This window comes from Pseudoalteromonas sp. SG45-2 (genome assembly GCF_014164115.1).
Classification (GTDB): domain Bacteria; phylum Pseudomonadota; class Gammaproteobacteria; order Enterobacterales; family Alteromonadaceae; genus Pseudoalteromonas; species Pseudoalteromonas distincta.
In genome coordinates, this window is the sequence record NZ_JACJEO010000013.1 from 45,683 (window position 1) to 103,353 (window position 57,671).

The window sequence follows — 57,671 nt, forward strand, 5'->3', positions numbered from 1 at the left end:
TTAGCTCAGTTGGTAGAGCAGTTGACTTTTAATCAATTGGTCGATGGTTCAAATCCATCATGACCCACCATTCTTTATTCCTTGTGAATACGGTTTGGCATCAATCGGCGGATTTACGTAAGCTTTAACTTAGTAATAAGTTAGCAACTGGAATGGGTTATTAGCTCAGTTGGTAGAGCAGTTGACTTTTAATCAATTGGTCGATGGTTCAAATCCATCATAACCCACCATTCTTTATTCCTTGTGAATAATGACTGGTTCCAATCGGCGGATTTACGCAAAGTAGTAAGTTGCATTTAAACGCAACAATAGAGCGGGTCATTAGCTCAGTTGGTAGAGCAGTTGACTTTTAATCAATTGGTCGATGGTTCAAATCCATCATGACCCACCATTCTTTATTCCTTGTGAATACGGTTTGGCATCAATCGGCGGATTTACGTAAGCTTCATTCATAATTGAATAAGTGCATAGAGCGGGTTATTAGCTCAGTTGGTAGAGCAGTTGACTTTTAATCAATTGGTCGATGGTTCAAATCCATCATAACCCACCATTCTATGAAAAGTTATATAAGAGCGGGTCATTAGCTCAGTTGGTAGAGCAGTTGACTTTTAATCAATTGGTCGATGGTTCAAATCCATCATGACCCACCATTCTTTTATTCCTTGTGAATAGAATTTGGCATCAGTCGGCGGATATACGTAAGCTTCATTCTTAATTGAATAAGTGCATAGAGCGGGTTATTAGCTCAGTTGGTAGAGCAGTTGACTTTTAATCAATTGGTCGATGGTTCAAATCCATCATAACCCACCATTCTATGACAGTTTAATCGGCGGATCTACGCAAGCTTTTTACAAAGCAGATTTATATTAGAGCGGGTCATTAGCTCAGTTGGTAGAGCAGTTGACTTTTAATCAATTGGTCGATGGTTCAAATCCATCATGACCCACCACTCTTTAATACTTTCCTTTATATTATTTTTTAATTTCCCACTTTATTTTTTATAAACAGCCTTACTAGTTCGCTGTTATTTGCTTTCATATTCTCGTATAATTCGCCCTAATTAATGCACTGTAGATAAGTGGTCGAGAACATGAGTCTAGCTCAAACTATTATGCCTGAAGGTTATATTTTTCCCCCTAAGCCAGCACCGTTAACACAAGACGAGCAAGGCGAATATAAAGCGCGTATAAAACAATTACTAAAAGATAAAAATGCAGTACTTGTTGCCCATTATTATACCGATCCTGAAATTCAAGCACTTGCTGAAGAAACCGGCGGCTGCGTTGCCGACTCGCTAGAAATGGCGCGTTTTGGCGCACGTCACGATGCAGATATGATTATTGTTGCGGGCGTAAAATTTATGGGCGAAACAGCCAAAATTTTAACGCCAAATAAAACGGTTGTTATGCCAACGCTTGAAGCAACATGTTCGTTAGATATTGGTTGCCCGATAGACGAGTTCTCTGCGTTTTGCGATCAGCACCCTGATCGTAAAGTAGTTGTATATGCAAACACCTCTACGGCTGTTAAAGCACGTGCAGATTGGATTGTAACTTCATCATGTGCACTTGAAATAGTAGAGCACCTTGATGAGCAAGGCGAAAAAATCATTTGGGGCCCAGATAAGCACCTTGGTAGTTATATTCAAAAAAATACCGGTGCTGATATGCTTATGTGGAATGGCGCATGTATTGTACATGACGAGTTTAAAACAAAAGCACTTAAAGACATGAAAGCGCTACACCCAGATGCAGGCGTTTTAGTTCATCCTGAGTCACCAGCAGAAATAGTTGCTCTTGCCGATTCGGTTGGATCTACGAGCCAATTGATCAAAGCTGCGCAAACAATGACAAATAAAAAGTTTATTGTAGCAACCGATCGCGGCATCTTTTATAAAATGCAGCAACTATGTCCAGATAAAGAGTTTTTTGCGGCTCCTACGGCAGGTGAGGGCGCTTCATGTAAAAGTTGCGCTCATTGCCCTTGGATGGCAATGAATGGCTTAAAAGCGATTGAGGAAGCCCTAATTGACCCTAAAGGCAAAGAAGTATTTGTTGATATGGATTTACGCGAAGGCGCACTTAAGTCACTTAATCGCATGCTTGAATTTACCGCGAGTATGGCTAAGTAACCTAAACTCTGGCTAGAGAAAATAAATTTAAATATCATCATATTCAATACGTAGTAAATCTCTTAATCAGAGTTCAGGTTAAGTCATTTTAAAGTATAAATTAAAAACGGTTAAGTCTTAGATTTAGCCGTTTTTTTGTGCCTATAGGTAAGTGTTGCTTGATTAGTAAGCATTTAAAGGCCCAAATTTAAAAATGCCTTGCACCTTAAGGGTCTATTTCATACTATAGCGCGCTGTTGCATTACACAATTGCAGCACCGTGGAGGGATGGCTGAGTGGCTGAAGGCGCACGCCTGGAAAGTGTGTTTAGGTTTATCCCTAACGAGGGTTCGAATCCCTCTCCCTCCACCATTATTCAATATCAGGACGTCTCAGGACGTCCTTTTTTGTGCCTGTAATAAAATAAAATCAATGGCTTAGTGTATCATCTCGTCCCATCCTGTTTCACCCAAGCCCAAAGCTTTAGTATCTAATATGGTATTCCTTTAATAAACTGCCATAATAAAGAATACTAAATTGGAGTAGGGTTCATTTTTTATGGCAAGATCAGCGAAGCAACTTACCGATACAGCGTTAAAGAAAGCTAAAGCAGAGGATAAAGATATAATTTTATCTGATGGGAATGGCCTACAAGTAAAAGTTAGAAAGAGTGGTTCTAAGCTCTGGAACTTTAACTACTACCATCCAATTACAAAAAAGCGTGTCAACATGGGATTAGGCAAGTACCCAGATGTATCTATTGTAAATGCCAGAAAGCTAGCGCAAAAAGCCAGGGAGTTGGTTGCTCTAGGGACTGACCCTAAAGAACATAGAGACGAAACTTTAGCTTTTAAAAGAGCACAAGAAGAGTTAACGCTAAATAAAATCGCTTTAGAGTGGTTTGAGGTTAAAAAACAAAGTTTAACCAAAGACTATGGTGAAGATATTTGGCGATCGTTAAACAAGCATGTTTTATCGGTTATTGGCAAATACCCCATTGGTAAAATTAATGCACCACAAGTGATTAAGATTTTAAAACCTATAGAAGCAAAAGGAACTTTAGAGACGGTTAAGCGGCTATGCCTGTATTTAAGAAAGATCATGACACACGCAGTTAATAGTGGCTACATTAATGCCAATCCACTTGCAGGGATTAGTGAGGTTTTCAAAAAGCCGCAAAAACAAAACATGCCTTCGTTAAAACCAGAGGAGCTGCCTGAATTAATGCAAACACTTGCTATAGCATCAATTAAGCGCGTAACTCGTTTTTTAATTGAATGGCAGTTACATACACTTACGCGCCCTGGTGAAGCTGCCGGTACTCGATGGGATGAAATCGATTTTGGTAATAAACTTTGGACTATACCCCCTGAACGGATGAAAAAACGCAGAGAGCATGTCATTCCTTTATCAAAACAGGCTTTAGAGTTATTGGAGGCAATAAAACCAATTTCAGGGCACAGAGAGTTTGTTTTTCCGTCAGACAGAAACCCCAGAAATCATATCAACAATGAAACAGCTAATATGGCTCTAAAACGTATGGGGTTTGAAGGTAGATTAGTAAGTCATGGCTTACGTTCGCTTGGGAGTACAACATTAAATGAGCATGAGTTTAACCCAGATGTGATAGAAGCCGCACTTGCGCATGTAGATAAAAATCAAGTTCGTTCTGCTTATAATAGAGCTGAATATATAGAAAAACGCAGAGAGCTAATGAATTGGTGGAGCGATCATATAGGTCGAGCATCTCAGGGTACATTGTCGGTAACAGGGCATAAGCACCTTTTAAAAGTTGGTTAGAAGAGAATGAAAATAAGGAGATAAAATGGCTTTAACACAAATGCAAATCATTCAGTCATTGGGTGAGGCAATGAGCTGGTTAGAAAGGGAGTTAAGTTGGGATGTGCCTGCAACAGAGCTAAGACATTTAACCGGTAGAATAGGGGAACTGTACGCCGCACTTATAACTAATGGGCGTATGGCAACAGAGGTTAACCAAGCGGGGTACGATGTAGTATCAAGTAGTGGTGAGCGTATATCGGTAAAAACAACAGCTAAAATGGGCTCAAGCGGCCATATAAGCTTTAACACAAATACGTTAGCGTTGGTTGACCGCATCATTATTTTAAGAATAAATACTGAAGAAATGCAGGTTGAGACTTTATTAGATAGCACTGCTGAACAAGCAAAACTACTCATGAATATTGGACCAACAGGTAAAAGCGCTATAGCTATGAGTAAGTTAATAAACATACCAGTTAAGCCACGTGTATTACTAAACGTAAAAGAAGCAACATGGAATAACTACAAATTAGTAGAGCTTGAAAGCGGAACTATTGAAGTGTTTTTAAATGACGAGCTTGTAACACCAAGCAAGCGTTACTTATGTGATATTGCTAAAGAGTTAGGGGTTTCAATTTTAAATGGCAACGGAAATCCATTTAATACACGGCAATTAGGTTCTGTGTTGATTAAAGAGTTATTAAATTAAAGCTATCGTTGTTTATATACAGTAGTTTAAAGCTAAGTAATTAGGCCTCTAATTCACTGAGCTTAAACAAGTTTCATTAACTATGTAATTTATGTATTATGCAGACTCCTCATACAAAAGGATCGTTGATGAAGAATGTACTACTAATAGTTACTGGTGCAAGCCCACAAGTATTAACCGAAACTCTTTTTGCACTTTATCAGCAGGGTAAGCCTATTCCCGAAGAGATTTTTGTTATTACTACAAAAAGCACAAAGCTAATGCTTACTAATGGATTATTTGAGCAAGGTCATTTAGCTAAATTAATAGCAGATTATAAACTTCCTGATATTAAACTCCCCGATGAAAATATTTGGCTAATAGAAGATGACAAAGGCCAACCTATTAATGATGCTAAATCTGAAATAGAACAAACCTACATGGCCGACTTTATTACGCGTAAAGTGTTTGAACTTACCAATAAAAACGATATTAGTATTCATGCATCCATTGCAGGTGGACGTAAAACAATGGCGTTTTATTTAGGCTATGCCATGTCATTATTAGGCCGTGAGCAAGATTCGCTCAGTCATGTATTTGTGAATAACGAATTTGAATTTGTTAGAGACTTTTACTACCCAACACCTTACGACCACATTATTGATGGTAAAAATGGCACGCAAGTAAACTGTATTAATGCAAATGTAACCCTTGCCGAAATACCCTTTGTACGAATGCGCCAATCTATCGACGAAACCCTCATTGCAAATATGCAAAGTGCATCGTTTAGCCAAACAGTAGCAAGCTTAAACTCAGCTCATAAAAAAGATTTAACCCTTGAAGTAAACGCAAAAGCAAAAACGCTCACCTTTGCAGGTATCGAAATTAAACTTACCGCAAAAGAAACCGCCTTTTATTTATGGTTAAACCAATACAGCCAAAGTGAACATAAAAAGCTAGTTGTGGGTCGTGATTTTGAAGAGTCTTTGCGTTACAGCAAAGAATATCTCATGCTTTTACAGCAAAATAGTAGTGATTTACGTATATTCCGCGATACGTTTGGCATAGAGCCCGAAGATTTTAGAGATGGTTTGCACAGTAATTTAAAGGTAATGGAAAAAACCTTTGTGCAGCAAACTTGCAGCCGCATAAAGAGTAAAATAAGTAAGGTGTTACCCAACGAGCTTGCTAAAAAAATAGCGATTGACTCCAATAACCAAAGCTTTGAAACAAGCTACTGGTTAAGTGCAGTAACACATAATATAAAAATAAATATAACGGCTTAATATTCGCAAGCTTGCAAACGCATAAAAATAATAACGCATGGTAAATTAGTTGATAAGGAAGTAATCAGGAATGAAGCAATCAATGAACTTTGAACATATTCAATCTAAGTGGCCAGAGCTACACCAGTTAGCCGCTTTTGCAGAAGACTATGCGATTACCGATCCACAAAGCTCACTAGTTAAGCTGCGTTGCTTTGCCGAAAAAGTAGTAGGCTACTTATATAAAGAACTTCGCTTACCTGTTTTACCAACGTCTAACATTTTCGACAAACTCACCGCCGACGACTTTACCAGCGCAGTCCCGCGTTTAATTACCGATAAGCTCCATGCCATACGTAAAAGCGGCAACCAAGCCGCGCATGAAGGCAAAGTAGATCAACAACAAGCTATTTGGATATTAAAAGAAAGCTACTTTGTAGCCTCTTATTTGTTTATGGCTTATGCCAATGGCACGCAACAAGAATGCCCAGAGTTTAAAGCGCCTGAGCAAACACAGCCAACTAATCAAAGTGATGCCCAGTTTGCCAAAAAGAACAAACAACTCACTCAGCAGCTAGCCGAAAATCAAGCCCGTTTAAAACGCGCACTTGACGAACTAGAAGCCGCAGAGCTTGCACAAAAACAAGCCCAGCAGCAAACAGCAAAACTAAAACAAACTATTGATGCAGAAAAGCTTAACCAGGTTAAAACGCGAAATGAGCAAATTGTTAACTCAAGTTTTAACTTTAACGAAGATGAAACCCGTAAGCGTATTATCGACTTAGACCTGCGTAATGCAGGTTGGAATGTAGCACTTGACGACAAATCAACAGAAGACGTTGGCAAAGAAGTAAAAGTAACAGATCAACCTACAACAACAGGTATAGGCTATGTTGATTACGTATTATGGGATGACGACGGAAAGCCACTTGCTGTAATAGAAGCCAAACGTACCCGCGAAAATATCGAAAAAGGCCGCCAGCAAGCAACGCTTTATGCCAACGCGCTCGAAAAGCAATTTGGGCAACGGCCCGTTATTTTTTACTCGAACGGTTGGGATATAAAAATTCTAGACGACGCGCAAGGTTATAACAGCCGTGGTTTATACGGTTACTACTCAAAAGATTCCCTGCAGTACTTAATAAAGCAACGCACGCTTAAAAAAGAGCTAAACACCACGCCAATAGACACCGCAGTAGCAGGGCGTTTGTATCAAATGGAAACCATAACTCGTGTGTGTGAGCGTTTTAGTGATAAACACCGCAAAGCGCTTATTGTGCAAGCAACCGGCACAGGTAAAACACGCGTATCTATTGCCCTTGCAAAACGGCTGCTCGATGCAGGTTGGGCTAAGCGCGTATTATTTTTATGTGACCGAAAAGAGCTACGTAAACAAGCAGGTAATGCCTTTACCGAGCATACCAAAGAGCCAGTACACATTGTAGGCAAAAGCGCTAAAAACACCGCAGCGAGTGCGCGTGTATTTATAGCAACCTACCCAGGCATGCTGCGTATAATGAACAAGTACGACGTAGGTCACTTTGACCTAATAGTAGCCGATGAATCGCACCGTTCAATTTACAATATTTATGGCGATATTTTTAAATACTTTGACGCGCTAGAAGTGGGCTTAACCGCCACGCCGGTAGAAATGGTATCGCGCTCAACCTGTGATTTATTTAGCTGTGATTACAAAATGCCAACAGCCAATTACCCGCTTGAAGACGCCATAGAACAAGGCAACTTAGTCCCCTACAAAATTGTAAGTTACACCACACAGTTTTTGCGCGAAGGCATTAAAAAAGACAACCTAACCGATGAGCAAATAGCCCAATTAGAAGAGCAAGGCATTGATCCGAACGAGCTCGACTTTGATGCAAAACAAATAGACGAAGCCATTAAAAATAAAGACACCAACAGGCTAATACTACGTAACCTAATGGAAAAAGGCCTGCGGGACAAAGACGGCCAGCTACCTGGTAAAACAATAGTATTTGCCCGTAACATAGCCCACGCCGAATTAATGGCGCAGCTGTTTAGCGAGCTTTACCCGCAGCATGGTGCTAATTTTTGCCGCGTAATTCACTCAAAGTACGAACGCGCTGAAGAGCTAATAGACGACTTTAAATCAAGCGACGAAAACAGCGTACGCATAGCTGTATCGGTCGATATGCTCGACACCGGCATAGACGTACCAGAATGTGTAAACCTTGTATTTGCAAAACCTATAAAATCAAAAGTAAAATTTTGGCAAATGATTGGCCGTGGCACACGCTTATGCGAAAACCTATATGGCCCAGGTAAGCACAAAACTCACTTTTTAATATTCGACCACTGGGCAAATTTTGAATACTTTGATGAAAATCCAGAAGAAGAAGACGTAAAACAAGCTAAATCATTACTGCAAAAGCTATTTGAAGCGCGGGTAACCCTTGCACAAACCGCCCTTAAAAAAGCTAATATGGATGTGTTTGATCAAACAATAAAATTAATTCACGACGATATTTGCTTACTGCCAATGGAATCAATATCGGTGCGCGACAACTGGCAAGTGGTCGAAACCTTTAAAGACCTAAAACGCCTTAATCAGTTTATTCCTGATGATGTACAAACGTTGCTAGAAGAAGTAGCGCCGCTTATGCAATGGCGTAATATTATGGGGCAAAGTGAAGCCTATAAATTTGATTCTGAGCTAACCACCATTCAAACGCTGTTAATTACCGATGAAAGCCAAATTGATTTAGCTAAACAAAATGTAATGAACAAAGTTGAATCGCTACAAATGCACTTAAACGAAGTGCGTAGCAAAGCACCTGCAATAGCAGAAATACAAACCGAGCAATATTGGCAGTATTTAACCCATGCAGCGCTTGAGCAAAGCCGCATTAATTTACGCAGTATTATACACCTGCGTAATAAAGACATAACACCGCCAAAAAGTGACTTTATACTCGATATAAAAGAAGACACCAACCAAATACACGAAGCTGATAGGCTTACAAAAATAGTCTCTATTGATTATCAAATATACCGACAAGAGGTTGAAAAAACACTCACCCCATTATTTGAAACCGACAGCGTACTTAAAAAAATCCGCAATGGCGAACAAGTAACTGAGGCCGACTTAGCGCAATTAAGCTCGTTAGTGCATACGCAAAACCCAAGTGTAGATTTAAATACATTAAAAGAGTTTTTTCCCGAATCAACCGCGACGCTCGACAAAATATTGCGTACCATAGTCGGCATGAACAAAAACGCCATAGAACAGAGCTTTACTAACTTTGTGCAGCAAATACACACCCATGTAAATGCTAAACAACAGCGCTTTATTGGTATGTTAAAAAACCACCTAATTCGCCACGGTTCTATTGAAATAGCTCAGCTTTACGATGCACCTTTTACACAAATACACGACATGGGGCTCGATGGCGTATTTAGCCAGCAACAAGCCGACGTAATAGAGCAATTTATTAAGCAGTTTGACGTAAAACTAGGCGATAAAGCCCAAAACGTTGAAAAGCAAATACACCTTTAATTTTATAAGCGCGTAATTAGTACGCGTTTAAACAGCACTAACTAGGATACACATTAATGATAACCGGACCTTTAAAAAGTAAAATCGACAAACTATGGGAAGAATTTTGGACAGGCGGTATCACTAACCCGCTAACCGTAGTAGAGCAAATTACTTTTTTAATGTACGCCCGCATGCTCGACATGAACGAGCAAGCCGACGAAAAACGAAGCGCACGTACTAAGCAGACGTTTAACCGCCGCTTTAGTGATGCCGAACAACATATTCGCTGGCAAAACCTGCGCCATTTAGGGGCAGAAGAGTTATACAAACTGGTTAAAGATGAGCTATTCCCGTTTTTTTCAAAAACCTCAGACGACGTATCGCCAGAAGGCGCGGTATTTAATGAGTTTATGAAAGACGCGCAATTAATGATTCAAAAGCAAAGCTTGTTGGTAAAAGCCGTTGAAATGGTAAACGACCTACCGCTTGAAAACTCAGACACCAAAGGCGATTTGTACGAATACCTATTAAGTAAACTCACCACCGCAGGCATTAACGGCCAGTTTAGAACGCCGCGCCATATTATACGCGCTATGGTCGAAATGATGGACCCAAGCACCACCAGCCAAATTTGTGACCCATCTACCGGCACCGGTGGCTTTTTATCGGTAAGTTACGAATACCTATTACAAAAATACACCTCAGCCGAGGGCATAGAGCGCGAACCCGTGCTTGACGTAAATGGTAATATACAGCTTGATGACAGCGGTAAACCGCTCGAAAACTTGCTCTACTCAGGCGATTTAATAACCCCAGAGCAGCGCAGCCACATAGATGCTCACATGTTCAACGGCTTTGACTTTGACGCCACCATGCTTCGCGTAGCCGCCATGAACTTAGTAATGCACGGCATTAAACAACCGGGCATTCATTATCAAGATACCCTAAGCCAAAATTTTAAAGAGCACTACCCGCAAAAGGCCAAAGAAGGCTTTGACATAATACTCGCCAACCCGCCATTTAAAGGCAGCCTAGACGAAGAAGACGTATGCCCCGAGTTATTACGCAAAGTAAAAACTAAAAAAACCGAGTTGCTGTTTGTTGCCCTTATTGAGCGCATGTTAAAAATAGGCGGCCAATCTGCCACTATCGTGCCCGACGGCGTATTATTTGGCTCATCAAAAGCGCACGTACAACTGCGCCAAATGCTGGTGGATAACAATCAGCTTGAAGCGGTAATCTCACTGCCAAGTGGTGTATTTAAACCCTACGCCGGTGTATCAACAGCCATACTTATATTCACCAAAGGCGGCAGCACCGACCACGTATGGTTTTACGACGTACAAGCCGATGGTTTCTCGCTAGACGATAAGCGCACGCCAATAAAAGCAAACGACTTACCCAGCCTAATCAGCGAATTTAAAGTCCGTGATAAAGCACAGGCGACAAGTGATTCTAACGATAAAACGCAAAAGGCGTTTTGGGTAAGCAAAGACGACATAGTCAGTAATAAGTACGATTTATCAATCAATCGCTACAAGAAAGTGGTATACGAGGAAGAAAGCTACGATCCGCCAAAAGAGATTTTAGGTAAGTTGGTAGAATTGGAGAATGAGATATTGGCTGATTTGAAAGAGCTTGAGGGGATGCTGTAATGATTAGGGAAAGTAGTTTCAATAAAAGCTGGCCTATTATACCTTTGTCAGATGCTGTTGAATTTTTAGATAACCGTAGAAAACCGGTAAAAGCATCAGATAGAATTGAAGGAGAGTATTCTTATTATGGGGCTAATGGTTTTCAAGGAACAATCAACGATTATTTATTTGATGAACCTTTAGTTTTATTAGCTGAAGATGGAGGTCATTTTGGTAACCCTGATAGAGATATAGCCTATATTGCTACAGGAAAGTACTGGGTGAACAATCACGCGCATGTTTTAAAGCCTAAGAATGGTGTGGATTTAAATTTCTTATTTAGGGTTTTACAAAGATATGACGTTAGTTCGTTTATAAAAGGAGCGACTCGTGCAAAGTTAACAAAAGGAGATGCTAGTAGAATTCCATTCCCACTACCACCACTGGACGAGCAAAAACGTATTACCTCGATTTTAGATAAAGCCGACGCCATCCGCCGCAAACGCCAACAAGCCATTAAACTTGCCGACGACTTCCTACGCAGCGTATTTCTAGACATGTTCGGCGACCCTGTTACCAACCCGAAGGGCTGGCAAGTTAAGCCAATTAAAAATGGACTCAAGGAAGTCAAATCCGGTTGGAGTGCCAAGGGTGAAAGTTATCCTTGTAAAAAGGGCGAGTTGGGTGTTTTAAAAATTAGTGCTGTAACTTCAGGTGTTTTTAAACCATCAGAAAACAAGTTTGTAAATAAATCAATAGCGGAAGGCAGGAAGTTAGTTTTTCCATGCAAGGGAGACTTACTTTTCAGTCGCGCAAATACGAGAGAGTTAGTTGCAGCTACTTGTATTGTTACAGAGTCTAGAAGAGATGTTTTTTTACCTGACAAACTCTGGAAAATAACATCAGATTGTTCGCTATTGTTGCCAGAGTTTCTGCATTTTATGATTCAACAGCCTAGGTTTAAAAACTTACTCACGTCTCAAGCTACTGGAACCAGTGGTTCTATGTTGAACATATCTAAAGGTAAGTTTGAGAACTCGGTTGGAATTTACCCCCCAATAGATATGCAAGAGAAGTTTAAGGCTGTTTTCTGGAAAGTTAATTCACTTTTAAAATCAGTAAGTACTTCAAATAGTATGTTAAATGATGGGTTTAACTCATTAAGCCAAAAAGCCTTTGCGGGCGAACTATAACTCTATTTATAAAAAAAGAACAAGGATGTTAAATGACCCAACTTCAATTAACTAATAACATAACTGAAACCCAGCTTTTAAAACAAGTTGCTTACTTTATGCGTAAGGATAAATAGAAAATGCAGGCACAAATAAAGCGTATGAATGAAGTGGGCGATATCGTGTTTTTAACACCTACGCCATTACTCAGCTATGAGGAGTTGGTGTTAAAAAGCTTAGGCTCGAATACCTATCGAGGCTTTCATCGTAAAAATAATAATTGCTTAGGCGCATCACATACTTTTAGAGATGTGTTAACTAAAAAGAAGGATTATTTAATACACGCACTCAATAATCTCACTTCTGAAATAGAGTTAAATACGCTTGCCAACGAGTTATGTAGTGAGCTAAAAAGTGAACTGAGTAATAACATTAAACCTTCGCAGTTGCAGTCGTTTAATAAAGTACGAAAGCCCGTTGATATTGTATTCGAGCACTTTGTAGCAATGGGGGAGGACTTTGCACCAGCAAGAAAAACCGCCACACCATGGTTATTTTTACCCCTTGATAGCCAAATATTTCAATCAGAATTTATATTCACCGCCCAAGAAGCGAAGGCTTTAGGTATCAAGCGCCGTTTTACATATAAAGACATTGAGACAGCCCAGCACTACGCAGATATACAAAATTTTTTAAAAGAGAAAATAGCAAAAATAGGTTTAAACCACCGTATTTATTTTGATTTGGTTTGGAATAAGCGCTTTGAAAGCAACGGCACCAACTTGTTTTTAACTAACCCAAGCAGAAATCGCTAAAGAGTTAAGTGTTCATATATTAAAATTAAAATTAAAATTAAAACTAACAGCTGATAGATATTTGTTTATTAATGACTTTAATTATTAAGTAAAAAATAAACTATTAACCACTTATTAAGTAATTACTACCCGTAAACTAAGGGATTAGGAGTAAGGCATGTTTGAAGGATTGTTATTAAACGCTGATTTATTATGGCCAAATGCATGGTTAGGGCGTTCATTTATAATTATTATGGTACTACTTTTTGTATTTGCTGTTGGTTGGGTACTTTTACTAAAGCATAACAGTAAAAAAACAATTAAAAAGGTTGAAGAAATTGTAGCAAAACAAACTACAGAGTCTCTTTACGATAATATTGCTGATATTAGAGATAAAGCTAAATTATCTAATGACAACGTAGTTAAAAACCTTTGGCGTGAGTTTGATGAAAGCTTAGTACTAGATCACCGAGAAAAAGGCGTATATAACACCTTAGATGCAGAGCACTTTTTTAACCCAAGAACACTTGCCTCGGGTATTACCTCAAATAGATTACTAGCAGCAGCTCCTTCATTTTTAACTGCAATTGGTGTACTCGGTACTTTTTTAGGCTTAACTATGGGCTTAAAAGGGCTACATATGGAAAGCAACGAAATAGAGGCGCTTAAGGGGGGTATTGCAAGCATGATTAACGGTGCCGCAATGGCATTTGTTACCTCTGTTTGGGGTGTGGGGCTTAGCTTATTACTTAATATTTATGAAAAAAACACAGAACGCCGAATAATTAAGAAAGTGGTTAAGATTCAGCAGAAAATTGACTTTTTATTCCCTCGTTTACCTGCTGAAAAGTCGTTAGTTGATATTTCTAAAAACACCAGTGAAAGTAGTGAAGCGCTGCAAGAATTACATGAGCGTATTGGCGACCGCCTACAAGAAACTATTTCAGGCATGAACAAAGACATGCAAGAGGCCTTTACCAATGCACTTAACAATGTAATGGCACCTGCTATGCAGTCGTTAGTGAGTAATGCAAGCCAACAAACCAGCGGCGTGCTGGAGCATTTAATTAGTAACTTTACCGAAAGCATGCAAGCGGCAGGCAGAGGCCAAGGCGAGCTTATACAAAAGTCGACTGAGCAAATGCACGAGGCCGTAAGTAGTCTGAGCGGGCAAATGAGCGCAGTGCTTGAGCAAAGCAGTAAACAAGCTGAGTTAATGGCTGAGCAACAAGCCGGTGCATCGTCGCAATTTAATCAGCAACTCGAAGCGATGCTGAGCAAAAGTGAAGAACGCCAACAGCTTATGGAGCAAAAGTTATTTACGGCGATTGAATCGCAGCAGCAATCCCAAGCAACACGTGAAGCAAACCATGTAGATAATTTACAGTCGGTATTAGGTGGTTGGTTAACTGAGCAATCGCAAACGCTCAATAAGCTTTCTGACTCTATGGCTGAAGTACAAAGCGCGATGGGCGAATCGAACCGTGGATTTGTTAATGAGCTTTCTAGCCAAAACGAAAAAACAACGGCGCAGCAACAGGCGTTTACCAGTGGCCTTGAAACAAGTTTACAAAGCTTTATGCAAAGCTCTGAGCAGCGCCAAAAGACGCTTGAAGAAACGTTTGGCTCATTGATTAACAGCCAACAGCTTGAAGCCTCTAAGCGTGACTCAGAGTATCGTGAGCAATTACAATCGCAGTTAGGTAAATGGTTAGCACAACAAGACCAAATGCTTACCTCGATGACTGATGCTGTAAAACGTACGCAAACACATATGGATTCGGTTATTGCACAGCATAAAGACGTTATTGGAGAGCTTAAAACGGTTGCGGAGTCATCTGCTACAAGTAGCCAAAACCTAAGTAATAGCGCAAACCAAATTGGGGTGTTATCGGGCAATTTATTAAAAGCAACAGAGCTGTTTGATACGCGCTTAGCTGATATGACCGACACTATTAAAGGTATTTCAGCTCAAAATGATGGATTAGCGAATCACGTAATTGAACAAGCTAAAGTGCTAAGAGGGCTCGAAACCTCACTTGTTGCTACAACAGAGCAATTTGGTAATACAGCTAAATTAGCTCAAAGTGGCTTTAGCGAAATGAAAACACATCAAATTGAGTTTATAAGTGGTGTTGAGGCATCTTTTGAAGGGCTAAGTAATACCTTAGCTAAGCAAGTATCTGATATTGAAAAGCAAACAAATGAGTGGTTACGCAGCTATTCATCAGAAGTAAATACCCAAGTTAAAGAGCGTATGGAAACCTGGAACACCACAACCCTTGAGTTTGGTGACCAAATGCGCCGTACAGTAAGTTCTATTTCTGATTTAGTGGATGAATTGGAGCGTAGCTAATGCGAGTATTTAGAAGCAACCAAGTAAGTGTTGACGAAGAAAACCCTTATTGGATGTCGTTTTCGGATATTTTGTCGGGCTTACTTATTTTATTTGTTTTAGCTTCTGTTGTGTTAATGGTTGAGCTTATGGAAGCCAAAGAAGAGCTTGAAAATAAGCAACAAGCATTTACCCAAGAGCTAGAAATGCTGCACAAAGCCGAAGAAGTACGTAAAACAATTTTAGATGAAGCGGCTGATTTACTGCGAAAACGAGGCATACAAGTCACGGTTAGTGAAAATAAAACAGTGTTAAGTATTCCTAACGATATTTTAGGGTTTGATAGCGCAGCGTTTAATATAAGCCCAGAGTTTGAAGGCACTGCACTAGAAATTGGTGAGGTGCTAGCTGAGGTTATAAATAAAGAAAACCGTGAGCAATTTCTTGATACTATTTTTATTGAAGGGCACACCGATAGTAAAAACTTTAACGGTATGCTGGGTAAAGGTAATTGGGGCTTATCGACCTTTAGGGCGATTTCGCTGTGGGAGCTTTGGAGTAAGTTACTACCAGACCAACATAATTTAGCGGCTATTAAAAATAAAGATGGCAACAAGCTTTTTTCAGTGAGTGGCTATGCGGCAACACGAAGGATGGTGGCTAAAGAGCTAACAGAAAGTGATTTTAGGTCTAACAGGCGAATAGACATACGCTTTACTATTCGCAGACCCACTAGTGCAGAATATGAAACGGTAAGAAGCCGTTTGGAGATGCCTTAATTATGTTGCTTTTACCTCCTATTCCTCAGCTTTCAGAATTTAGCTGGGAGCGATTTTCACAGCAGTGGAATAGCCTGACTTTACAAACAAAGAAAATTGCCGACGGTGCGGGACAAAGCGAAGAATTTAAAGCACTTGAACAACAGGTAAGGCAATGTGTATTAAGCAGAGATATTACACAATTAAAAAACACACTACTTAAACGCAAAGGCGTGCGTGTTTTAACTCAGTTATGGATTGATAAAGAAGACGTAAGAAAAAACTCATTAAACGAAGAAACAATAGATTATATTCAAGCTAAACATCCCAAACTTGGTATGTCGTCGTTAATGAATTTAATTTCGTTAGTTTATCGTTATTTTGATGCACTGGTTGAGGGCAATATTTTTAATCGATTAACGCAGTGGCTTAACCAGCAAATAGAGCAACGTTTAAAAGAGCGCAAAAACTCAAGTGACACAATATTGTCGGTGCTTAATCAAGCTAAATGGCTGTTTGATTTAACCGCTCCTAAGGCTTTGGTTAACCTTGCCAAACAAAACCACTTAGACTTAAGCGAACAATTAAAAAAACTACGCTTAAACGAGCTGCCGCAAGGGCGTTTTTTAGATATTTGTCACGCGCAATATTACCTGGATACACTGAAAGAAATTCCCGTTGGTGAGCAACATGATGTTCTGCATGAGCTACTAAAACAAGATGTTGCCACAATGCCTTTTGAAGAAGGTAAACGAATAGGGCACATAGCGCTTGAAATTATTATTGACCGCTCTGCTGGTGCACCAAGTGAAATATGGCAAAACTTTGTACTGAATTTAGCTGGCGACCCGCGTATTGCTAATACAGCTACAAATTACCGCCAGTGGTGGAAGCCCATTGGTGAGAGTAGGGTAAAGGCGGTAACAAGCTGGCTTGCCAAAGAAGACTTGCGGTTATTTTTAGGCGCTATTGAAGAGTACGCAAATTACACCGGTGATGAAGCGTTAAATAGAATGTTCCCTGCACGTAAGCGCTTTTTAGAAGGGCTTTATGAACATGGGTTTGTGCGAAATGCACGGCTAATGCTTGGAAACCAAGCAGAGCATACAGTTAAGCGAGTGCTAGGAAAGAGTTTAACAACCAGTTATATAAACCTTAGAGGAATGACTCAAACCTCCATTATTTATTTAGATTGCGGTGATTTTCATATCATTGAAGGATCGCATAACTTTAAGCTATGGATTTATATGGGTTTACCTAGTGAGAAGCTTAACGATTACTCTTTGAGTGAGTTAAATCATTCTTCTTTAACACACAGCTTTCCACAGGAATTTAAAAAGAACTATCCAAAAGGCGAGTTAATGCCTATTCAACACTCGCCGACTTCTTGGCAAAAAAATGCTATTGATTTTTTAACTCAAAATGGCATTGAACTCGATTTAGAAAAACTATTTTATAAAGACGAATACAGAAGATATATAAGTCGGTATGGATTACCTGTTTTAGGAAGTAAAGAAAAAGTAGAAATAGAAATAGATACAAAAACGGAAGCCACTCAATCGCTGGAGTCTTTAATTTTGCATGTACTAGATATACATCAACCTATAAATAGTAACTCAATTACTAATATCTTAGCGCAGGAGTTTGAGCTTCGCAAAAGTGTTCACCAGGTAAATTTTGCACTTTATACTTTACGTACAAAAGGCAGGGTCACCTTAAACTCTGAAGAGTTATGGAGCCGTTCGCTGTAGCCCACTTCAGAGAAAAGCATGAACTTTAGGAATATTAAAAAGGGATTTAAAAATACATGTCACTTGTTAGTTTGATAAAAGGGCTTTTGCCTAATAATAAAAATAGTCATTTAGCGGACGATAAATACTCCTTAGTATATGACTCGTATGGCGTTAATTTTGCCACTGATGAAGCTACATTTCATTGCCTAAACAAAGGTGAGGGTGGAAGTAGTCAGCTTATTCAGCATGTAGTACTTAAAATGCTTGAAGAAAGCCATATTGCTGAAACACTGCCTAATGGCTTTAGGCTTGATAGTGAGCAAGCATGTTTATTAGACCCCGAAGATGCAGACGTTTTAGGGTTACCGCCTTTTTTTAATAACGACTTTGACGTTGATATTCAAGGTAGAACAACTAAAAGTAGCTTTTCGCTGCAGTTGTTTGCAAAATTTGAGCAGCAAAAATATCCAGTAAAAAGAAAAGGACCGATACTTTTTTTTAGTGAGCAAACACAATATTTAATGACGCCAGAGCAGCTTAATGCTGTTTTAGCCGTAGAAAAACATTCGTCGCTTACGCCCGATGACCGCACTGAGCTAAATAATGTGTTGGCAGTTGCTAAGTTACAGCAAGCAGTTAAACATGGGTTAAAACTAGATTTAAAACATTTTGATAAATTTGATTTAGTACAACCAGAACAAATTACAGTAACAGCAAATCAACAGGTTGATGGTAGCCTAGAGCTTAGCCCAAACTTTGGTGATGGATCATCATCTGAAGACTTACAAAATCGCTTAGCTCAGTTACAGGGCGACGGGCAAGTAATGCGAATAAAAGACCGCATTGTTTTGCTTACTGACGATAAAAAACAAGCTGTTAAAGAAGTACTGCAAAATAGAACCATTCCTGCACACAAAGTCGCAGAATTTATTAAAACCCCTTCAGCTTTTTTAGATGCGTCTATTTTAAACCTCGATCTTGGGTTTTCTCTCAGAGTTGCTGGTATTGGTAAAATGGTACACATTCCCTTTGGTCAAGACAGCGATGGGAGTAATGGCTGGTTTTCGACAAATACAGACAGTGAGCCACCAGAGCGCTTAGTTAAGTTGCTTGAATGCGAGGAAGATGTTGTATCGTTTGAGCAAAGTTACCAGCAAGCTAAAGGGCAAAATGCAGATAGTTTTGTTGTTGATGATGAGTTAATTGACATACGCGATGAGCAGCGCGTTAGTGAAACACTCGCAGAGGTAAGAGAAAATTTAGCAAATCCTTCTGATGACTCAGATACACCTGAAGTTGAAGATACTCTGGTTCGTAAAGAGCAAGTCTCCTTGTTACTAAAAGATGCGGAAGAACATAATCAAGACATTGTAAATAAAGTTGCTCAGTTAGACCGAAGTATTAGTTTTGACAGAACTAATTTAGCGCGAACACCTTTCCCTCATCAAGAGTCTGGCATTAGCTGGATGATGTCGTTACTTAAGTCAGCGCAATTAGATAACCAGGATGATATGTATAGAGTACAGGGGGCTTTACTAGCCGATGATATGGGGCTTGGTAAAACCTATATGACGTTAGTTATGCTGGCTGAGTACTTGTCAATGCAGAAGCAAAACAATAAATCCGAAAAGCCTATATTAATAGTCGCTCCACTTAGTTTACTCGAAAACTGGGAACAAGAGGTTGAAGCTACTTTTAAAAATTCCCCATTTAGAGATATTAAAGTCCTGCAGTCATCAAGGGATTTGAAAGAGTTTAAAGTTCAAGGGGCTGAACGAGAGTCTATGCAGCTTGCGACGGTAATGAATGATTCGCATGCTGATCATAAATCTATTCGTTACGCTTTGCATGTTGGGGCTGATGCAGCAACAAAGCGTTTAGATATGGATAGACGGGTTGTTATTACGACTTATCAAACGCTACGGGATTACCAATTTTCTTTATGTGTTATTGACTGGGGAATTGTAATATTTGATGAAGCTCAAAATATTAAAAACCCAAATACTCAAGCAACACGTGCAGCTAAAGCACTAAAAGCTGATTTTAAATTACTAGCTACAGGTACTCCTGTTGAAAATAGTTTAAGCGAGTTTTGGTGTTTAATGGATACAGCGCAACCAGGGCTATTAGGCGATTGGAGCTATTTTAGAGAGCGCTGGATTAAGCCAATAAGTAGTGCTAATGAGGAAGAAAAAGCAGAGGTGCGTTTAGAAGTTGGTAACGATTTACGTAATGCTGCTGGGCAGCTTATGTTACGCCGAACCAAGGAAGACGAGCTAACCGGAATGCCCACTAAAACAATAAAAACAGGCATTCATAAAGACTTGGCTGACAATATGGCATTTGCTCCAGAGTTAGCTCGTAATATGACCGGAGGCCAGTTGCTTGGCTACAACCAAATTGTTGAAGACTATAGAAAGGAGAAAGCAAAAGAGCAGGGCGGCGGCCATGCTTTAACAGTATTACAGCAATTAAGGGCTGTTAGTTTGCATCCAAGGCTTGATGAGGTTTTTAAACAGCCACCTAATAATGCCAAAGAGGCACAGCGTAATTTACAAGAGTCTGAAAAGTTGCGTATGTTGTTAGATATATTGTCAGATATAAAAAACAAACAAGAGAAAGTAATTATTTTTGCGACGACTAAAAAGCTTCAGGCTGTTCTTAAAATATGCTTAGACAAAATTTATGAGCTAAACATTCATGTTATTAACGGAGACAGCAAAGCGATTGCTACAAAAAAAGATCAGCTATCTCGTAAAGGGATGATCACTGACTTTGAAGCAGAAGAAGGCTTTAACATTATAATTATGTCGCCTGTAGCGGCAGGTGTTGGTTTAACGGTTGTTGGTGCAAACCATGTAGTTCACTTAGAACGCCACTGGAACCCCGCAAAAGAAGCGCAAGCTACAGATCGTGTTTATCGTATTGGTCAAAAAAAGCCTGTGTTTATTCACTTACCCTGCCTTTTACACCCAGAATATGATTCGTTTGATGTGAACCTAGACAAACTACTCGCAAAGAAAACCATGCTAAGAGATGCGGTAGTAACGCCTGAAGTTGTGAGTGAACATGAACTGATGTCGTCAATGGGGTTATGAAGTTAAGTGGTATTAGAGTGAGCTGCTACTTTGCAAGCTTGTGATCTAAAAAGGTAAATATAAAGCGCTATTATTCATTTAAGAAAATAGTAATTTAAATAAAATGGAGTAAATATGGAAAATTATAATGAAAAAGATTTGAATGCGAAAGTTGATGAAATGTTTAATGATTTTAAAACTAAACTTGATTCAACATTGAATGTACTGGTTTTAGGTAAGGTGAGCGCAGGTAAAAGCTCTTTTTTAAATGCCTTCTTTGACCGTGAAATGACAGATCCTTTATTCAGTGTAAACGCAAAATCAGGTGAGACTACAGAAGTAAAATTTGAAAAGTTAGGAGAAAACATCTCTATAGCTGATACACCTGGATTAGATGATATTGTTAGTGAAAATTCAGCTGAAACTATAAAAATGCTAGATGATGGTGTGGATATTGGTATTTTAGTATTGTCAGGCTCTGCTGATAAATCTCAGAAGAAACACTATGAAGATTTACGAGAAAAATCAACAGCAGTTTTTATTGTTCTTAATAAGGCAGACACTTTCTCTGAGGAAAACTTATCAGGTGTAATAGCACAATGGAAAGATCAATTAGGACTTTCAAAAGAGGAGGAGATTTATCCAGTAGTTTCACGTGGTTATGATCCTAAAGATAAAGAAATATTTAGAGGTCAAGAATTTGAAATTGAGGTTGATAATCATGGTCGACCAAAAACACTCAAAGGGATTGATACAGTTAGAGATGACGTGTTGGTATTTTTGGAAAAGCAAGGTAAAGATTTATTACTTGCTAAAGAATTAAAAGATAAAAGCAAAAAGGCTCTTGCAATAATTTCAACAGCGACAGCAACAGCAGCAGGTGCTGCATTTATTCCCGGCAGTGCTGCGTATATTCTTGGGGCTCAAGCGGTAGCTATTGGTTCATTAGGTTATTTATACACAGGTGAGATGATTGGTAAAGCTAACGCTATCTCATTCATTGGAACATTTGCTGCTGAGCAAGTTGGTATGAACTTATTTCTGATAGCAAAATCTTTTCTTCCACCAACAGGAGTTATCGATGCTGCAGCTGCAGCTGTAGCTGCTAGTGTTACCGCTGCAATGTTATCAGCTGTGAATTACATATTAAAAAATGAAATTGGCTTTGGTGATAAAGAGCAAATGAAGAGTATTTTCAATGATATTAAGGAACAATTGAAAGCAGAAACTAAATCGGCAGAAAAAAAGGAGTTAATTCAAGCTACCTTTTGGAAAGTATTAATTAAAAAAATCATTTAATGTAAAAGTTCTTAAGAACCAATAATATCTTTTATTGATTTGTGCCTTTAATTTAGCGGTTAGCTAAATTAAAGGCACAAATACCAATAAATTATATAACATTGTCTCTTTTCCCAATCTTTTCACTTATCCATTCTTCAACTTCACTTTCTACCCAGGCTACAGAGTTACCACCTAACTCAACTTTCATTGGAAATCCACCAGCGCTCATAAAGCGATATACAGTTGAACGGCTTAAGCCTGTGATATGTAAAACTTCTTTTAATTTGATTAAACGCATGGGATTTCTCCGGTCAGGTTATTAGTACATATCCTTTCCGGGGGTAGTAATTTTTTACTGAGACGAAACAAAAGCGTTAGACATATACATCACTATTTTGCATAAACCATTAAGAGGGCATAACAATGCAAAATAACAAGTCACTATACGAATTCGATCACCCAGTAAGTGATGAACAAATACTTGAAGCTGCTGCTTACATAATCGCTCAAAAGCAATTTAGGCATGGGGCTTTAACATGTCCGAAAGACAGTGAAGAATATTTAAGGCATAAGCTGGCGTTGATTGAGCATGAGGTTTTTGCCGTCCTGTTCTTAGATAGCCAAAACCGCATACTCGAATACAAAGAGTTATTTAGGGGGACTATTAACGCAGCAAGCGTATACCCGCGAGAGGTGGTTAAAGAAGTATTAGCGCTAAATGCAGCATCTGTAATACTTGCGCACAATCATCCTTCAGGCGTAAGTACACCATCTCAAGCTGACAAGCTTATTACCACCAAATTACAGCAGGCGCTTAATCTAATTGATGTTTCGATAGTCGATCACATTATCATTGGTGAAACCAGTTATTCATTCGCTGAGCATGGCTTAATTTAAAGGGAGTAGGGTATGGCTATTAAAATAAAGCAAGTGCCAGGATTAAACGTGCCAGAATCATTGTTTGGTGTGATCGTTAATGCAGTTGCTAAAGCAGGGGAGTCGGTAGGATGTGCTAAGGCGCTAACTATTAATTTTCGTGATAAAGACTACAGTGCTAAAGCCGGTGGATTTCATCCTGTTGAGGTAAGGCTAGAAAAACGGGGTATTGGTTGGGAGCTTATATACATTACTGATTTTTCATACCAGGGCCGACCTGATTCTGAATTAGTAAAAGAGATTGATGTGTGCTTTGTGATTAAGCGGGTATATCACATGCTGGTGGGCTGGTTGAGTGAACGAGAGGGGAAGGACCTTTTAACCTTGTTTGTGGCTAACTTTGTTGATTATTACAACACGGGTTGCTACCAGGTCAGTATTACAACTGATTAAGGAGTTGGTAATGGCTGAAGTACAAGCGATTAAGGACCTTGATACAGTTAAGTTAATTAGTTACTTGCTCGAAAAGCGGTGTTCTAAGCAAATGAGCCATATTTGGAATATAGGATTGAACCTAGCATTGCGTATATCTGATTTGTTGTCTGTTAAGTTTACAGATATTCAAAACGACAGGTTAATTATATTTGAGAGTAAAACAGGAAAGCTGGCAGAGATTAAGCTTAATCAGAAAGCATTAGCGTTTATCCACGAAGTACGTATCACTCACCCCAATCATGTTTACTTATTTCAATCGTATCGCAATCAACAATCTAAGAGTTCAATACCACGACCCTTGTCACGCAGGGCTGTTACAAGAGCATTTGCGTTAGTGGGTGAAGAGCTTAATTTAAAGCTAGGTACTCACTCAATGCGTAAAACACGAGGTTACCACCTCTATCATAAAACCCAAGACATCGCCCGTGTAATGAAAATGCTTCGCCATAGCTCGGAAGCAACGACACTGCGTTACATTGGAATAACCCAGGAGGAAATCGATAAAGACTTTGAAGAGTTAGAGCTATAAATTTATTACATACAATAGGAGTAAGTTTGTTATGTCGTTAGAAAAAGCCGTTACATGCGGTGTAGTAGGAAATGAAGTATCTAAACAGATAACCGGTAGTAGTGAGCCGTCACTCGGACGAACGGCTATTGCTGTAAGCTCTGGTGCTGTAGCAGGAGCTGCTGTATCTGGTGCGATAGTAGTTGGGTTAGGTGTGGCATCTGCACCTGTTACGGTGCCATTAGCTCTTGCTAGTGGCTTATTGGCTGGAGTAGCGAGTTTATTTGATTAGAAGTAAACAAAGAACGCATTTATGCAGTGCGTTCTTTTTTTGCTTTTGTAGCGTAAATAGCGCTTCTCGTAATGCTATTTTGGGAACTTTCCAGCCCTTATGTACTAAGGGTTTGAGCTTATTTAGCTAGTTGAAGGTCTCAAAAGCGCGTTAGAACAATTTATGAGAAGCACAGGTCTTAGTTAAAGTATCACCTTTGACTATAACCAAAACACCGCTGTCCTAATCCGTATTGCTTAGTATTAAGTTTAGCGAAGTAACTTAGTCGAAAATAAAGGGCATGGAAGTCTTGAGTGAAATTGGGACTATTAACATCTAGATAGTAATGTGCATTTTGAGGTAAATGAACTAATTGCATCGTTTCTTCCAACGGTAAGCTCAACGCACTCGCCCAGGCCTTAACTATTCGAGTAAACAGGTTATCACTTTCTGCATCTATTTTACCTGTACAGTGGTACCGGTCCTTATTGAATAACAGCACACAATGATAATGCTGGTGGTGAGCAGTGTTCTGCTCCCTAGCCCAAATATACCTAATATTGCATGGATGTGGCGTTTTACCCTCACGGACTTTACGTTTTGTATCGGCTTTAATCTGAGCTTCGAGAGAAGCAATAAATCGTGTAATAACTTTATTGCTATCTAAATCAATTGTATTTGAATAAGCAGGTAGCCTTAAATCAATTCTGACCGCAAACGTTCTTTTATGCTCAGCACATGCAGCAAGCATGACTTTCTCAATTGCATCTAAGTAGGGCATAACTAAAGGCTGACTGTCTCTAGCGAGTGTTTGATATTGCTTGTAGGTAGGGTTGATTGTTACTGGGTACTGTGTTGAATTATTCATTCTCATTTTCCTGATAAGTATTAGTTCATATCAGGTGTCTGAGTAGTAGTTTTTTAATTTGTATTTGGCGTGATAATAGATTCGTTACTAGTAACTCTTATAAATATTACCAAACCGAAATTTACACTAATAAAACCAGTTAAGTTTGTGGTGGTTAAATACAGAAATGCATTACTGATAAGTTGTTTAGCGTATTTTGAGTTGCTCTGAGGTTAAACTTTAAAGTTTGGTATTTTATGACCTGTGAAGTTTGAAGGTTGCAACTAAAAGTTTGCGATCGTTCAGGATAACTTAAAAAAAAATATATCTTTTCTCGAGTTACTATTTTTGCAAGGACCTATTTTTATGAATAGATACTTTCTAGTACATATAGCATCTGCGGTTAATTCTAAATTATGGCTTTGTTGGTTAAAAGGTAGAGTGCTGTTAGCTTTTGTGTAACAACTCAACACTAAATATTTTGAAACTGTATTCACAAGTGAGGTGATAACGAGGCACATTTTGTAGAAGGTTGAGTTCTTACAATCAGTTTTACTAGTGCCAGTTAAAGAATTATGAACGTTTTGAATAGATACTTTACCTTTGATGCTTTTGGTGAGTAAAAGTAAAAAAACATAATATAAATTATCTAGAACACTTTTAGGTTGTTTGGCTAAGTGTAATTTAATGACTTTAAATATGTGTATAGAAGTCAGGCCTTCTGCTTGGAATTTAGCTAAAGAGCTATTTTCACCTATTGAAGTATCCAAGTTAAGACAGAGGGATTTAATAAAATTATCTTTGTAAATATGCTTGTTAATATTTTTGATTTCCAATAGAGGGTAAAACCTAATTTTACCCATTTGAATCATATTTAACTCTCCCTGTGAATCGAAATTGGTCACTAGGTATGCTGATGGCCTTTTTGGGTTAGCTCTCTTTTCATTGTAAGTAAATCGTTCATTTTGTTTGTAAGTACATCCTTTTGTTATTTGAATAATAAAATTTTGTTCTTTAAGTTTAGTAACAGCCGTTTTTACCTCCATCGGTTTTATTCCGCATGCATTAGCAATGGTAGGCACTGAAAAATTTTCCACGTGGCCAAACTCATCTTCGTTGAGCACGAAGAAGCACCATACTATTTTTATAGGCACCCTTAAGTCTTTGTCTTCTATTTTTGTAAGCTTTTCGCTCGGTAATAATTTATTCATTTCTGTATATTTATCGTAGACAAAAATGTATGAGTCAACAGGTCGGCCTTTCTTAAAATGTTCAGTTTTTAGTTTTGAAATCGCATTGATATTTAGCAGTTCATCTACAACTTTTTTGAATTTATTGTGTGAGCATCCTAATTCAATGAAGTCAACTTTAGATACCTCGTCTCCAATTACTCTCCCTATAATTAAGCGGATTAATATCCACTTTGCATGTGGAGATAAATTAGTTGTTAAAGTAAAAAGCTCATTCATTTTATTGTTTTTATGTGAGGTGTAGATGTCTGATAGTAGAACAGAATGCTATAATAAACACAATAACAGGTGGTTATTTTGTGATTTAAATGAGGCTTCCAAATTTGTTTGGTTAGTGTTTAGTTATAGTTAAATTGTTTGGTTAGAGTTTTGTTATTATTATTGCTAATGTTTATTCAATATCATTTGCGTTTAATGCTATTTTTAAGTCATTCTCTACAAACTTCTATAGTGGAAAAGTATATCGTTAATATTGAGAGTGTTATTTATAGTAAGAAAGCTTAAATATGAGGATGGCTTTAATGAGTGACTGGTTACTAGGTAGTAATAACTTGAAATGGGTGAATAATGATTGTGATCAATTAAAAGAGTTGCTGGTTAAACATTTTGGTAATAATTTAGATTTCTATGGCTCTGTAGAACTCAAAGACTTTATAATTGAAGAGGTCAGTAAACTCTACTCTACCCAAGCTGAGCAAAGGACATTTATTAATAAACTGAATAAAGAGTTAAATTATCAAATAAGAAATACAAATAACAAACAGGTTAATGTACAAAAAATTCAATTGGAAATATGCACGAACTTGAAGCAAAAGTTGAATAAATTGAGTAAAAATGCAGATACTACTAAATCAAAGTATGTAGAAGATTTAATTCGTTACGCTCATAAAAATCCAAAGTTATTTTTTAATGAAAAAATGGAAGTTGAGGTATTAAATGTTTTTACTAAAACTAAAAATAAAGAAATAGTTAAAGTGAATATAGCTTCAGATAAGCTCGATGAAAGATTATCAAGTTTAGAGGAAAGGCTAGGGATGCTAGTTACTTTGGTAGAGCCTTTGCTATCAGAAATTCAGCAATATAATTTGGATAAATCAGAAGTGAAAACTGAGTCTGTTGTTAGTTCTGACACTGTTGCTAGTTCTGACACTGAAGAGTCAAAAAGTGACACCGATTTGATGAAAGGTCGCAGCGGGGATGATAATATAACCTGTAAAAATTGGAATGAGCCAAATGAAGCCGCTATTGATATGGCAACTATTCCTCCATCAGATTAATGACTAGTTAAATTTATATAAGATGCCTAGTTGAGCTACATAGTAGAAGTTATTGTTATAGTATACCTATTGGTATTCCTGTTTTGTTATTGGTTATTATATATTATTTATAATCAATTGATTGGGTGGTTTAAGTGAATCCCTCTCCCCCACCATTATTCTTAGAGCCCAGTTATTAATATCGAAAGGTAACAATAACTGGGTTTTTTAATGCCCTCAGAATGACTAATTATTTACTAAGCAAAGTGTCGATAACATGCCGACAAGTTCATGTTTTTCGATTGGTTTTGAAACGTAACCATCAAATAGCTGCCTGTATATTTCTTTTTGTTCTGTAAAAACATTAGCAGTTAATGCAATAACAATTTGTTCGCTATTAAGCGCCTTAATTTTTTTACATGCCTGAAGACCATCCATTTTTGGCATTTGAATGTCCATAAAAATAATGTCTGGTTTGTGTAACTCGTATAATGAAATCGCTTCTAAACCATTGTTGGCAATAATAATGGTGGCTTTAGTGGGTTCAAGCATCGCAGCTGCAACAAGCTGATTTATTTTATTATCTTCAGCTAATAAAATAATTTTTCCAGATAGGTCAGGAAGCTCAATATTTTTGGTTGTTAATGTGCTGTCATCCACCTGCGCTTGTTTTAATGGTAAGTACACATAAAACTGACTCCCTGAACCTAACTGGCTTGTTACTTTAATTTCGCCATTCATAAGGCCTATTAATGATTTAGTGATGGGTAAGCCAAGGCCCGTACCACCATATTCACGCGTGGTTGATTGCTCAGCTTGTTCAAAGCGCTCAAACAATCGATCAATTGCTTGCTCAGAGATTCCAATTCCGGAGTCTGATATACAACAGCATATTTTTTTTTCGTCGGTTAGCCTAAACGTTACTGTAACGCCACCTTGAGATGTAAACTTAATCGCGTTAGATATTAAGTTTAAAAATACCTGTCTGAGTCTAACTGGGTCGCCCACCCAATGCTTGTGCTCTATATCAATCACAAATTTAAGGTAAATGTTTTTATCTGTCGCTTGCACACCTAGGTCTGAATCTAAGTGATGAATAAGTTCAAAAAAGTCAAAAGGCTTATGCTCTAATGAGAGCTTGCCAGCCTCAATTTTAGAAAAATCAAGAATATCGTTAATAATGGTGGTGAGTGCTCGAGTTGAATACAGTGATTTTTTTAAATACTCTTTTGATTTTTCATTAAGCGGTTGTTCTTGTAATAGTTGTAATGTGCCAAGTATACCGTTCATCGGGGTTCGTATTTCGTGGCTCATATTTGCTAAAAACTCAGACTTTGCTTGCGATGCTTGCTCAGCAAGTTCTTTTGAGTGACCAAGGGCTTGCTCGTGGTCAATTTGTTCTGTTAAATCGTAAGCAATGCCTAAGTAGCCAACGGTGTCTCCTTCGTTATTTAACAACGAGGTGACACTTAAATTAACTTGTATTTGCTCGCCTGTAGAAGAAATGTATGTCCATTGATTAATATCTGGCTCTGTTGCTGTTGCTTTTAAGATAAATACTTCAAAACCAGGGGTGACAGGTTTATTTAATTCAGCACTAAGTAGTTTAGCCTTTTTTATAATTTCTTCTTTTAAATGAAATATGCCAGGGTTTTTAATGCCAATAACATCTTGCGCTTTGTAGCCTAATAACTTTTCAGAGGCAGGATTAAATAGAGTGATTAAGCCGTTTGTGTCGGTCGCTATAATTGAATAACTAGCACTGTTTAAAATACTTTGTTGGAGCATGCTCATATCGGCTATTTCTTGCGTACGTTGTTTAACTTCGCTTTCTAGTTTTAAGTTTGCTTGCTGCAATGCGAGTTTATTTTTTTTAGCCTGAAGTGTTTTTCTCTTAATTCTTTGGTTTCTTCTAAAAATAAACAATTGCATTAAAAAAACTACAAACATACAGCCAATAGTGGCGAAAGAGCCATTAACAATGGCTTGATACCGACTAGGGAGATGAAGGTTATAAATAAAGGCGTCTGAGGCATCAATGGTAATTTTCCACGTTCTACCCATTAATTTTATAATTTTAGTTAATTGATAATCGTTAGTTTTGCTTTTTATGCCATAACTAAAAAAATCAGTCTCAGTATTGTTATTGATATCACTTATCGTTAGTTGATTTTCATCAAGGTGTGAAAGTGAGTCTAAAATTTTATCAATTAACAACGGCGAATATGCCCAACCTAAAAGCTCATTAAGGCGCTGTTTTTTATTATCAGAAATAATAATGGTTTTATATATTGGCACTAATATTAAAAAGCCTTGTTGTGAGAGTTTATTCGCTTGTACTAAAGTCAGTGGCGCCGTTAATTGGGTTGTATTATTTATGGCAGCATTTAGTGCTGCCTGTTTGCGCATGCTCTCAGATCCAATATCTAATCCAATTGCTTGTAAGTTTTTTTGCTCAGGAAAAATATATTGAATTATAAAATGCTCATCACTAGTCGCTACGAGTGTATTCAAATTAAATGTCTGATCGGGTCTATCGTTTTTTGCATCATTTAAAAATTTATTTAATTGCTCAACGCTAACTTTTTTTATATAACCAATACCATTAGCTCCAGGGAATTCTTTAGCGTAGTTACGGCTCCCAGAGTAGTTAGTTATGGCTTGATAGTTTAAGTTATTTGCACCTATCCCATGTACAAAGCCCTTTAAACCAAATAGCCCATATTGATACAAATCGAGCCTACTGTTAATACCTGTAGAAAGCGATGATAGGCGGTTATCAAGCGCATTGTTTATTTTATTTTTTATGGCTTCTTGGTGTTTAATATGAGCAAAGTAGGTAAGTATAATGCCCGCAACTAATAAAATGACGTGAGGAAGCAGTGAGATTAATAACCCTTTATTAACCGGTCGTGCTTGAATCATTAATTAATCCTTTTTCATGAGTCGCAGTAAGGGTGTTTCTATTTTAATAACGTGATAAATATAGCACCTATTATTCAAGACACAACTTTGTTATTAATTGGAATGTATATATTTTATAGAGGTTTAGAGTAGGGGGAGTCTAAAAAGTTGATTTTAAGCCTTAAGATAAAACTAAAGTGCATATAAATATAATAATTTATAAATTCTGCATCACTTTATAGATACCAACAAAAGTAGTAGCAAAAGGTGCTGGTTTTTGTGCTTATTGATTTTTAGAAGAAATCAGCAGCTCATAACTTTACTTAGGTAAGTTTAAATCAAGTAAAATTAAATTAATATTATGATTTTTTTAAATAAAATTAGTGACTTAGATACGAGTGAGTAAGAGGTAATCTTTACCAGTTTTTACAATTCATCCGTAATAAAACAAACTCTTACTATTTTATAATATAAAAATTAAAACATTATAAATTTATATTGTTCTATATTTATTAGCATGAAAGAAAGGTAATTACTTGAAATGTAATTACCTTATGACATGTTTGCCGTGTAGGTCAAAAAGCATACATATCCCTATGTGCTGCACAGTAAAAACTTAAAAAACAAGGTAACGGAGATAACTATGGCTCACCGAGTATCTAAATTACTTGCGGCAACAGGCGCAGTATTAACATGCATTTCTATTCCTTCGTATGCTGCTGTTAATGGGCTGACAGAACAAGATGAATTTAATATAAAACTTAGATCAATTTATTTCGACCGTGACTACGATAACGACGCAAGTGACGATTCAACTTTTGCTCAAGGTATAGAGCTCAATTACACATCAGGTTATATAAATGATTTATTGAATGTGGGTGTATCGACTTACACCGTAATGAATATTAACTCTACAGGTTCAGCCGCAGGTAATATTTTACCAGCAGGTAATGAGAGTGGTGGAGTAGACGATAGCTTTTCTAAATTTGGTCAATATTTTTTAGATTTTAAATTGGGCAAAAACGGTCACGTTAAAGTAGGTGGGCAAAAAACCAAAAGCATGCTTTTAAAAAGCTCAGGCAGCCGTGCTATTCCTAATACTTTTCGAGGTGTTTTTGGCGATTACAAAATTGGCAACACTAAATTATATGGTTACGTATACGATAAATGGAGCCGTCGACATGATGAAAGATGGGAAGACTTTTCTACCGATCAATCGGCACCTGGCGCCATTAGCGTAATTTGGGGCGTAGGTGCTACGCATAAAAAAGACAACATAACATTAGAGGCTGAATATTTAAATTCCCACAATTATCTAAGTAAAATGGGATTAAAAATTAGTTACGACATTAAACTTGAGCAAAGTAAGTTAACCCTTTCAACTGGCATATTTACCTCACAAGATGATGGTGATTTATTTGTAACAGGCGCAGAGGGCGGCGATTTAGATGATGAAGATGCAACTGGCGCATTAACAGGTTTAACTAAAAGTGAAAACGATGGATTTGCCTATTACTTAGATGCTGATTGGAAAAAAGATATTTGGAGTGTAGGTGTGGCATTTACTAAAGTAAGTGATGCTTGGATTGAAGATAACTTTAGTGGCGATCATGGTACAAACCCATTTCCAACTCGCTCATTGATTGGTGCCGATTTAACAAATCAAAACGAGGCAACGTGGCAGGCACGTTTTGGCATTGATTTAAAAGCAGTATCGCCAGGTTTAACAACAAAGTTTTACTACACAAGCGGTAGCGATGCTGAAAACTCTGCGCTGGGTAAGTTAGCTGGCACAGCTGATGAAAAATATTGGGCTGTAGATACGCGCTATAAAGTTGAGAAAATAAAAGGCTTAAGTTTGCGCTGGTTATTTGTAGATTATACAACCGAAAAATCAGGCAGCGTTGATGGTGTTAAAGGCGACAGAGCCGACCACCGAGTTTATGTAGATTACACTATTAAATTTTAAAATAACGTTTAATAAGCCAATGCAAATTTATACATTGGTTTTATTTCCTTTATTAATTACCACTATGATAAAACTAACAAATAGATAATAAAAATAAAGCTAATATATGTTTTCTCTTCAACAGTGGCAATCGCAGGGCCAATTCACTCATATTTCTGGCCATCAAATATTTACAAAAATAGCTGGTGATATAACTAAGCCTGCGCTGCTTTTAATACATGGCTTTCCAAGTGCTAGCTGGGATTGGGAAGGTATGTGGCAAACGCTTAGTGAACATTATTTTGTAATTACGCTCGATATGCTAGGTTTTGGTTTGTCAGATAAACCAATAAACGCTACTTATAAAATTACCGAACAAGCCGACTTATATACCCAATTTTTAAAAACGTTAAATATTAATGACGTACATATTTTAGCTCATGACTATGGCGATACAGTGGCTCAAGAGTTATTAGCAAGGCAAGTGGTTAGTCAAAGTGACTTTAAAATAAACAGCGTGTGTTTTTTAAATGGTGGGTTATTTCCTGAGGTGCATAAACCATTATTTATACAAAAGCTTTTACTTTCAAAGCTAGGTTGGATAGTGCCAAAATTAATGAATAAACAAAAATTTGCCAATAATTTAGTGACTATTTTTAGTAAAAGTACACCGCCTTCAAAACAAGTGGTAGACACACTTTGGGAGTTGCTAATTTATAAAGATGGTTTAGCCGTTATGCCTAAACTCATTAGTTATATAAAGCAGAGGCAGCAAAACCGAGAACGTTGGGTTGGTGCCATCATAAACAGCAATATACCACTTACGTTTATAGCAGGCGCAGAAGATCCTATCTCTGGTAAGCACATGATTGAACATTATAAAAAGCTTATTCCCAATGCGCGCGTACAAGAGTTTGTAGAGCTTGGGCATTATCCGCAAGTAGAAAATCCAGATGCTATTACGCAGGCTTATTTGGATTTTAGAAATTGCCAATAAAAACGCGGCACTAAATTAAGTGCCGTGTTTATAAATTAATAACTCTGAGTATTTAGGCTTTGAACCTTAATATTTTTTCTTCGGTGCTCTTAATTGTTTTTCAAACTCGTCTGAAAACAATATCGTGCCGTCGTCTTCCTCAGTAGGAAAGGCAGCAATAAGTAGGTCATCTTCTTCAAGGCCTGGTGTCCAGCGACTAAACCAATCAGCAAGTGGAATTGCTTTAGCGCTGCAGCCAGCCCATTCGCCAGTTGCCCATGCCTCTGCAAATTCGCGAGTTGGCCAAACTGGTACGCAGTCGTCATCTTCGTTGGCAAGCATAACGCAGCCATCATCGTCGTTTAAAATCCATACTTGTTTAAATTGTTGTACGGTTTCGAACATATAGGCTAGGCGTTTTTTTGCCCCAAGCCCTAAAATTACAGCTTGTTCTTCGCTTAAATTTGGCGTTGTCATAATTAGCTCACTCTTAATTACTATATCTCAATTATATGCACACAAGTATATCGAGTTATATGACAGAGTGTTGAAAAGTTGCTATTTAATTTCAGCAATGCAGATCTAATTTGTATATTGAGCAGTATAAGTCACAACTAATTTGAGCGATCATTCAAAATAAGCTTGAATGTTTGTAAAAAGGCCACATTGTAGTAAGCATATACTTAATGAAGGATTGAAAAATGACTACTGATTTACTTGCTCCGTTTAAACTAAATAATACGATTGAGCTTAAAAACCGCGTACTTATGGCGCCATTAACGCGTTGTATGGCTGACGATAACTTAGTGCCAACACAAGATATGGTTGAATATTATGCTCGCCGTGCCGAAACCGGTTTAATTATTAGCGAAGCAACTATTATTCGTCCAGATGCGCAAGGTTACCCAAATACACCGGGTTTATTTACCAGTGAGCAAATTCAAGGTTGGAAAAAAGTAACAGACGCAGTGCACGCTAATGGCGGCAAAATGTTTGCACAGCTTTGGCATGTTGGCCGTGTTGCACATCCTCACTTTTTTGATGGCGATGTACTGGCACCATCGGCAATTGGCGTTGAAGGCTCTGTACCTCGTATGCGTGAGCTTACATATATCACACCAAAAGCAGCGACTATAGATGACATTAAGGGCCTAGTAGCTGATTACGCAAAAGCGGCAGAAAATGCGATTGAAGCGGGTTTTGACGGGGTAGAAATTCACGGTGCTAACGGGTATTTGATTGACCAGTTTTTACATTACGCTGCAAATACACGCAGCGACGAATACGGTCAAACGCCTGAAAATATGTCGCGTTTTGCACTAGAAGTAACCGATGCAGTTATCGCCGCTGTAGGTAATGAGCGTACTGCTTTACGTGTTACACCGGGTGCTTATTTTAATATGAGCGAAGATAACCGTGATAAAGCGGTATTTGATTACTTATTACCAGAGCTTGAGAAGAGAGATTTAGCATACTTACACGGCGGTATTTTTGACGACAGTACAGCGTTTGAGTCGCTTGAAGGTAAAACGACGTCTGAATTTTTACGTGCAGGCTACAAAGGTACATTAGTAGGCGTAGGCAGCTATACTTTTGAGTCAGCAAAAGAGGCAATTAACGATGCTAAGTTTGATTTAATCGCTATTGGTCGCCCACTTATCGCAAACCCAGATTACATTAGCAAAATTGCAAACGGTGAAGAGTTAGTACCTTACAGCGATGAAATGCTAGCTGAATTAAAGTAACAGCTAATTATTATATTTAGTTATTAAGGCACCTTAAGCTAAACCTTTGGGTGTCTTTTTTTGTACATATTCCCGCCATAAATCTTCCATATTTGTTTAACCTTTATGTAAATAAAGTTCATCCTCGTTGTCATATTTAAAATTCATACTGTCCGCGTTTTCATATTTCATAATTAAAACTAAACGGGACAACAATGTACGCTTTAAAAAACAAATCGCTATTGAGCATGGCAGTTGCTATGGCGGTATCAACATCTACTTATGCTAACGACAACACCATAGAAGAAGTAACCGTGGTTGCTAAACCAACGAGCTACGCTAACAATGTTATTGAGCCTGCAATGCTTGAGCAACAAAGTTCGGTATCGAGCATATTATCGGTTATTGATAACTTACCAGGTATTAGCATAAACGAAGGTGATGCATTTGGTGGCGACGATTGGTCTACTACAATCACTATGCGTGGTTTTAGTATTGATGGGAACCAACAACAATTAGGTATGACCGTTGATGGCATTCCCAATGGTGGCTCTAATTACGGCGGTGGTGCTAAAGCTAACCGTTACTTGGAGAGTGAAAATTTAGCAACGGTAGAAGTAGGTCAAGGTACCTCTGATATTAAGTCGGCTTCACTTGAAGCACTAGGCGGGACATTTAACTTTGTAAGTAAAGACCCAAGCCTTGAAAAAGGCACTACCTTTGCTTATACATCAGGCAGCCACGATGCCACGCGTTATTATATTAAACACGAAACAGGCACTGTTTTTAATAACACACAAGCGTACGTAAGTTACTCGCAAACAGATACAAGCCGCTGGATTGGTTCAGGCAGTAATGGGGGCAAAGACAACCAACACGCTGAGCTTAAGTTTGTATCTAATTTTGACGATTTAACACTTACTGGTCGTTTATCTTACGATGATGTAAGCGAGACAAACTATAACAGCGTAAGCCTTGAGCAGTTTGAACAAACTCCAGACTGGGATCAGCTAACATGGAATTGGACGGGAGTTCCGCACTTTGATCAAATGTTTGCAGAAGGTTGGGGAACGCTTCGTGAAAATACCTTAGGCTATTTAAAATTTGAATACGCTATTTCACCAACTTCATTATTAACTGTTAGCCCTTATTATCATAAAAATTCAGGTCGCGGCGATTGGATCCCACCTTATTTAACAACACCTGTTGATGAAAATGGTGACCCAACAACCGAGGGTGGCACTAATGCAGGCTCTTATGGTTTTGCTGATAGTGAAGGCAACCCGCTTGCACCCAATGCCGATTGTACGCAAAGTTTGAGCTGGCCATGGGAGTCGGGTCCTGGTTTAAATCCTGCGTGTTACGATGCAACAGCAACGCCGGTTATGTCTTACCGCCATACGCATTACAACAAAGATCGTTTAGGTGTAACGGCAAATTACCAAGCTACATTTGGTGATCACGATATAGAAGCGGGCTTTTGGTATGAGCAAAGTGAGCGTGATGAATCGCGTGATTGGCACAAAGTAATTGACGCGCGTATTTATCATCACTTTGATAGCACGCCTTACTGGACACAATACAAAAACACTTTTGATACCGATACATTCAAATGGTACTTACAAGACTCGATTAATTTTGGTGACTTAACATTAAATATTGGTGCAAAACAGTATTTAGTTGAATTACAAAAGTATGACCACTTTGCTAACGAAAGATCAGATAAAGTAGATAGCGACTCAGACGTGTTATTTAGCGGTGGCGTATTGTATCAACTAAATAACAGCACAGAATTATTTGCTAGTTACAGCGAGAATTTTTCAGCAATAAAAGACGGTGTGCTTGAGCGAGATAGCTCAACACTTACAAACATAGAGCCAGAAACTGCCGACAACATCGACTTTGGTGTACGTTACCAAGCCGACAGATTAACCCTTACAGCAACGGCTTACAGTGTTAAGTTTGATAACCGCATTACCTTTATTGCCCCTGGTAGTGGCACAGACGGCATTGATTACACCATTGGTACAAATGGCTCGTACGTAAATGTAGGGGGGATTGACTCAAATGGGCTTGAGCTTGCAGCAAGCTATATGTTAACACCAAGCTGGAGTGTGTACTCGTCGTATACAAATAGCAGTTCTGAGTATTCATCCGATGATCCAAATGCATACGATTCACAGGGTGTAATATTAAGAGATGAAAGTGGTAATGAGGTAGCACCGAGCTTTAGAAAAGGCGACAGCATAATAGATTCATCAGAAGATTTATTTGTGGTATCTACCGATTACTTTAGCGATGGCTTTCGTGTTGGTTTATCGGCTAAATACACTGGTGAGCGCTTAGGTGCATGGCAAGACGAAGACACTCGCACGCGTAATAAAGTAGACGGCTACACCGTACTTGATTTTAATGCAGGTTATTCAACTGACGTAGATGCAGGTCCGTTTAAAGCCATTGACGTATCGTTTGTTGTTTATAACGTTACTGACAAAAGCTACTTAGCAGGTGGTACTGGTAACGGCGCTACTTATTACATTGGCGCGCCACGCACCGCAGCAGTTACATTTACCGCTGACTTTTAATTAAGTTTTAGTAATTGAATTAAAATAAAGCCCATCATTGATGGGCTTTATTATATGAAAAGGCGCAAACGCGATGAAAACAATTATAAAAGTAACACTATTTAGCTTAAGTGTATTAGCGAGTAACTTTGCAACAGCAGCGCAAAATGTAGTGCTGGTAACGCTTGATGGAGTACGCTGGCAAGAAGTATTTTATGGGGCTGATAATAGCTTAATTAATAATACTGATTTTGTTAAAAAGCCAGAGCAATTAAAGACCCAGTTTTGGGCAAAAACAGCAAATGAGCGCCAGCAATTACTAATGCCTTTTTTAACGCAAGTAGTGGCTAAAAAAGGGATTATAATTGGCGATAGAGCTAACGGCTCTACTATGTCGGTAAGTAACCCGTGGTATTTTTCATACCCTGGTTATAACGAAATACTCACCGGTGAAGTTGACGAAAATATAAATAGTAATAACAAAGTGCTCAACCCAAATAAAACTATTTTAGAGCGTTTAGATAAGTTACCTGAGTTTAAAGATAGCACAGCCTTATTTGGTAGTTGGGATGTGTTCCCATACATTGTAAATACTAAGCGCAGTAACGTGTATGTAAATGCAGGTTTTATGTCAATTGAAGAGAATTTATTCACAGATGCGCCACTGTTAAATGCGCTACAAAACGAAATCCCCAGTCCTTGGTATAACGTACGACTAGACAGTTTTACATACCGCTTTGCTAAAGCGTATATGTTGGCTAAAAAGCCTAAGTTGTTAGTGATAAGTTTAGGCGAAACCGATGACTTTGCGCATGATGGTCACTACGATCAATACCTTAAATCGGCAAGGCAAAGTGACGCGTTTATAAAAGACTTATGGGCAACCATTCAAACTACAGCGGGTTATAAAAATAACACCACACTAATTATTACTACTGATCACGGCCGTGGCAATAATGCCAACGATTGGCAACATCACAGCTCTAAACGTGCACTTACTGAGCTAGAGTTAGGTGAAAATACCTACCCAGAAGGAATTGTCGGCTCTGAATATATTTGGCTTGCAGCCATTGGCCCCGCAGTAAAAGGTAGTGGCTTAATTAAAACTAAAAATGAGCTTAAACAAGCGCAAATAGCGGCGACCGTTTTAAAGGCGCTTGGGCAGAATCCAAATGAAATAAATTCAAATATGGCGCCTGCTATTAGCGAGATTTTAAAATGAAGAACCTATTAAAACCATTAACCCTATTTGCCTTGGTGTTGAGTTTGGTTATTAGTACAGGTGTTACTGCCGCGCCATCTAAAATTCTATTTGGTTCGTGTGGGCATCAAGATAAAAAGATACCCATATTTAATGCAATTAACAAAGAGAAAGGCGATTTGTTTATATTTTTGGGTGACAATATCTACGGCGATACCAACGATATGGATGTACTTACCGATAAGTACCAACGTTTAGGGGCAAAGCCTGGTTTTAAAACGTTAAAAGCGCAAACGCCTATTATTGCTATGTGGGATGACCACGATTATGGCCAAAACGATGCAGGTAAAGAGTATCCGCATAAAGAGCAATCACGCCAAATTATGCTTAATTTTTGGGGTGAGCCTGCAAACTCAGCGCGTCGCACTCGCTCTGATGGAATTTATACCTCGTACATGTATGGTGAAAATGAGCAAACCATACAAGTAATAATGCCTGATTTACGTTGGAACCGTGATGCGTTAAACCATGTAGGTGAGCTTGAATACTACACTAAACGTAAGTTAAATAACCAAGGCCCGTATAGTCCTAGTGAAGTGAAGGGCGCATCAATGCTAGGTGAAGCCGAGTGGCAATGGCTTGAACAAGAGCTTAAAAAGCCTGCTGCAATTAAATTGATTGCCTCAAGCTTACAGCTTTTACCCGATTTTACAGGTTGGGAGTCATGGGCAAACTTTCCTGAAGATAGAAACCGTTTATTTGCATTGATTAAAAAGCATAAAGTAAATGGGGTCGTGATCATCAGCGGCGATACGCACTGGGGTGAAATATCAAAGTACCAGCAAAACCTTGATTACCCATTAATTGAGATGACCAGCTCAGGCTTAACTGAAAAATGGAAAGACGTAAGCCCTAACAAGCACCGAGTAGGGAATTATACTCATAACGTAAATTACGGTGATTTAAGCATAGACTGGCATCAAACTGATCCCACTATTTCACTTAAATTAAAAGGCATTGATGGCCAAGTAATAATGCAAAGTGACTTTAGTTTATCAAGTATTAGCCCTTATAAATAACATTACTCTATAAACAAAAACGCACAGTGATCAAAATTAATGCTGTGCGTTTAAATTACTTGCTAACTCTCTGATTTATTAATATCAATTACCTGTTTGCGCTACCCCTAATATTGAAAATATCTTACACTGGTTTTATCTCAAGCAAGGTCAGTGTTATATGCTAAATATTATTCAATCAAACCGGATGGAAGCCCTGCAAGCGCAGTTCCACCAGCTGTTAAAAATAAACCCATTGCAAAGCCCGTTCGACAAAGAAGTGGTGCTAGTGCAATCGCCGGGTATGTCGCAGTGGTTAAAAATAGGTTTGAGCGAAAACTTAGGGGTTGCAGCGCAGGTAGATTTTCCGCTGCCGTCGAGCTTTATTTGGCAGTTGTATCAGCAATTACTGCCAAATGTCCCTAAAGAGTCGGCATTTAATAAGCCCAACCTTGCTTGGAAACTGTTTGCAATTTTACCAACCTGCATTGATGAACCGCTTTATTTGCCGCTAAAAACCTATTTAGAGGGCGATATTGACGGGCAAAAAACCTTTGCGCTATGCGAAAAAATAGCCGATGTGTACGACCAATATTTAATGTACCGACCGCACTGGATAGCCACATGGGATAGCGGCAAAGATGAGCTTGATGACGTAGATGTAGCCATTGCCCCATGGCAACCTGATTTATGGCGACGCATTGTAAAGCTAAGCCAAGAACTTGGGCAAAGCCAATTTCATCGCGCTAACATGCAAGGGCAATTACTTGCAGCACTTGAGACTATGGATAATAGCATACTGCCACAACGCATTAGTTTATTTGGTATATCGGCGATTGCCAGCTCCCAGCTTGAGGTGTTTGCAGCGCTGAGTAAAAAAACAGAGGTTATATTATTCTTTTTTAACCCGAGTGAGCATTACTGGGGCGATATTATAGATGAAAAAACAGCAGCTAAAATAAGCGCTAAATACGCTAAAATGCCGCTGGTGGAAGCGCAACAAAAAAAACAAACCAATCCAGATGAAGAATACTACTTTATTGGTAATCCGTTGTTATCGTCGTGGGGTAAATTAGGTCGCGACTATTTTGAACAACTTGTACAGTTAGATGCCCGTTGGATTGATGGTTTTATTGATGTGTTTGACGACACCTTACTAGGGCAAGTACAAAGCGAGATTTATCAGCTTGCGTTTAAAGGCGAATCGCTGACCGATAACAAAGAGTGGTTTATAAACGACGAAGGTAAGTTACCAATCAGCGCAACCGACACCAGTATTACGCTCAGCGATTGCCATACACCGCTCAGAGAAGTTGAGCGCTTGCACGACTACTTACTTAACTTATTTAATCAAAACCCAACGCTTACTCCCAAAGACATAATTGTCATGATGCCCGATGTAGGCACTTACAGCCCTTATATTGAAGCTGTATTTGGCGGGGCGCAAGGCAGCCGTTTTATTCCGTACGCATTAGCCGATTTAGCCATAGAGCAAGAAAAGCCCGTCCTTAGTTCATTTGCGAGTTTAGCTAACTTACCGTTTTCGCGCTTTGGTGTGTCGGATATTCTCGATTTATTACAAGTGACGCAAATAGCCGAAAAGTTTGGGCTTGAAGCGCACGAATACGAGCAAATTCAATATTGGCTTGAACGTGTAGGGGTAAAATGGGGTATAAACGCAGCGCATAAAAGCAGCTTTGATTTACCCGCTATCGATTTAAATACCTGGCAACATGGGCTCAACCGTTTACTGCTTGGTATAGCCATGCGCGACGAACAATGCCCGTTTAACGGTATTTACAGCGCTGATGAAGTAGAAGGCATGGCGCTTGATACGCTCAACAAGCTCGTGCATTTTATTGATGTACTGCAAAGCTTTAAAGAGCAGCTAACGCCCGATGATACGCTCACTAATAAAGCGCATATTTTAAGCGAGCTATTAAACGCCATATACGAAAGTGAAAGCGACGACAGCTGGGATTTATTAGTACTTCAAAACGTGCTCGAAGAGTTACAAAAACACCACGACAACGGCGATTACAGTAAAGCAGTTTCGCAGCGTATTGTTAGTTACTTAGTTAAACAAGGCATTCAAGAAAAAGGCGTAGGGCAGCGGTTTTTGGTTGGGCAAGTAAACTTTTGTACGCTTATGCCCATGCGCGCCGTACCATTTAAAGTGGTATGCATGCTGGGCTTAAACGATGCTGACTACCCGCGTAACGTACAGCCTATTGGTTTTGACTTAGTGCCTTATTCTAAAAAGCAAAAAGGTGACCGATCACGTAAATTAGATGACCGCTACTTATTTTTAGAAGCGCTACTGAGTGCCCGCGACAACTTATACATGAGTTACATTGGTCGCTCGTGTTTTGATAACCAACCGCGCATGCCATCAACCCTTGTAAGCGAGCTGTTAGAATATATTGGGCGTAGTTTTGTATTAAGCGAAAAGAGTGAAAAAACGCTGCCCGCATGTCTAATTAATCAGCAGCATTTACAGCCCTTTAATAGCCATTACTATTTAGCCGATGAGCAAGCAAATACTGTGCTGAGCAACCACAGTTACAATCCAATTTGGCTGCCAAGTGAGTCAATTAAACCAGAGCCAGTTATTGCGCTTGATGTGACTGTGCCAGATCAGCTAGATCTTGATGTGTTTATTAGAAGTGTGTGCAGCGCACAAGAGAGCTTTTATCAACAAACATTGGGCTTACGCCTGCCACAATTTAACGAAGTAGCAAAAGACGAAGAACCCTTTAGCCTAGATGCGCTGCGCCGTTATTTTTACCTTGATGAAATACTCGAAGCAAACATAAACGAGCAACCCCTAAGTACCGAGCAAATACTGCAGCGGGGTGAGTTACCTCAAGCCAATGTAGGCAGTCTCATATTTGAGAGTATGGAGCACCGAGTTGACGCGCTTGCAGGGCAAGTAAAAGAGCACATTAAAGGCGGGAAAAGTGAGCCAATAGAAGTTTTGCTTACCATTGAAGGCACTAAAATAGAGGGCTGGCTCAATCATGTGTATTTGCAAAAACAAGTGTTTTACCGCAGTGCGAGTATTAAAGCGAAAGATTTAATTAAAGGCTTTATTTATCACCTCGCAGCGCAAAGTATGGATCAACAAGTAGAAACATTGTTACTTGGGCTTGATAAGCAAATTACCTTTGCGCCAATTAATAAAGCTGATGCCGATGCATTGTTACTTGATTGGTTTGAGTTATACAAAGCGCTGCGCGCGGAGCCTGTGCCGTTCTTTCCGGTAAGTGGTTATGAATACGTTAAAAGCGGCGGCGATATAACAAAAGCAATGAGCAAATTTAGCCCGCAATACATAGGGCGAGGCGAGGGCGAAAATCCGTATATTCGCTTAACGGTGCAATCGCTAAATGACTGCCAAGAAGAATTTATAAAATGGAGTGATAAATTGCTCACGCCTTTATTTGAACACGCAAAGGAGAGTGACCATGCAAGCACTTAATCCTCTTACTATGCCGCTCATTGGTCAAAGTTTAATAGAAGCCAGTGCGGGTACCGGCAAAACCTATACGATTACGGGGCTGTATTTACGTTACTTACTAGGTATGCAAATAGAAGGTGAGTTAAGTACGCCGCTCAGTGTTGAGCAAATTTTGGTTGTAACCTTTACCGACGCCGCCACCCAAGAAATTAAAGACCGCGTACGCAGCCGAATTATTGCTGCGCGCGACGCATTGCTTGGGCAAGACCCAAACGACGAACTCATTGAAGGCGTAATTGCCAAAATTGATGATAAGCACCGCGCGTTTGATTTGCTCGATGCAGCTGCTAAATCAATGGACGAAGCCGCTATTTTTACTATTCATGGCTTTTGTCAGCGGATGCTAAAACAACATGCGTTTGAGTCGGGAGTGGCGTTTAATCTCGAATTTATTTTAGATGAGCGCGACATATTACTTGAAACCATTAAAGATTTTTGGCGTGCGTTTGTATACCCACTTAATAAAGAACGCACCGATGCTATTTTAGATGTATTTGCCGCACCAGAGTCTTTATTCGCTCAAGTGGCGAGCATTTTAAACAAAGCTAATGCACACATTACACCACAAATAAATTTAGATGATGTATGGAAAGCCCGTGACGAGTACATAACCCGTGTGCCTGCATTTAAAAAAGCGGTGTTAGAGCAAGAGTTTATCGGTGCTATTAAAAGCTCGGGTTTAAGCGGGTCTAAAACGCCAGCACGAAAAGGCAGCCTTGGTGCGCTTGAAGCATTTTGTTTAGGGGGTGATTTGTTTTTTGAATTTGGCACTAGCAAGTATTCGTTTGAAGTGTGGAGTACAGAAAACTTAAGCGATGTAGCTAATTATAAAAAAAATCAGCCATTATTTGTGCATCCATTACTGAGTCAGTTTGACGAGCTTGCCGCCCTTAACAACACCATAAACCAAGGGCTAAAAATAGCGGTTGTACAACATGCAGCACGCTGGGTAAAAGCCGCAATAGTTAAGCGCAAGCAAGAGCAAAGCGTTATCACCCCAGATGACTTATTGACCAATTTACACAGTGCGCTTAATAACGAGCAAGGCGACGTACTAGCGCAAAAAATTGCACAGTTGTTTCCGGTTGCCATGATTGATGAATTCCAAGATACCGATCCGATTCAGTACGGTATTTTTAGTAAAATTTATGGGCAACAAAATACCACGCTTGCCATGATAGGCGACCCTAAACAAGCTATTTATGGCTTTAGGGGCGCAGATATTTTTACGTACATTGGCGCAAAAGAAGCTGTACAGACTGATCAGCAATTTACGCTGGGGACTAACTTTCGCTCGAGCACCGATATAGTCAATAGCGTTAATAGTTTATTTGGCAAACACGCTAACAGCTTTATTTATAACGACGCCATACCGTTTAACGCAGTAGCTGCTAAAGGTAAAAAAGCGGAAGACTCTTTTTTAATTGATGGCAAACCCGCGACCGCATTCGAATTTAATGTGTTTGTGGATGAAGCCGCAGACGAAAAAAACAAACCAACCAACAAAGGTGTAGGGCAAGCACATTTAGCCACTCACTTTGCTAATAAAATAGTCACCCTGCTTGAAAAAGCAAAACAAGGGGATGCGTGTATTGGCAGTATCCCTGTAAGCGCTGCCGATATTTGTATATTAGTGCGCGACCGTGTTGAAGCGCAAATAATGAAAAAAACGCTAGATGATGCCAAAATAGCCAGCGTGTATTTATCGCGAGAAAGCGTTTTTAGCCAAGAGCTTAGCCATCACCTACTTAACTTTTTAACAGCGCTGCATGGTCAATATGACGAGTCATTGCTGCGCGGTGTTTTAGCTGGTCCACTATTTTGTTTAAGTTATAACGAAATACATGCACTCGCTGATGATGAAAATCAATGGCAAGACTACTTAAACTTTTTTGCACAACTTAGCCACATTTGGGACAAGCAAGGCGCTATGGCAATGCTTGAGCGCTTAATGAGCCATAACCAGCTTAGCGCTAAATGGCAAGGGTTAGGATATAACGTTGAGCGGTGGCTGACGGACTTTAGGCACTTGGGCGAAATACTTCAGCAAAAACAAATAGAGCTTGAAGGCACGCTGCGTTTACTGCGATGGTTTGCACAAAAGGTAAGCCAACAAGACGGTGAAACAGTACAAGTACGCCTTGAAAGTGACGCCAACTTAGTTAAAATTGTCACTATGCATGCCTCAAAGGGGCTTGAATACCCTTTGGTATTTATGCCGTTTGCCAGTGGCTATCGCGAAACAAAAGAAGCGCTTTATCATAATAATGGCAAGCTAGTTTACGATTTAAGTAAAGACGAAGATGCCCTTCAAAAAGCAGAACAAGAACGCCTAGCTGAAGATTTACGCCTGCTTTATGTAGCACTTACTCGCGCCGTACATTTTTGTGCGCTTGGTGTTTATAACATAGGGCAAGGACAAAGTAGCCGCTTGGCTATGCAAAGTAGTGCACTTGGGCATGTTTTATTTGCAGGGCTTGAACTTGCCAGTAGCCAAACATGGCGCACGCATTTAAGTGAGTTTTGCGACGCTAACAGCGCGATGAGCTATCAGCAATTTACCCCACAAACATTATTAGAGCAGGGAACACTTTGTTTTAATAACAGTGAAAGTGCGCAGCAAACGTTAAGTGTTAATAAAGTAACAGCAAATATTGAACGTAACTGGCGAGCAACCAGCTTTAGTGCGTTGAGCTTTAAAAAGCACAGCGACCAATTAGCCCCAGGGCGAAGTGATGAAGATCACGAAAAAGACGAGTTTGCAGTGCAAGAGGACGAACTACCATCACCTTATAGTTTTCCTAAAGGGGCAAAGCCTGGTAGCTGTTTACACGAAATATTTGAACAAATAGATTTTACTAGCCCAATAGTTCACCCAACTAATACCGAGCAAAACTTATCTGAAGTAGTTAAGCGCAGCCTTGAAAAGTACCACATAGGTGATCAATGGCGAGAAGTGGCTGAAAAGTGGGTACTTGATGTTCTTGCGTGCCCCCTAGATAACAGTTCTTTAGAAAAAAGCCTTCTTTCATTGGGTGTGCTTACACCCAAAGATTGCCTAGTCGAAATGGAATTTAATTTACCTCTTGAGAGCTTAAGTGCACCAAAGCTAAACGAAATGCTGGTTAAACATTTTGGTTTTACACAAAGTAAGCTTAAATTTTCGCACGTAAAGGGCTTGTTAAAAGGCTTTGTCGATTTAATATTTTGCTACCAAGGCAAATATTATATTTTAGATTATAAGTCTAATTATTTAGGTAGCACGTCAGCTGATTACGAGAGCGACATGCTTGAGCAAGCGATGAGCAGTCATCAGTATCATTTACAGTATTTAATCTACACGGTAGCGCTGCATCGTTTATTAAAACAACGTATAGCTGATTACTCGGTAGAAACCCATTTAGGCGGCGTGTATTACACGTTTTTACGTGGGATGCCGGCAGGGCAAGGCGTGTACTTTAAAAAGCTAACTGAAGAACAAGTGATTATTTTAGATGGCTTATTTAGCCAAGGAGCCATGCTATGAGCGATTTAAATGAGCAACCTGGCTTGTTTGACGATATAGACGAGACACTTAATAATGAAGCCGTAGAGCCTCTTACTTCAAAAAATGTAGCACAAGATGCCTCATTAGAGGACATTGTGTTAAATAATACTATTATCGAAGTCCCGTTACTTGAATATTTATTAGCGCAAAATCGACTACGTGTGGTTGATGTTAAACTCGCTGAATTACTGTGTGCTAATGACATTGAGCAAACACATAATGAGCTGTTTTATATTATTTTATTACTGTGCTTATCGCAGCAAAGTCAGCATAGCTGCCTAACTTTAAATGAGGTTGACTGGAGCAATCCTTTTAACTTGCGCAAAAGCGACTTTAATAAACTAGATGGCAATGTACCCAGTACGCTAAGCCCGTTTAGTGATGACTTTAATGTACATACAGCGCTCAGTTATTTGCAAAACCATGAAAGCGTGGGCGAAAATAAACCACTGCAACTGTTTAAAGAGCGACTTTATTTTGCGCGCCTTGCCGGTTATGAGCAAACACTCGCAGATAGACTATTAAGCATGAGCGAGCGAAAGCTCAATATTAATAATGAAATATTGGCAGAACTTTTAAATACCTATTTTCCTGCTGATTCTGCAATTGAAACTGATTGGCAAAAAGTGGCGTGTGCGATTGCTGCCTCCAAAGGCTTTAGCGTGATCACGGGTGGTCCAGGTACCGGTAAAACTACCACAGTGACTAAGTTGTTGGCTATTTTGCAGTCACTTTATAAAACCGCGCCGCTTAGCATTAAGCTGGTGGCCCCTACAGGTAAAGCCGCTGCACGTTTAAGTGAGTCTATTTTAGGCGCTAAAAATAAGCTCACAACGATTCCTGATGATATAAAAACGCTGATACCGCAAAACGCTCAAACTATTCATCGCTTATTAGGCGTAAAACCGTTTACTAATAAATTCAGACATAACAAAAGCAATCCACTGCATTTAGATGTGCTGATTATTGACGAAGCCAGTATGGTCGATTTATCGCTGATGGCTAAATTAATAGAAGCACTGCCTGCGCATGCGAGATTAATACTCCTAGGTGACAAAGACCAGCTGGCCTCGGTAGATACTGGCAGCGTAATGAGCGATTTATGCCAAGGTTTAACACTTGGGCAAACGCCACGCTACTCGCAAGCACGTTGTGATGAGCTAAATAGCTTATGTTTTAATAATGAGCCTAAGCTCGTAGCGCAAAGCGTGAGTGAATTTAAACTCGCAGATTGCGTTGCCTTTTTACAGCACAGTTATCGATTTGATGCACAAAGCGGCATTGGTCAACTCGCACTTGCGGTAAACACAAATAACACCGGTATTTTAAATTACGTTGAGCAAGAAAGTACCGAAGGGCGTTTTAACGATGTAATTTTAGATTACGACTTTGTAGCGAAACCAATTGAAAAGCTTGTTAAAAGTGCAGCAAGTCATTATGCAAAATACCTTAACTTAATTGCCCAAGGTGCAGATGTTGCACAGGTGCATGCTGCTTTTGCTAGTTATCAGCTTTTAGCTGCGGTACGAGAGGGCGATTACGGCGTGCATAGCTTAAATCAGCGAATAGAGCGCGTATTGCAACAGCAAGGTTTAATAACAGTTAGCCCTAATACTCATCATTATACAGGCATGCCCATTATGGTGAGCCAAAACGATTACCAGCTTAAGTTATTTAACGGCGATATTGGTATTTTAATGCCCGATGAAAGCAATCAGCTCAAAGCCATATTTATTGACGAGCAAGGTAATCAACGAGCATTTTCGCCAGCACGACTCCCTGCACACGATAAAGTATACGTAATGACTATTCATAAATCACAAGGTTCAGAGTTTAGTTACACCGCTATGGTACTGCCACCGCTAAAACAAGCGCGCATGGGTATTAACAGGCAATTAGTGTATACGGGAATAACCCGCGCTAAAAATAAGTTTGAGCTGGTGGCTGACAAAAAAGTACTGCAACTAGCAATGAATAAAAGCGTATCAAGAGCATCTGGTTTATATGAAAGGTTACAATTTTAAGCTTAATTTGAATTTTTTATTAATAATTTAGCTTCAAACTGCTTGTTATTTATCGCGTTATTATAAATGTCTTCTATACTAAAGTTAATTTTATATTGAATGTATTCGGGCGTGTTGATCTTTGGTGGGTGAATTTGCAGTAGTGTGTTTGGTTTTTAGGCAAGGCAGAGCCTATGTAGTGTGGTATTTCCCATAAATAGGCGATAACGTAGTATAAATACCAAACATACGCTGCCCTTTGGGTTCTTTCTAGGGACGATTAACTCTTTGTTGCCTACATGGATGTAGGTAAGGGGCGTGAGCAGGACGCGGAAGCTTTGCTCGGTTTTTACTTATTCTTACATGGATGTAAGCCATTAGAATAACGCAGGAGCAGTTATCGAGCCCACTAGGTTACAAACCTCGCGCCGTGATTTAATCGCCCCTAGATTGAACAAATTTCAATCCACAAAGGTCAACACGCCCAATTAAGGATATTAATGTTTTTTTCTAAAAATAAGCAAAATGAAATAGCCTCTTTAAAAGCAGAACTCTATCCGTTACAACAAGTGTGGGAAGGGCTTTACCGAGAGATGTTAGTTGTTAATATTCTTTATGATGGGCGTATTTCGCACGCCAATGATAGGTTTTTAGAAAACTTAGGCTACAACGAAGACGATCTTACTAATAACTCTTTTGATGATTTTATTACTGAGTCATCTCGTCAATCTTCAGAATTTAAAAGCCTACAGCAAGCTATAAAAAAAGAAGGACATTGGGGCGGTGCATTACAAATTGCGCGCGGTGATGGTAAAGCTGAATGGTTACGTTTAATAGTACATCCTGTAAAAGGGGAGCAAGATCAGTTGCTCTATTTTTCTATATTCGGGAGTGTGCTTACAAAAACAATTACGGCTTCCCGCGAGCAAAGCGACACTATCAAAGCGATATATCGCTCTATGGCAGTAATTGAATTTGATTTAGAAGGCCATGTTTTAAAAGCAAATGAGCAGTTTTTATCAGCAATGGGTTATCAAGAAAGTGAATTAATAGGAAAACACCATCGCACATTTTGTGAAGCTTCAGAGTATAATTCCCAAGAGTATCAACAGTTTTGGGCTAAATTAAGAGAAGGACAGTTTATAGCGGAGCGCTTTAAGCGTGTTGATAAATACGGCAATGTTGTATGGTTAGAAGCGTCATATAACCCAATCTCAAATGACGCGAATGAGCTTTATAAAGTAATGAAGTTTGCAACAGTTATTACAGAGCAAGTAAATCAAGAAATTGCGATATCTCAGGCTGCCGAAATTGCTTATAGCACCTCAACCCAAACTGATAAAAAAGCAGAGCAAGGCGCGAGCGTTATACAAGATACGGTTACAGTAATGACCGAGCTTGCTATTAACATGGAGCAAGCTGCAAGTGAAATTTCAGCGCTTGATCAGCAGTCGCAACAAATATCGAGTATTGTACAAAGTATTAGTAGTATTGCAGAGCAAACCAATTTGTTAGCATTAAATGCCGCAATTGAAGCGGCTAGAGCTGGCGAGCAAGGTCGAGGCTTTGCTGTGGTTGCAGACGAGGTTCGACTGCTTGCATCGCGTACATCAAAAGCAACAGAAGAAATAGTAGAAGTAGTACAGCGTAACCAATCACAAACCCAAAATACGGTGGCTGTAATAGAAAAAGGTAAAGAAAAAGCAGAGCAAGGTTTAGCACTATCTAAAGAGTCGGGTGATGTGATGCAGGAAATTCAGCAAGGCGCACAAGAAGTTGTAAATGCGATTGGGCAATTTACCAGTGAACTTAAAGCTAACGGCTAGATTAGTTACGTCCTTATTCTAAAGCGGGCACCTTTACCGGTACCCGCTCAACCTACCCCCTCAATATTACTCTCGAAACACCCCTGATAATTTTAAATTTAACAACTATTCTTTTTTAACCCATTAAATAACAAGTAATAAGTTTCTTCACCCCTATAAATGATAATAAGTTGTTGCATTTTTGTTCTTTGTTCCTAATACTGGTGAACGCCAAGGCTGACAAGCCCTAGTATGAATACCTTAAATGATAATAAAATATTACGTACATAACATTAAGGAATTGTATGAACAACACTAAGCGCACACACACGTTAATTAAACCAAGTCACCTAATTGGTGCTGGGCTTGCTATGCTAATGAGCTTTTCTGCTGCGAGTAAAGACTACAAAATTATATTAATTCACGGGTTACAAACTTCGCAAATAACCAATAAGTCGGGTAGTGATGTAATTAATGACGGTGAAACATATTGGCAATCGTACTGGAATAATCGTGCAGATGAGCGAATTGATTGGCCTGCTTATGAGCGAATTGAAGGTAAAATTGCTACCGATTGGGTGTGGCCAAAGTTAAAGCAAATTTCACGCTCTAATTTATGCAGTGATGGCTGTGTATTTGTAACACATTCAACAGGCGACTTAGTTGCACGCCATATTATTGATAACCAAGAAAACTGGTTAGAAAACGCAGGCTTACAGCCGCTTAATATTGTTGCGACGTTTGATTTAGCAGGCGCGGGTGGTGGAAGTGAGCTTGCAGATGTAGCCGTTAGTGCTTTAACTGGCGCATCATGGAACTTTGCGGTCGATGCAGCACTCAAATGGTGGCTAGGGAGCGATGTAACCGAAGCTGTTGGTGTATTACACGATTTAAAAGTGAATAATGCCCGTAAAATATCGCCATTTCCTGATGCACGTACACCTAGATTACGCTTTGTGGCAGATGGTAATGCGTATTTAGGTTTAACAGGTGGATTTTTAAAAGGTAATGATGATTCGGTTGTAGCATCGCACTCTTCATGTGGTGCAAGTTCGGCTGGCTCGTTTGGAAGTTGTAGCAGCAGTATTGATACAGATGGCCATTTAAAATCGCAAGGTGATGCTGTTAGTAGCTTTATGCCAAATCATTATCCAATGATGATGAGTGACAGTTATAGCCATAACGAAATACATAACGCGCAGCGTAAAGGTAATGTCACAATAGCCATGAATAACGTAAATGTTGAAGGTAATAACGTAGGGTTTAATACGTTTGATAAAACTACAGGTAGTTGGTTTTGGAAAAAACAATATCGTTATATTAGGGATTCAAATAATTTAAGTGCATCAGCACTTATTTATAATGTGATTCCATAACATAGAAGGCGTGTAGTTATACCAATCTGCATAAATCTTTGATCAATTTAACGAATTAAATTCCACTATAACGTCGTTAAAAATTTTTTATTTACGACTGCATGGATGCAGGAGGTAGAGCAATGCAGGGAGCAATTGCCGAGAACAACTAGATACAAAAATTTTTGCCTAGTTCTAGCGTAATTTTCTTGACGTTAAATAGACCCATATATAAGCAGATTGGTATTAAAAACTATACGCCTTATAAAAGATTGAAATATAAAAATGAAAAAATTTTATGTCGTTGCTTTAATTATTAGCACTATTTTATTCTCGCTATGGTTTACTGGTAAAAATGATGCTCATAAAGTTGCTGAGCCAATAAAACCACAGATTAAACACAGCGCGAACGCACCTGACTTATCGCCTGTAAAAGTGATCCCTATAGATGTGCCTAAAGCTAAAAAACCACAATCAAAAAAGCAAATTGCGTTTAATGAAGACCTAACAAAAGCAGCGCAGCAAGTGGTGATGCAATACGAAAGTGCACTTAAGTTTCCTCCTTATTCCCAACCTTTGAGTCCTTTAGATGAAGATCGATTAAAGCCAAATCAGTTTTATCCTGTGTCGAGCCCCATAGGTGAAAGCGGCGATGCTTTAACGGTAAGCCTCAAACAATATCGTTTTGTATATCCAGAAGAAATAACAATAAAGGTAAGCGCTCAAGGGCTTGGTAAAGTGGTCATTGAACTTGCAAATACTGATACAAAGGAAGTATTAAATACCCATACGGGCAATGCGCGTGAAGGTGAGGCAATTATTACATTTAAAGAAGATGAAGATTACCCTCGTAGTTTGCAAGTGTATGTGCAGGGCGATGTTGACGGCAAAAAAGTACCCGTAGTTGCGCAAATTCAATATATGCCGCCAAGTGCTACTTTGACAGGTTTTGAAATTGCTTATGCTCAAAATGAAAACATGATTATGCCAGCTAATTTAACGGTGATAAAAAGTGGTTTGTACCGTGTTAGGGCGAATTTATATAGTGGTGATACACCACTTGCTCATTTGGTATCTAAGGAACGCTTAACACAAGGGAGCCAAACCGTAGACTTAAAAGCTCATTGGTCAGTATTACCTAAGGGCGTTACCGATATGCGCTTAAGTGACTTTGTAATAGAAAGAATGTCGCCAAGCCCAGGTGAGCGTAACAGCTTTGGGAATAGTGAAATAAGCCATTTTGATATAAACGATTTCTCGTACGACAGTTTACAGCAGTTGCCGTATCAGACTAATGCACAAGAAAAGTTAAGTTTAGAGTTTTTACAAGGCCTAGCTGAGAGTTAAAAAGACAACGTAAGGCTGAATTGGTAAATTTAAGGGGGTTGTACATAAATACAACCCCCTTAAATTTGTTAGCCTAGATATGTTAGCTTAGATTTATAGTAACTACACTTGGCGCTTCTTGTTCATCAAGCTCATTAGTAACAGGCACTTTAGGAATGTCTGGCTTATCAAGAGCTATATCGCCACCATCAATGACTTCACCGGTTTGTAAGTTTTTAAAATCAAACAAATCAGCATCAGCTAAGTGTGAAGGCACGACGTTTTGCATTGCTGTAAAAATACTCTCAATACGGCCTGGGTGCTCAGCATCCCATTTAGCGAGCATTGCTTTTGTATGTTTACGCTGTAGGTTTTCTTGCGAACCACATAGGTTACACGGAATAATTGGATAACCTTGTGCAAATGCGTATTGGCTTATATCGCTTTCTTTGCAGTATGCAAGTGGGCGAATAACCATATGCTCGCCGTTATCACTCATTAATTTAGCCGGCATACTTTTTAGTTTTCCACCGTAAAACATATTTAAAAACAACGTTTCAATCATGTCGTCACGATGGTGGCCAAGGGCTATTTTAGTTGCGCCTAACTCATTTGCTGTGCGGTATAAAATACCACGACGCAGTCGTGAGCAAAGTGAACAGGTTGTTTTACCTTCAGGAATAATGTCAGTAACAATGCTGTAGGTATCTTCTTCTACAATTTTGTATTCTACATTTAATTTATCAAGATACTGGGGTAAAACGTGCTCAGGAAACCCTGGTTGTTTTTGATCTAGGTTTACAACAACGAGATCAAACTTTATAGGTGCTACACGTTTTAAATGTTGAAGCATTTCAAGCATTGTGTAGCTGTCTTTGCCACCTGATAAACACACCATTATACGGTCACCTTCTTCAATCATATTGAAGTCCATAACGGCTTGACCAGTTTGGCGACGTAAACGCTTTTGTAGCTTATTTAAGTTAAATTGAGCTTTAGCTTGATCTGAGTGTGACAATTACGCCCCCTAGTAAATCAATACAGCAAAGTTATTTGCTAAAAATAAAGGGGCGTATTATACCCAAACCACCTGAATATGCGAGTTTAGGATGTAATTAAACACGGTATTTTTAGCAAGTAACAAACTGGATGTTACTTGCTAAATTTTTAATTAATCTAGTTTCTTTGCCATCGGGCTTACGTAACCATCGGGCTTAAGTGCTAGTACATCGCAGTCAAGGCTATCAATTACATGCTCTGCTGTATTACCTACTAAAGCGGCACTTAAGCCTGTACGACCAACGGTACCAATAACAACTAATTCGCTATTTAACCGCTTAGCTACATCAGGGATTACATCCTCAGGTAGGCCTTCTTCAATAAAACATTGCTCTTGGCTTAAATTAAACTCAGCAGCAAGTGCATTGGTTGATTCAATGTGGTGTTTTTTAACTGATTCGTTATAAAGTCCAGGGTTAAACTCAGGAATTTCAATTGCTATATTTATGGGCGTTGCAGGATAAGCATTAACTAAATTAAGTTTTGCGTTGGCAAGTTCACATAAAAATTGTGCGTCTTTAATTACCCGTTTATTAAGTGCTACATGTTCTTCGTTTTCACTAACCGCATTCACAGCAGCTAAAATATTACCGTTTTCTGGCCATGCCATTTCTTTAACAAACAACACCGGGGCAGGGCATTTTCGTACTAAATGCCAGTCGGTAGGGGTGAAAATAACGGATTTAAGTGCACCATGTTGATGTGTGCCTTTAATTACTAAATCGTACTTTTGATCAATTACAGTATCGATTATGGCTTCATAAGGACGGTTATGCCAAACCACTTGGGTGTCAATATTTATATCTTTGTAAGGTGAAACCAAATCTTTAAGCCATAGCTGGCGATCTTTTAGTACGGCATCACGCATTGCTTCGCGTTCATCGCCAGATAGCATCGTTGTCATTTCATAAGAGAAGTCGTAAACCGTCATAAAGGCGGTAATACTTGCGCCAGATTTTTTGGCTAAGTCTATTGAACGTGATAAACCGTGTTGATCGTCTTTGGTAGGGTCAATAACCGCAATAATGCGTTTAATAGTGTTCATATGCTACTCCATTTGCCTAACGGGTGTACAATTAGTGTAACGCAAATATAAAACAGTTAAAGGGGTAGCATATAAATTGTTGTTCTAAATCAAACTATTTAATTTAGCGAGGCTTAACGATTGCTGCCGTTTTAGCTAAGGCATCATTATCTAAAATTGTAATAAATTTACCTTCTACTTTTATTAAGTCGGCTTTTTGAAAACGGCTTAATAAACGGCTAATGGTCTCTACGGTAAGGCCTAAGTAGTTACCTATTTCACCGCGAGTCATGGTAAATCTAAATTCTTTGCGTGAAAAACCACGTTCACCAAAACGCTCTGATAAGTTATAAATAAAACTAGCTAAGCGTTCTTCTGCTGATTTTTTATTGAGTAATAACAGCATTTCTTGATCGTATGTAATTTCGCTGCTCATCAAGCGCATTATTTGTTGACGAAGTTTTGGTAATTTACCAGCAAGTTCGTCAAGGGTATCGAATGGTATTTCGCACACCATTGACGTTTCAAGTGCTTGTGAAAAACTCTGGTGCGCCATTTTACTTATCGCGTCAAAGCCTACTAAGTCACCCGCTAAATGAAACCCGGTTATTTGCTCATCACCTTGCTCTGATAATGTGTACGATTTAAATGACCCAGAGCGTACAGCATAAATAGCCTGTAAAGGTGCGTCTGATTCAAATAGATAATCGCCTTTATGGAGTGGTTTTTTTCGCTCAATAATTTCGTCTAGCTTATCCATTTCTTGGCCATTGAGAGAAAATGGCAAGCACAATTGACTAATACTGCAGTTATTACAGCTAATAGCACAATTACCTTTAGCGCGACTTTGAGAGAAATCCATAATTTAATCCGTTTAAATTTTTATACACACGACTGCAAAATAACCATAAAAGGTTAATACTGCGAATAGGTTATTGTATCAGCTTGTCAGTTGCAATTATCAATAAGTAGATACCATACCAGATTATAACACTGCCCAATACAATTCGGGTCCAAGGGTGGTTAATAATACTATTTAGTTTTTGTGCGGTAACGCCTAACGTGATCATTGCGGGGAAAGTACCCAAAGCAAAACATAGCATCACTAAAGCACCGTCTAGGGCACTTGGGCTAGTCATCGCCCATGTAAGTGCTGAGTAAACAAGTCCACATGGAAGCCATCCCCACAAAGCACCGTAACCTAGAGCTTTAAAAGGGGAGTTAATAGGCATTAAGTATTTATTTAGCTTAACAATGTGTTGCCACACTAAGGTTTTACCAATTTTTTCTAACCATTGCAACGTAGGGCCTAAGCGCATTATATACACGCCGACTAGGAGCATAAAAATAGCTGCAATGAATGAAAGTGCTAAAGAAAAAGATGTGTTTTGCCTAGCAAATTGGCTGCTAATACCAGCAACAAGTGCACCTGCTGCCATGTAGCTCAGTGCACGCCCGGTATTATAGGCAAATGAATAGGTGAATGTTTTGCGTTTATCACTTGCCAGTTGTAATGAGCTTGCAATACCGCCGCACATGGCAATGCAATGACCGCTACCTATTAGCCCCATTAAAAATGCGCTGGTGTAAAGAGGGTCAATCATTACTTTTGTTATGTTGCTCTTTGTCGTCTTCAAACAAAATACTATGACCTTGCTTATTTAAATCAGAAAACTGCTCACTTTTTACGGCCCAAAAGAAAACGCCTATAGCAATAATGACAAACAAAATGGCAATAGGGATCAAAATGTAAATTATGCTCATAACTTTAATAGCCTTAGTGAATTACTAATCACAATAATTGAGCTGGCAGACATGCCAATAACAGCCATCCACGGAGCGACTAAGCCCAGCGCTGCCAATGGTAATATGGATGCATTATACAATAAAGACAGCGCAAGGTTTTGCTTAATAATTCGTCTGGTTTGTTTTGCCACATTGAGTAAATGATCAATTGAAGCTAAATCGCTATTAAGGAGCACTACATCGGCGCTATTTTTTGATATGT

General features: G+C 39.0%; 41 protein-coding genes and 7 tRNA genes (1 of these 48 cut by a window edge). 37 read left to right on the forward strand and 11 right to left on the reverse strand.

Annotated features, from left to right (window positions below):
- Positions 1-154 precede the first annotated feature (154 nt).
- The 20 genes from H5116_RS11000 to H5116_RS11095 all read left to right on the forward strand — a co-directional run bounded on the left by H5116_RS11000 (position 155) and on the right by H5116_RS11095 (position 22,164).
- Positions 155-230, forward strand: a tRNA-Lys gene (locus H5116_RS11000).
- 85 nt (positions 231-315) lie between these two features.
- Positions 316-391: transfer RNA gene (locus tag H5116_RS11005), tRNA-Lys, on the forward strand.
- Between the two features lie 83 nt (positions 392-474).
- Positions 475-550 (forward strand) — tRNA-Lys (locus H5116_RS11010).
- Positions 551-574: 24 nt separating this feature from the next.
- A tRNA-Lys gene (locus H5116_RS11015) sits at positions 575-650 on the forward strand.
- A gap of 84 nt (positions 651-734) precedes the next feature.
- A tRNA-Lys gene (locus tag H5116_RS11020) sits at positions 735-810 on the forward strand.
- A 63-nt stretch (positions 811-873) separates the two neighbouring features.
- Positions 874-949 (forward strand) — tRNA-Lys (locus tag H5116_RS11025).
- Positions 950-1,090: 141 nt separating this feature from the next.
- On the forward strand, positions 1,091-2,131 hold the full coding sequence (gene nadA, locus H5116_RS11030) for a quinolinate synthase NadA (RefSeq protein WP_182716130.1): 1,041 nt from the start codon (positions 1,091-1,093) through the stop codon (positions 2,129-2,131).
- Between the two features lie 261 nt (positions 2,132-2,392).
- Positions 2,393-2,482 (forward strand) — tRNA-Ser (locus H5116_RS11035).
- Positions 2,483-2,668: 186 nt separating this feature from the next.
- On the forward strand, positions 2,669-3,910 hold the full coding sequence (locus tag H5116_RS11040) for an integrase domain-containing protein (protein ID WP_182716131.1): 1,242 nt from the start codon (positions 2,669-2,671) through the stop codon (positions 3,908-3,910).
- Positions 3,911-3,935: 25 nt separating this feature from the next.
- The gene (locus H5116_RS11045) at positions 3,936-4,601 is read left to right on the forward strand and encodes a DUF6998 domain-containing protein (protein ID WP_182716132.1); all 666 of its coding nucleotides are present in this window, start codon (positions 3,936-3,938) and stop codon (positions 4,599-4,601) included.
- A gap of 128 nt (positions 4,602-4,729) precedes the next feature.
- The gene (gene csm6 / locus H5116_RS11050) at positions 4,730-5,866 is read left to right on the forward strand and encodes a CRISPR-associated ring nuclease Csm6 (protein WP_182716133.1); all 1,137 of its coding nucleotides are present in this window, start codon (positions 4,730-4,732) and stop codon (positions 5,864-5,866) included.
- Between the two features lie 70 nt (positions 5,867-5,936).
- The gene (locus H5116_RS11055; protein ID WP_182716134.1) at positions 5,937-9,380 is read left to right on the forward strand and encodes a DEAD/DEAH box helicase family protein; all 3,444 of its coding nucleotides are present in this window, start codon (positions 5,937-5,939) and stop codon (positions 9,378-9,380) included.
- 56 nt (positions 9,381-9,436) lie between these two features.
- Positions 9,437-11,017: a class I SAM-dependent DNA methyltransferase gene (locus tag H5116_RS11060; protein WP_182716135.1), complete on the forward strand. Its 1,581-nt coding sequence runs from the start codon at positions 9,437-9,439 to the stop codon at positions 11,015-11,017.
- Positions 11,017-12,189, forward strand: a complete 1,173-nt coding sequence (locus tag H5116_RS11065) for a restriction endonuclease subunit S (protein WP_182716136.1) — start codon at positions 11,017-11,019, stop codon at positions 12,187-12,189. The genes H5116_RS11060 and H5116_RS11065 overlap by 1 nt, the downstream gene beginning before the upstream one ends.
- A 119-nt stretch (positions 12,190-12,308) precedes the next feature.
- Positions 12,309-12,983 carry a hypothetical protein gene (locus tag H5116_RS11070; protein ID WP_182716137.1) on the forward strand — a complete coding sequence of 225 codons (675 nt, stop codon included), beginning with the start codon at positions 12,309-12,311 and terminating at the stop codon, positions 12,981-12,983.
- A gap of 157 nt (positions 12,984-13,140) precedes the next feature.
- Positions 13,141-15,318 (forward strand): anti-phage ZorAB system protein ZorA, encoded by a 2,178-nt coding sequence (gene zorA / locus H5116_RS11075; protein WP_182716138.1) that lies wholly within the window; start codon positions 13,141-13,143, stop codon positions 15,316-15,318.
- On the forward strand, positions 15,318-16,076 hold the full coding sequence (locus tag H5116_RS11080) for an OmpA family protein (RefSeq protein WP_182716139.1): 759 nt from the start codon (positions 15,318-15,320) through the stop codon (positions 16,074-16,076). Before zorA ends, H5116_RS11080 begins: the two co-directional genes overlap by 1 nt.
- Before the next feature lie 2 nt (positions 16,077-16,078).
- Positions 16,079-17,806 carry an EH signature domain-containing protein gene (locus H5116_RS11085; RefSeq protein ID WP_182716140.1) on the forward strand — a complete coding sequence of 576 codons (1,728 nt, stop codon included), beginning with the start codon at positions 16,079-16,081 and terminating at the stop codon, positions 17,804-17,806.
- A gap of 56 nt (positions 17,807-17,862) precedes the next feature.
- Positions 17,863-20,886 carry a DEAD/DEAH box helicase gene (locus H5116_RS11090; protein WP_182716141.1) on the forward strand — a complete coding sequence of 1,008 codons (3,024 nt, stop codon included), beginning with the start codon at positions 17,863-17,865 and terminating at the stop codon, positions 20,884-20,886.
- A gap of 114 nt (positions 20,887-21,000) precedes the next feature.
- Entirely contained in the window at positions 21,001-22,164 is a 1,164-nt protein-coding gene (locus H5116_RS11095) for a GTPase (RefSeq protein ID WP_182716142.1), read from the forward strand.
- Positions 22,165-22,255: 91 nt separating this feature from the next.
- Here the strand turns inward: H5116_RS11095 and H5116_RS11100 are convergent, their stop codons facing one another.
- Entirely contained in the window at positions 22,256-22,444 is a 189-nt protein-coding gene (locus H5116_RS11100) for an AlpA family transcriptional regulator (protein WP_182716143.1), read from the reverse strand.
- Between the two features lie 125 nt (positions 22,445-22,569).
- On the opposite strand from H5116_RS11100, the gene radC reads away from it, so the two are divergent.
- Genes radC through H5116_RS11120 form a run of 4 tightly spaced genes read left to right on the forward strand, consistent with a single transcriptional unit; the run spans position 22,570 to position 24,317 of the window.
- Complete coding sequence (gene radC / locus H5116_RS11105; RefSeq protein ID WP_010557264.1) at positions 22,570-23,043, forward strand: RadC family protein; 474 nt, start codon at positions 22,570-22,572, stop codon at positions 23,041-23,043.
- A gap of 12 nt (positions 23,044-23,055) precedes the next feature.
- A complete protein-coding gene (locus H5116_RS11110; protein ID WP_121955339.1) occupies positions 23,056-23,475 on the forward strand; it encodes a DUF2787 family protein in 420 nt (139 codons plus the stop codon).
- Between the two features lie 10 nt (positions 23,476-23,485).
- Positions 23,486-24,046, forward strand: a complete 561-nt coding sequence (locus tag H5116_RS11115; protein ID WP_024595710.1) for a tyrosine-type recombinase/integrase — start codon at positions 23,486-23,488, stop codon at positions 24,044-24,046.
- A 31-nt stretch (positions 24,047-24,077) separates the two neighbouring features.
- The gene (locus H5116_RS11120) at positions 24,078-24,317 is read left to right on the forward strand and encodes a hypothetical protein (RefSeq protein WP_138488857.1); all 240 of its coding nucleotides are present in this window, start codon (positions 24,078-24,080) and stop codon (positions 24,315-24,317) included.
- Between the two features lie 190 nt (positions 24,318-24,507).
- Here H5116_RS11120 and H5116_RS11125 read toward each other — a convergent pair whose 3' ends face one another.
- Positions 24,508-25,164 carry an inovirus Gp2 family protein gene (locus tag H5116_RS11125; protein WP_182716144.1) on the reverse strand — a complete coding sequence of 219 codons (657 nt, stop codon included), beginning with the start codon at positions 25,162-25,164 and terminating at the stop codon, positions 24,508-24,510.
- A gap of 281 nt (positions 25,165-25,445) precedes the next feature.
- A complete protein-coding gene (locus tag H5116_RS11130; RefSeq protein WP_182716145.1) occupies positions 25,446-26,612 on the reverse strand; it encodes a hypothetical protein in 1,167 nt (388 codons plus the stop codon).
- A gap of 302 nt (positions 26,613-26,914) precedes the next feature.
- On the opposite strand from H5116_RS11130, the gene H5116_RS11135 reads away from it, so the two are divergent.
- Positions 26,915-27,670 carry a hypothetical protein gene (locus H5116_RS11135; RefSeq protein WP_182716146.1) on the forward strand — a complete coding sequence of 252 codons (756 nt, stop codon included), beginning with the start codon at positions 26,915-26,917 and terminating at the stop codon, positions 27,668-27,670.
- A gap of 225 nt (positions 27,671-27,895) precedes the next feature.
- Here H5116_RS11135 and H5116_RS11140 read toward each other — a convergent pair whose 3' ends face one another.
- Positions 27,896-30,574, reverse strand: coding sequence for a CHASE domain-containing protein (locus tag H5116_RS11140; RefSeq protein ID WP_182716147.1), 2,679 nt, complete (start codon positions 30,572-30,574; stop codon positions 27,896-27,898).
- 622 nt (positions 30,575-31,196) lie between these two features.
- Here H5116_RS11140 and H5116_RS11145 point away from each other — a divergent pair.
- Together H5116_RS11145 and H5116_RS11150 are read left to right on the forward strand one after the other, a co-directional pair.
- Positions 31,197-32,522: an OprD family outer membrane porin gene (locus H5116_RS11145; RefSeq protein ID WP_182716148.1), complete on the forward strand. Its 1,326-nt coding sequence runs from the start codon at positions 31,197-31,199 to the stop codon at positions 32,520-32,522.
- 106 nt (positions 32,523-32,628) lie between these two features.
- Complete coding sequence (locus tag H5116_RS11150; protein ID WP_182694196.1) at positions 32,629-33,498, forward strand: alpha/beta fold hydrolase; 870 nt, start codon at positions 32,629-32,631, stop codon at positions 33,496-33,498.
- Positions 33,499-33,564: 66 nt separating this feature from the next.
- Here the strand turns inward: H5116_RS11150 and H5116_RS11155 are convergent, their stop codons facing one another.
- The gene (locus H5116_RS11155) at positions 33,565-33,954 is read right to left on the reverse strand and encodes a DUF2750 domain-containing protein (protein WP_024595957.1); all 390 of its coding nucleotides are present in this window, start codon (positions 33,952-33,954) and stop codon (positions 33,565-33,567) included.
- A gap of 224 nt (positions 33,955-34,178) precedes the next feature.
- Here H5116_RS11155 and H5116_RS11160 point away from each other — a divergent pair, with 224 nt between their 5' ends.
- From H5116_RS11160 to H5116_RS11205, 10 genes are all read left to right on the forward strand, one after another.
- Positions 34,179-35,222, forward strand: coding sequence for an alkene reductase (locus H5116_RS11160; RefSeq protein WP_182716149.1), 1,044 nt, complete (start codon positions 34,179-34,181; stop codon positions 35,220-35,222).
- A 194-nt stretch (positions 35,223-35,416) separates the two neighbouring features.
- Positions 35,417-37,786: a TonB-dependent receptor domain-containing protein gene (locus H5116_RS11165; protein ID WP_182716150.1), complete on the forward strand. Its 2,370-nt coding sequence runs from the start codon at positions 35,417-35,419 to the stop codon at positions 37,784-37,786.
- A 73-nt stretch (positions 37,787-37,859) separates the two neighbouring features.
- Positions 37,860-38,987 (forward strand): alkaline phosphatase family protein, encoded by a 1,128-nt coding sequence (locus H5116_RS11170; protein ID WP_182716151.1) that lies wholly within the window; start codon positions 37,860-37,862, stop codon positions 38,985-38,987.
- Positions 38,984-40,045, forward strand: coding sequence for an alkaline phosphatase D family protein (locus H5116_RS11175; RefSeq protein ID WP_182716152.1), 1,062 nt, complete (start codon positions 38,984-38,986; stop codon positions 40,043-40,045). Before H5116_RS11170 ends, H5116_RS11175 begins: the two co-directional genes overlap by 4 nt.
- 160 nt (positions 40,046-40,205) lie before the next feature.
- Entirely contained in the window at positions 40,206-43,505 is a 3,300-nt protein-coding gene (recC, locus tag H5116_RS11180) for an exodeoxyribonuclease V subunit gamma (RefSeq protein ID WP_182716153.1), read from the forward strand.
- Positions 43,492-47,070, forward strand: coding sequence for an exodeoxyribonuclease V subunit beta (recB, locus tag H5116_RS11185; protein ID WP_182716154.1), 3,579 nt, complete (start codon positions 43,492-43,494; stop codon positions 47,068-47,070). Before recC ends, recB begins: the two co-directional genes overlap by 14 nt.
- A complete protein-coding gene (gene recD, locus H5116_RS11190; RefSeq protein WP_182716155.1) occupies positions 47,067-49,115 on the forward strand; it encodes an exodeoxyribonuclease V subunit alpha in 2,049 nt (682 codons plus the stop codon). Before recB ends, recD begins: the two co-directional genes overlap by 4 nt.
- A gap of 479 nt (positions 49,116-49,594) precedes the next feature.
- A complete protein-coding gene (locus H5116_RS20475) occupies positions 49,595-50,920 on the forward strand; it encodes a PAS domain-containing methyl-accepting chemotaxis protein (RefSeq protein ID WP_182694117.1) in 1,326 nt (441 codons plus the stop codon).
- Between the two features lie 284 nt (positions 50,921-51,204).
- Entirely contained in the window at positions 51,205-52,275 is a 1,071-nt protein-coding gene (locus H5116_RS11200) for a hypothetical protein (protein ID WP_182671759.1), read from the forward strand.
- A gap of 264 nt (positions 52,276-52,539) precedes the next feature.
- Positions 52,540-53,601, forward strand: a complete 1,062-nt coding sequence (locus tag H5116_RS11205; RefSeq protein WP_182671758.1) for a hypothetical protein — start codon at positions 52,540-52,542, stop codon at positions 53,599-53,601.
- 82 nt (positions 53,602-53,683) lie between these two features.
- Here the strand turns inward: H5116_RS11205 and ttcA are convergent, their stop codons facing one another.
- The 6 genes from ttcA to H5116_RS11235 all read right to left on the reverse strand — a co-directional run.
- On the reverse strand, positions 53,684-54,598 hold the full coding sequence (gene ttcA, locus H5116_RS11210) for a tRNA 2-thiocytidine(32) synthetase TtcA (protein ID WP_002963067.1): 915 nt from the start codon (positions 54,596-54,598) through the stop codon (positions 53,684-53,686).
- Positions 54,599-54,751: 153 nt separating this feature from the next.
- The gene (uspE, locus tag H5116_RS11215) at positions 54,752-55,684 is read right to left on the reverse strand and encodes a universal stress protein UspE (protein WP_182716156.1); all 933 of its coding nucleotides are present in this window, start codon (positions 55,682-55,684) and stop codon (positions 54,752-54,754) included.
- Between the two features lie 103 nt (positions 55,685-55,787).
- The gene (locus tag H5116_RS11220; protein ID WP_182693346.1) at positions 55,788-56,525 is read right to left on the reverse strand and encodes an FNR family transcription factor; all 738 of its coding nucleotides are present in this window, start codon (positions 56,523-56,525) and stop codon (positions 55,788-55,790) included.
- A gap of 70 nt (positions 56,526-56,595) precedes the next feature.
- Positions 56,596-57,267 (reverse strand): sulfite exporter TauE/SafE family protein, encoded by a 672-nt coding sequence (locus tag H5116_RS11225; protein ID WP_039490095.1) that lies wholly within the window; start codon positions 57,265-57,267, stop codon positions 56,596-56,598.
- Positions 57,260-57,427: a cbb3-type cytochrome oxidase assembly protein CcoS gene (gene ccoS / locus H5116_RS11230; RefSeq protein WP_002963071.1), complete on the reverse strand. Its 168-nt coding sequence runs from the start codon at positions 57,425-57,427 to the stop codon at positions 57,260-57,262. The genes H5116_RS11225 and ccoS overlap by 8 nt, the downstream gene beginning before the upstream one ends.
- Positions 57,424-57,671, reverse strand: partial view of a heavy metal translocating P-type ATPase gene (locus H5116_RS11235; protein ID WP_182716157.1) — the 3' end only. The gene runs 2,128 nt beyond the window's last position; the window shows 248 of its 2,376 coding nt (coding positions 2,129-2,376); its start codon lies off the right edge, out of view; it ends in the stop codon at positions 57,424-57,426. The genes ccoS and H5116_RS11235 overlap by 4 nt, the downstream gene beginning before the upstream one ends.

What these genes read in the sequence shown, in the direction of transcription:
- H5116_RS11100 (WP_182716143.1), bottom strand. Translation starts at nt 22,444, where the DNA reads ATGCGTTTAATCAAATTAAAAGAAGTTTTACATATCACAGGCTTAAGC.
- H5116_RS11060 (WP_182716135.1), top strand. Translation starts at nt 9,437, where the DNA reads ATGATAACCGGACCTTTAAAAAGTAAAATCGACAAACTATGGGAAGAA.
- nadA (WP_182716130.1), top strand. Translation starts at nt 1,091, where the DNA reads ATGAGTCTAGCTCAAACTATTATGCCTGAAGGTTATATTTTTCCCCCT.
- H5116_RS20475 (WP_182694117.1), top strand. Translation starts at nt 49,595, where the DNA reads ATGTTTTTTTCTAAAAATAAGCAAAATGAAATAGCCTCTTTAAAAGCA.
- H5116_RS11135 (WP_182716146.1), top strand. Translation starts at nt 26,915, where the DNA reads ATGAGTGACTGGTTACTAGGTAGTAATAACTTGAAATGGGTGAATAAT.
- H5116_RS11170 (WP_182716151.1), top strand. Translation starts at nt 37,860, where the DNA reads ATGAAAACAATTATAAAAGTAACACTATTTAGCTTAAGTGTATTAGCG.
- radC (WP_010557264.1), top strand. Translation starts at nt 22,570, where the DNA reads ATGCAAAATAACAAGTCACTATACGAATTCGATCACCCAGTAAGTGAT.
- H5116_RS11090 (WP_182716141.1), top strand. Translation starts at nt 17,863, where the DNA reads ATGTCACTTGTTAGTTTGATAAAAGGGCTTTTGCCTAATAATAAAAAT.
- H5116_RS11140 (WP_182716147.1), bottom strand. Translation starts at nt 30,574, where the DNA reads ATGATTCAAGCACGACCGGTTAATAAAGGGTTATTAATCTCACTGCTT.
- H5116_RS11160 (WP_182716149.1), top strand. Translation starts at nt 34,179, where the DNA reads ATGACTACTGATTTACTTGCTCCGTTTAAACTAAATAATACGATTGAG.
- H5116_RS11165 (WP_182716150.1), top strand. Translation starts at nt 35,417, where the DNA reads ATGTACGCTTTAAAAAACAAATCGCTATTGAGCATGGCAGTTGCTATG.
- H5116_RS11150 (WP_182694196.1), top strand. Translation starts at nt 32,629, where the DNA reads ATGTTTTCTCTTCAACAGTGGCAATCGCAGGGCCAATTCACTCATATT.
- H5116_RS11070 (WP_182716137.1), top strand. Translation starts at nt 12,309, where the DNA reads ATGCAGGCACAAATAAAGCGTATGAATGAAGTGGGCGATATCGTGTTT.
- H5116_RS11055 (WP_182716134.1), top strand. Translation starts at nt 5,937, where the DNA reads ATGAAGCAATCAATGAACTTTGAACATATTCAATCTAAGTGGCCAGAG.
- H5116_RS11145 (WP_182716148.1), top strand. Translation starts at nt 31,197, where the DNA reads ATGGCTCACCGAGTATCTAAATTACTTGCGGCAACAGGCGCAGTATTA.
- recB (WP_182716154.1), top strand. Translation starts at nt 43,492, where the DNA reads ATGCAAGCACTTAATCCTCTTACTATGCCGCTCATTGGTCAAAGTTTA.
- H5116_RS11130 (WP_182716145.1), bottom strand. Translation starts at nt 26,612, where the DNA reads ATGAATGAGCTTTTTACTTTAACAACTAATTTATCTCCACATGCAAAG.
- csm6 (WP_182716133.1), top strand. Translation starts at nt 4,730, where the DNA reads ATGAAGAATGTACTACTAATAGTTACTGGTGCAAGCCCACAAGTATTA.
- H5116_RS11225 (WP_039490095.1), bottom strand. Translation starts at nt 57,267, where the DNA reads ATGATTGACCCTCTTTACACCAGCGCATTTTTAATGGGGCTAATAGGT.
- H5116_RS11065 (WP_182716136.1), top strand. Translation starts at nt 11,017, where the DNA reads ATGATTAGGGAAAGTAGTTTCAATAAAAGCTGGCCTATTATACCTTTG.
- H5116_RS11045 (WP_182716132.1), top strand. Translation starts at nt 3,936, where the DNA reads ATGGCTTTAACACAAATGCAAATCATTCAGTCATTGGGTGAGGCAATG.
- H5116_RS11040 (WP_182716131.1), top strand. Translation starts at nt 2,669, where the DNA reads ATGGCAAGATCAGCGAAGCAACTTACCGATACAGCGTTAAAGAAAGCT.
- H5116_RS11095 (WP_182716142.1), top strand. Translation starts at nt 21,001, where the DNA reads ATGGAAAATTATAATGAAAAAGATTTGAATGCGAAAGTTGATGAAATG.
- H5116_RS11080 (WP_182716139.1), top strand. Translation starts at nt 15,318, where the DNA reads ATGCGAGTATTTAGAAGCAACCAAGTAAGTGTTGACGAAGAAAACCCT.
- recD (WP_182716155.1), top strand. Translation starts at nt 47,067, where the DNA reads ATGAGCGATTTAAATGAGCAACCTGGCTTGTTTGACGATATAGACGAG.
- H5116_RS11220 (WP_182693346.1), bottom strand. Translation starts at nt 56,525, where the DNA reads ATGGATTTCTCTCAAAGTCGCGCTAAAGGTAATTGTGCTATTAGCTGT.
- uspE (WP_182716156.1), bottom strand. Translation starts at nt 55,684, where the DNA reads ATGAACACTATTAAACGCATTATTGCGGTTATTGACCCTACCAAAGAC.
- H5116_RS11200 (WP_182671759.1), top strand. Translation starts at nt 51,205, where the DNA reads ATGAACAACACTAAGCGCACACACACGTTAATTAAACCAAGTCACCTA.
- H5116_RS11120 (WP_138488857.1), top strand. Translation starts at nt 24,078, where the DNA reads ATGTCGTTAGAAAAAGCCGTTACATGCGGTGTAGTAGGAAATGAAGTA.
- H5116_RS11155 (WP_024595957.1), bottom strand. Translation starts at nt 33,954, where the DNA reads ATGACAACGCCAAATTTAAGCGAAGAACAAGCTGTAATTTTAGGGCTT.
- H5116_RS11205 (WP_182671758.1), top strand. Translation starts at nt 52,540, where the DNA reads ATGAAAAAATTTTATGTCGTTGCTTTAATTATTAGCACTATTTTATTC.
- recC (WP_182716153.1), top strand. Translation starts at nt 40,206, where the DNA reads ATGCTAAATATTATTCAATCAAACCGGATGGAAGCCCTGCAAGCGCAG.
- H5116_RS11085 (WP_182716140.1), top strand. Translation starts at nt 16,079, where the DNA reads ATGTTGCTTTTACCTCCTATTCCTCAGCTTTCAGAATTTAGCTGGGAG.
- zorA (WP_182716138.1), top strand. Translation starts at nt 13,141, where the DNA reads ATGTTTGAAGGATTGTTATTAAACGCTGATTTATTATGGCCAAATGCA.
- H5116_RS11115 (WP_024595710.1), top strand. Translation starts at nt 23,486, where the DNA reads ATGGCTGAAGTACAAGCGATTAAGGACCTTGATACAGTTAAGTTAATT.
- H5116_RS11175 (WP_182716152.1), top strand. Translation starts at nt 38,984, where the DNA reads ATGAAGAACCTATTAAAACCATTAACCCTATTTGCCTTGGTGTTGAGT.
- ccoS (WP_002963071.1), bottom strand. Translation starts at nt 57,427, where the DNA reads ATGAGCATAATTTACATTTTGATCCCTATTGCCATTTTGTTTGTCATT.
- H5116_RS11110 (WP_121955339.1), top strand. Translation starts at nt 23,056, where the DNA reads ATGGCTATTAAAATAAAGCAAGTGCCAGGATTAAACGTGCCAGAATCA.
- H5116_RS11125 (WP_182716144.1), bottom strand. Translation starts at nt 25,164, where the DNA reads ATGAATAATTCAACACAGTACCCAGTAACAATCAACCCTACCTACAAG.